The following is a 56,724-nucleotide window of genomic DNA, read 5'->3' as shown; positions in this document are numbered from 1 at the left end:
CCTTGAGTTCGTCGACGACACCCTGGGTGGCGGTGCCGGCCGGGACCATCACCCAGACGGTGCGCGGTGCGTCCAGCTTCTCCACCAGCTCTTCGAGGCTCTTGACGTCGGAGACTTCGGGGTTGCGGTCGTAGCCGATGACGGTGTGGCCGGCGCGGCGGATCCGCTCGCGCATGTTGCCGCCCATCTTGCCGAGACCGATGAGACCGAGCTGCATGATCTATTCACTTCCTGAGAGAACGGTAGGCGGCGACGAGGGCCGTGGTGGACGGGTCCAGACCGGGCACCGCGGCACCCTCGGTCAGGGCGGGCTCGATGCGCTTGGCGAGGACCTTGCCGAGCTCCACGCCCCACTGGTCGAAGGAGTCGATGTTCCACACCGCGCCCTGCACGAACACCTTGTGCTCGTAGAGGGCGACGAGCTGGCCGAGCACGGACGGGGTCAGCTCGCGCGCGAGGATCGTCGTGGTCGGGTGGTCGCCGTGGAAGGTGCGGTGCGGCACCTGCTCCTCGGGCACGCCCTCGGCGCGGACCTCGTCGGCGGTCTTGCCGAAGGCCAGGGCCTGGGTCTGGGCGAAGAAGTTCGCCATCAGCAGGTCGTGCTGGGCCTCGAGTTCACCGCTCAGTTCGTCGACGGGGCGGGCGAAGCCGATGAAGTCCGCCGGGATCAGCTTGGTGCCCTGGTGGATCAACTGGTAGTAGGCGTGCTGCCCGTTGGTGCCGGGCGTGCCCCACACGACCGGCCCGGTCTGCCACCGCACCGGACTGCCGTCGCGCTGCACCGACTTGCCGTTGGACTCCATGTCGAGCTGCTGGAGATAGGCGGTGAACTTCGACAGGTAGTGGCTGTACGGCAGGACCGCGTGGGTCTGGGCGTCGTGGAAGTTGCCGTACCAGATGCCCAGCAGGCCCATCAGCAGCGGGGCGTTGGACTCGGGGGGCGCGGTGCGGAAGTGCTCGTCGACGAGGCGGAACCCGTCGAGCATCTCGCGGAACCGGTCCGGGCCGATGGCGATCATCAGCGACAGGCCGATCGCCGAGTCGTAGGAGTAGCGTCCGCCGACCCAGTCCCAGAACTCGAACATGTTGTCCGGGTCGATACCGAACCCGGTGACCTTCTCGGCGTTCGTGGACAGCGCCACGAAGTGCCGGGCGACCGCCTTCTCGTCGCCGCCGAGGGCGCCGAGCAGCCAGGCGCGGGCCGAAGTGGCGTTGGTGATCGTCTCGATCGTGGTGAACGTCTTGGACGCGACGATGAACAGGGTCTCCGCCGGGTCCAGGTCGCGGACGGCCTCGTGCAGGTCGGCGCCGTCCACGTTCGACACGAACCGGAAGGTCAACTCCCGTGCGGTGTAGGCGCGCAGCGCCTCGTAGGCCATGGCGGGGCCGAGGTCGGAGCCGCCGATGCCGATGTTGACGACGTTGCGGATCCGCCGGCCGGTGTGGCCGGTCCACTCGCCGGAGCGGACCCGCTCCGCGAAGCCCGCCATCTTGTCCAGCACCGCGTGCACCCGCGGTACGACGTTCTCGCCGTCGACCTCGACCACCGCGTCCGGAGCGGCCCGCAGCGCGGTGTGCAGCACCGCCCGGTCCTCGGTGATGTTGATGCGTTCACCGCGGAACATGGCGTCCCGCAGCGCGGACACGCCGGTGGCGGTGGCGAGTTCCTGCAGCAGGGCCAGGGTCTCGTCGGTGATCAGGTGCTTGCTGTAGTCGATGTGCAGGTCACCGACCCGGACGACGTAGCGCTCGGCGCGGCCGGGGTCCGTCGCGAACAGCTCGCGCAGGGAGGGCCGTCCCGCGGCCCGGTGGTCCTCCAGGGCCGTCCACTCGGGGCGGCGGGTCAGCTGGGGGAGGTCTGACGGTGCGTCGGACATGTCAGGCGTGCTCCTTGGTGGCCGCGCCGTTGAGGGCGACGGCGTACATCTCGTCGGCGTCGAGGCGGCGCAGCTCCTCGGCGATGAGTTCGGAGGTGGGGCGGACCTTCAGGGCGAGGGTGCGCGGCGGCTGCCCCGGCAGGGTCAGCGTCGCCAGCGGCCCCTCGGGGCGGTCGATGACGATCTCGCCGTTCCCGGTGCCGAGCCGGACGGCGGTGACCACCGGCCCCGCCGTGACCACACGGTCCACCGGCACGTTCAGCCGGGCCTCCAGCCAGCGGGAGAGGAGTTCGGCGCTGGGGTTCTCCTGCTCGGCCTCGACGGCCGCCGAGGTCACCTTCACCCGGGCCTGGTCGAGCGCGGCCGCCAGCATGGAGCGCCACGGCGTGAGCCGGGTCCAGGCGAGGTCGGTGTCGCCGGGCGCGTAGTTGCGGACCCGGGTCTCCAGGACCTCCAGCGGGCGCTCGACGGCGTACAAGTCGGTGATCCGGCGCTGGGCCAGCGCGCCGAGCGGGTCCTTGGAGGGGGTCTCGGGCGCTTCCACCGGCCACCACACGACGACCGGGGCGTCGGGCAGCAGCAGCGGCAGGACCACCGAGGCGGCGTGGTCGGACACCTCACCGTAGGTGCGCAGCACCACCGTCTCGCCGGTGCCGGCCTCGGAGCCGACCCGGACCTCGGCGTCCAGCCGGGAGGCGGTGCGGTCGCGCAGGGTGCGGGCGTGCCGCTTGATGACGACCAGGGTCCGCGAGGGGTGCTCGTGCGAGGCCTCCTCGGCGGCCCGGAGCGAGTCGTAGGCGTTCTCCTCGTCCGTGACGATGACCATCGTCAGGACCATGCCCACGGCCGGGGTGCCGATGGCCCGGCGGCCCCGTACCAGCGCCTTGTTGATCTTGCTTGCCGTGGTGTCGGTCAGGTCGATCTTCATGGCCTGCGCCAGCTCCGTCCGTCTCGTGCGAGCATCTCGTTTGCCTCTTCCGGACCCCAGGTACCCGCCGGGTACTGGGCCGGCCTGCCGTGCCGGGACCAGTACTCCTCGATCGGGTCGAGGATCTTCCAGGACTCTTCCACTTCCTGGTGACGGGGGAACAGGTTGGCGTCGCCGAGCAGCACGTCCAGGATGAGCCGCTCGTACGCCTCCGGGCTGGACTCCGTGAACGACTCGCCGTAGGCGAAGTCCATGGAAACGTCCCGGATCTCCATCGAGGTGCCCGGGACCTTCGAGCCGAACCGCACGGTCATGCCCTCGTCCGGCTGGACGCGGATCACGATGGCGTTCTGGCCCAGCTCCTCGGTGGCGGTGGAGTCGAACGGGGAGTGCGGGGCCCGCTGGAAGACCACCGCGATCTCGGTGACCCGGCGGCCGAGGCGCTTGCCGGTGCGCAGGTAGAACGGGACGCCCGCCCAGCGGCGGTTGTCGATGCCCAGCTTGATCGCGGCGAAGGTGTCGGTCTTCGACTTGGGGTCGATGCCCTCCTCCTGGAGGTAGCCGACGACCTTCTCGCCCCCCTGCCACCCGGACGCGTACTGGCCGCGCACGGTGTGCGAGCCGAGGTCCTCCGGCAGCCGCACCGACTTCAGCACCTTCAGCTTCTCGGTGAGCAGCGCCTCCGCGTCGAACGCGATGGGCTCCTCCATGGCCGTGAGGGCCATCAGCTGCAGCAGGTGGTTCTGGATGACGTCACGGGCGGCGCCGATGCCGTCGTAGTAGCCGGCCCGGCCGCCGATGCCGATGTCCTCGGCCATCGTGATCTGCACGTGGTCGACGTAACTGCGGTTCCAGATCGGCTCGTACATCTGGTTGGCGAAGCGCAGCGCCAGGATGTTCTGGACGGTCTCCTTGCCGAGGTAGTGGTCGATCCGGAACACCTGGTCCGGGTCGAACACGTCGTGCAGGAGCGCGTTCAGGTCGCGGGCGCTGGCGATGTCGTGGCCGAACGGCTTCTCGATGACCGCGCGCCGCCAGGCGCCCGGCGGCGGGGAGGCCAGGCCGTGCTTCTTGAGCTGCCGCACGACCTTGGGGAAGAACTTCGGCGGCACCGAGAAGTAGAACGCGAAGTTGCCGCCGGTGCCCCGGGAGGCGTCCAGTTCCTCGACGGCGTCCTTGAGCTGCTTGAACGCGGTGTCGTCGTCGAAGTCACCGGGGATGAACCGCATGCCCTCGGAGAGCTGCTGCCAGACCTCCTCCCGGAACGGGGTGCGCGAGTGCTCGCGCACCGCGTCGTGCACGACCTGGGCGAAGTCCTGGTCCTCCCAGTCCCGGCGGGCGAAGCCGACCAGGGAGAAGCCGGGCGGCAGCAGCCCGCGGTTGGCCAGGTCGTAGACGGCCGGCATCAGCTTCTTGCGGGACAGGTCACCGGTCACACCGAAGATGACCAGGCCGGAGGGGCCCGCGATGCGGGGCAGCCGGCGGTCGCCGCCGTCCCGCAGCGGGTTCACCCAGTCGGCGGCCGGGCCGACCGGGACGCGCACGTCCTCGGTGGCGGCCGGCTTCTCCGGCTGCTGGGCGTCGGTCGTCATCACGCCTCAACTCCCTTGTTCCTCAACGACTCGGTGACGGCGTCCAGCAGTTCCTGCCAGGCCGTCTCGAACTTGGCGACACCCTCGTCCTCGAGCTGCTGGACGACCTCGTCGTAGGAGATGCCGAGCCGCTCGACGGCCGCGAGGTCCGCCCGGGCCTGCTCGTAGCCACCGGTCACCGTGTCGCCGGTGATCTCGCCGTGGTCGGCGGTGGCCGTCAGGGTGGCCTCCGGCATGGTGTTGACGGTGCCGGGGGCGACCAGCTCGTCGACGTACAGGGTGTCCTTGTAGGCGGGGTCCTTCACACCGGTGGAGGCCCACAGCGGACGCTGCTTGTTGGCCCGCTCACCGGCGAGCGCCTGCCAGCGCCCGGATCCGAACACCTCCTCGTACGCCTCGTAGGCCAGCCGGGCGTTGGCGAGGGCCGCCCGGCCCTTGAGCGCGAGGGCCTCGTCGGTGCCCAGCGCGGTCAGCCGCTTGTCGATCTCGCTGTCCACGCGGGAGACGAAGAAGGACGCCACCGAGTGGATCTCCGACAGGTCCAGGCCCCGCTCCCGGGCCTTCTCCAGACCGGCCAGGTAGGCGTCCATGACCTCGCGGTAGCGCTCGAGGGAGAAGATCAGCGTCACGTTGACGCTGATGCCGAGGCCGATCACCTCCGTGATCGCCGGCAGACCCGCCCGGGTCGCCGGGATCTTGATCATCACGTTGGGGCGGTCGACCAGCCAGGCGAGCTGCTTGGCCTCGGCGACCGTGGCCTCGGTGCGGTGCGCCAGCCGCGGGTCCACCTCGATGGAGACCCGGCCGTCACGGCCGTCCGAGACGGTGTACGCGTCCCGCAGGACGTCCGCGGCCGCCCGCACATCGGCGGTCGTCATCATCCGTACGGCCTCGTCGACCGTCACACCCCGCACCGCGAGGTCGGTGAGCTGCTCCTCGTAGCCCTCGCCGGAGCCTATGGCCGCCTGGAAGATCGAGGGGTTGGTGGTGACGCCGACGACGCCGCCGCCGTCCACGAGACCGGCCAGGCTGCCCGAGGTGATGCGGCTGCGCGACAGGTCGTCCAGCCAGACCGACACCCCCTCGTCGGCGAGGCGCTTGAGGGCTCCCGGGGTGGCGATTGCTTCGGTCACAGTGATCTTCTTTCCTATCGCTTCGGTATCAGGCGTGCGTGGCGGCCAGCGACTCGCGGGCAGCGGCGGCGACGTTGTCGGGGGTGAAGCCGAACTCGGCGAACAGTGTGGTCGCGTCGGCGGAGGCACCGAAGTGTTCGAGGGAGACGATCCGACCTGCGTCGCCCACGAAACGGTGCCAGGTCAGGCCGATGCCGGCCTCCACGGCGACCCGGGCCTTCACGGCCGGCGGCAGCACCCGCTCCCGGTAGGCGCGCGGCTGCTGCTCGAACCACTCCACGGACGGCATGGACACCACGCGGGTGCCGATCCCCTCGGCCTCCAGCCGCTCCCGGGCGGCGACGGCGAGCTGCACCTCGGAACCGGTCGCGATGATGATCACCTCCGGGGTCCCGGTCGACGACTCGCGCAGCACGTAGCCGCCCTTGGCCGCGTCCTCGTTCGGCGCGTAGGCGGGCACGCCCTGGCGGGTGAGCGCGAGTCCGTGCGGGGCAGGGTCGGTGGCGTGCCTCTTCAGGATCTCGGCCCAGGCGATCGCGGTCTCGTTGGCGTCCGCCGGGCGGACGACGTTCAGGCCCGGGATCGCGCGCAGCGAGGCCAGGTGCTCGACCGGCTGGTGGGTCGGTCCGTCCTCGCCGAGACCGATGGAGTCGTGGGTCCAGACGTACGTCACCGGGAGCTGCATCAGGGCCGACATCCGCACGGCGTTGCGCATGTAGTCGGAGAACACCAGGAAGGTGCCGCCGTAGACGCGGGTGTTGCCGTGCAGGGCGATGCCGTTCATCTCGGCGGCCATCGAGAACTCGCGGATGCCGAAGTGGACGGTACGGCCGTACGGGTCGGCCTCGGGCAGCGGGTTGCCCGCGGGCAGGAAGGAGCTGCTCTTGTCGATGGTGGTGTTGTTCGACCCGGCGAGGTCGGCGGAACCGCCCCACAGTTCCGGGATCACCGCGCCGAGGGCCTGCAGCACCTTGCCGGAGGCGGCTCGGGTGGCGACGGACTTGCCCTCCTCGAACACCGGCAGCGCGTCCTGCCAGCCCTCGGGCAGCTCGCCCTTGCTGATCCGGTCGAAGAGCAGCGCCCGCTCGGGGTGCGCGGCCCGCCACTCGGCGATGCGCTTGTCCCAGGCCGCGTGCGCCTCGGCGCCCCGGTCCAGGGCCCGCCGGGAGTGGTCGAGGACCTCGTCCGCGACCTCGAAGCTGCGCTCCGGGTCGAAGCCGAGGACGCGCTTGGTGGCGGCGATCTCGTCCTCGCCGAGCGCGGAGCCGTGGGAGGCCTCGGTGTTCCGCGCGTTCGGGGCCGGCCAGGCGATGACCGTGCGCAGGGCGATGATGGAGGGCCGTCCGGTCTCGGCCCGCGCCGCCTCCAGCGCGGCGTGCAGCGCGGGGACGTCGACGTCGCCGTCGGCGGTGGGCGTGACGCGCTGGGTGTGCCAGCCGTAGGCCTCGTACCGCTTCAGCACGTCCTCGGAGAAGGCGGTGGCGGTGTCGCCCTCGATGGAGATGTGGTTGTCGTCGTAGACGAAGACCAGGTTGCCGAGCTTCTGGTGGCCGGCGAGGGAGGAGGCCTCGGCGGAGACGCCCTCCTCCAGGTCACCGTCGGAGACGATCGCCCAGACGGTGTGGTCGAAGGGGGACTCGCCCTGCGGGGCGTCCGGGTCGAACAGACCGCGCTCGTAACGGGCGGCCATCGCCATGCCGACGGCGTTGGCGACGCCCTGGCCCAGCGGGCCGGTCGTGGTCTCGACACCGGCGGTGTGGCCGTACTCCGGGTGACCGGGAGTCTTCGAGCCGTGCGTGCGGAACGCCTTCAGATCGTCCAGCTCCAGCTCGTAGCCGGCGAGGAAGAGCTGGGTGTACAGCGTCAGCGACGTGTGGCCGGGGGAGAGCACGAAGCGGTCACGACCGGTCCACTCCGGGTCGGCAGGGTCATGACGCATCACCTTTTGAAAGATCGTGTACGCGACAGGCGCCAGGCTCATCGCGGTGCCGGGGTGTCCGTTGCCGACCTTCTGCACCGCGTCCGCGGCGAGAAGCCTGGCGGTGTCCACGGCGCGGCGGTCGAGATCGGTCCACTCGAAGCCTTCGGGTGTCTGCGTACTCATCTTCAAGAAGTCCTCGTTCTGTGCGGAGCAGCTGGCCGGACGCGTTCAAATCTAAAAGTCTGACTTTTTCGAGGAAAGGTCGGGGTGTGTCAGCCTGTGGTGAATCTGGGACAGTGATCGCGCGAGCGGAACGGCACATGAAGAACATGGCGGACGAAACACCCCGAGCCAAGGGGGAGGGCGACCAGGACGTGGACGGCGACGCGATCAGAACCTTCCCCTTCCCGGCGGACCTGGCCGTCGGGGGCGTCGGCATGCAGATCGGCCCCATGGAGGGCGACCGCACCTGGCACGCCGACGCCCCGCTGCACCGCGTCCACCGCATCGACTTCCACGTGGTCATGCTCTTCACCGGCGGCCCCGTGCGCCACATGGTCGATTTCGCCGAGTACCGGGCCGGGGCCGGGGACCTGCTGTGGATCCGCCCCGGGCAGGTCCACCGCTTCGCCCGGAGCAGCGAGTACCGCGGAACCGTCCTGACCATGCAGCCAGGCTTCCTGCCCCGCGCCACCGTCGAGGCCACCGGCCTGTACCGCTACGACCTGCCGCCGCTGCTGCACCCCGGACCGGAGCAGCTCGCCGCGCTCCGGGCCGCGCTCGAGCAGCTCCGACGCGAGTACGAGGACACCGCGACGCTCCCGCTCAGCCTGCACACGGCCGTCCTGCGGCACACCCTGACGGCGTTCCTGCTGCGCCTCGCCCACCTCGCCGCCAGCTCGGCCGAGGCACCACGGCGGCCGGCGGACAGCACCTTCACGCTCTTCCGGGACGCGGTCGAGCAGGGCTTCGCCACCCAGCACAGCGTCAGCGCCTACGCGGACGCGCTCGGTTACTCCCGCCGCACGCTCGTCCGCGCGGTCCGCGCGGCCACCGGCGAGACGCCGAAGGGGTTCATCGACAAGCGGGTCGTCCTGGAGGCCAAGCGGCTCCTCGCTCACACGGACCTGCCGATCGGCCGTGTCGGGGCGGCCGTGGGCTTTCCCGACGCGGCCAACTTCTCCAAGTTCTTCCAGCTCCACACGGGCGTCACACCGGTCGCGTTCCGGGCCGAACTGCATTGAGTTCCCGACAACTTGAAGTCCCGGGCCAAGGGGCTGGTGTGATCCGTCTCCGGGGGAGCAGTCCGATCAGCTCGTCGCGCCGGCGGCGGACCGTGGACTCGGACACGTCGTTGCCGCCGGCCATGTCGGCCAGGCGCTGGTCGTGACGCAGTACGGCCAGGACGATCACCGCGATCTTCCCGGGCGGCAGGATCCGCCAGCGTGACCGTATCGCCTTCAGATGACGCCGTAGCAGGTCGGTGAGGTGGTTGACGGTGCGCGTGGACAGCGGGAGACGGCACTGGTAGACAAGCGGGCAGGTGTCCTCGGCGCGCTCTTCGGTATTCGTCACGCAATTCCAACGGCCGCCGGGGGCAACCTGGTTACGCGTGTGCTGAGCCGCTCCGAGTGGCGGTGCCACTCGTCACAGGCGGGTGGTGAAGCGGCCGTCGGGCAGTTTGCGGAGCCAGCCGCGATCGACGAGTCTGACCAGCCTGCCGCGCAGCGGTTCCAGCTTGGACTTCACGCTGACGTCCACCCCCACTGCCTCGCCGACCTCGCGGCCATGACCGGTCCGGCGGCTTGGCGCACGGCGGCGATGATGCCCTGGTAGTCCGGCGGGAGCGCATCCTCCTCCCCGGAGGATCACTGCCCGCACCACCGCATCGGATGGACTCGGTGCGCTCCACTCGGTGGGCGTGCTGCGCAGGGCATGACGGTTGAAGACAGGTGGCGGAGCAGCTCTCTCAGGTGGTGAGCAGTTCGGCGATCTCATGGGCGAGCTCCGGCCCGAGCGAGCCCCACCCATCCTTGTAGCCGTACACACTCCCCAGGGTGCGGGCGTCGTAGTCGCCGTTCAGGATGTCTATGTCGGTGGGGGTGATGAGCGACGGGTGGGGGACACCGACGGCGCCCGAGACCTTGAGCAACTCCCGGCGCAGGGTGCGCAGGTACGTCGCGGCCCGGATGCCCTTCGAGGGCGCGTCGATGCCGCGCGCCAGCCACGGGTTCTGGGTGGCGATGCCGGTGGGGCACTTGTCGGTGTGGCACTTCTGGGCCTGGATGCAGCCGATGGACAGCATCGCCTCACGGCCCACGTTGATCATGTCGACGCCGAGGGCGAACGCGACGACGGCGTTCTCGGGCAGGCCGAGCTTGCCGGAGCCGATGAAGGTGATGTCGTCGGTCAGGCCCCGCTCGGCGAACACGCCGTAGACGCGGGAGAAACCCACGCGGAACGGCAGGGACACCGAGTCGGCGAAGATCAGGGGAGCCGCCCCAGTGCCGCCCTCGCCACCGTCGACGGTCACGAAGTCGACCCCTCGCTCACCCCGCTCCATCAGCGTGGCGAGTTCCTCCCAGAAGTCCATCTCCCCGATGGCGCTCTTGATCCCGACCGGCAATCCGGTCTCCGCGGCCAACAGTTCCACGAAGTCGAGCATCGAGTCCACGTCGTGGAACGCTGTGTGCCGCGAAGGCGAAGCGCAGTCCTTGCCTGCAGGAATGCCGCGGATCGCGGCTATCTCGTCGGTCACCTTCGCGCCCGGCAGCATGCCGCCGAGCCCCGGCTTCGCGCCCTGCGAGAGCTTGATCTCGATTGCCTTGACGGGCGCGCCCGCGACCATGGACTTGAGCTTGTCGAGGTTGAACGTCCCGTCCTCGTTGCGGCAGCCGAAGTACGACGTACCGATCTGGAGGACAAGGTCCCCGCCGTTGAGGTGGTAGGGCGACAGGCCGCCCTCGCCGGTGTTGTGCATCGTCCCGGCCAGCGCCGCGCCCTTGTTGAGCGCCGTGACGGCCGCGCCGGACAGCGAGCCGAAGCTCATCGCCGAGATGTTGACGACGCTCGCCGGGCGGAACGCCTTCGCGCGGCCGCGCGGTCCGCCGAGCTCCTTGGCCGAGGGCAACGCCGCTTGTGGGTCGCTCAGATCGGGCAGCGCACCGGCGAACGTACGCTGCTTCACGTATGCATGACCCTGCACGTGCTCGATGTCATTGTCGGTGCCGAACCCGAAGTAGTTGTTCTCCCCCTTCGCCGACGTGTAGATCCAGCTGCGCTGGTCACGGCTGAAGGGACGCTCCTCGTCGTTGGACGTCACGATGTACTGCCGTAGCTCGGGGCCGATCGTCTCCAGCACATACCTGGCGTGTCCCACCAGGGGGAAGTTCCTCAGCAGCGCGTGCTTCTTCTGCACGAGGTCGCGGGCGGCCACCAGCGCCAACCCTGTGGCGGCTGCCGCACCTATGCTCCGAGCACGCATCACAATCGTTCCTCTCCTCGACCGGCCGAACCTCACGCTGACCATCTACCCCGCGCCGCGGAAATGCCACGCGATGCCGGAGGCCCGAGGGCACCCCCCCCTGCGGGAGGGCTGCCGCGCGGCCAGTACGGGGGTCGGGCCGTGCCGCGGGCGGGTCAGAGCGCCGAGTCGAGGTGCCCGAGGTGCTTGGTGAGGTTCATGTTCTCGGCGTAGTCCACCGGGCAGTTGATGATCGACACGCCCGGGTCTGCCAGTGCCTCACGGAGCGTCGGCAGCAGGTCCCCAGCGGACTCGATGTGGTAGCCCTTCGCGCCGAAGCTGCGGGCGTACTGGACGATGTCCGGGTTGCCGAAGTCGGTGTTGGAGTTTTCCCCGACCTCCAGGTCCATCTTCCACTTGATGAGCCCGTAGCCGTTGTCCTCCCAGATCAGCACGGTCAGCGGAATGTTCTCGCGGACCGCCGTCTCGATCTCCTGGGAGTGCATGAGGAACGAGCCGTCGCCGACCGCCGCCAGCACCTTCGTCTGCGGCCTGGCGAGCTGAACCGCGAGCGCGCCGGGCAGCGAGAAGCCCATGGTGGACAAGCCGTTGGAGATGAGGCAGGTGTTCGGCGCGTACGTTGGGTAGAGCCGGGCCATCCACATCTTCAGCGCGCCGGTGTCGACCAGCACGATGTCGTCGCGACCGAGCGCGGCGCGGGTGTCGGCGATGACCCGTTGCGGGGCGAGCGGGTAGCGCTCGTCCGCGGCGCCCTGCTCGAGTTCCTTGGCCAGCAGCGCGCGGGTGGCCATGGTGTCCTCGTCGTCGATGGTCCAGCGCAGGCCGTCGAGTTCGGTGGCCAGGGCGTCGAGGGAGGCCGAAATGTCGCCGATGATGCCGACGTCGACCGAGTAGCTGTCGTCCACCTCCGCCGGGACGCGGTGGATGTGGACGATCTTCTTGTCACCGTCCGGGTTTATCCGGGACGGGTCGAACTCCTGCAGCTCGTAGCCGACGGCGATGACGACGTCGGCCTCCTCGAACCCGAAGTTGGTGTAGTCGCGCCGCATGAAGCCGAACGTGCCGGTCGCGCACGGGTGGTCGTCGGGCAGGACGCCCTTGCCGTGGAAGGTGGTCGCCGTCGACACGTCGAGTGCGGTGGCGAACGCCGTCAGCGACTCCGCGGCGCCGCCGCGCGCCGCACCGTGTCCGGCGAGGATCACCGGCCGGCGGGCCTCCCGCAGCAGCTCCACCGCTCGCTTGATCTGCTTCGGGGACGGTGCCTCGGGCTGCACGACGTTCCTGCGCAGCGGGCGCAGGTCCGAGCCGTCCGTCGCCGCGTCGACGTCCTCGGGCACGGCGAGATAGACGGCGCCGGGCCGCTCGGACTCCGCGGTCTTGAACGCGCGCCGCACCATCTCGGGGATGGCCTGGGTGGCCGGGACCTCCGCCGACCACTTCGTGACCGGGGCGAACATGCTCACCAGGTCCACGAACTGGTGGGACTCCTTGTAGTTGCGCTCCTTGCCGACCTGCGCGGTGATCGCGACGACGGGCGTGCTGTTCGTCATGGCGTCGGCCACGCCCAGCATCAGGTTGATCGCGCCGGGCCCCAGCGTCGCGGACATCACACCCGCCGAGCCGGTGAGCCGGCCGTGCATCTCCGCCATGAAAGACGCGGCCTGCTCGTGGCGGGTGAGGACGTAGCGGATCTTCTCCGAGCGGGCGAGGGCGTTGGTGAAACGGATGTTCTCCTCGCCGGGTACGCCGAACACCACCTCGACGCCCTCGTTCTCCAGGCAGCGAACCAGGAGTTCGGCCGCTCCGTCGGGGGTCTGCTTCCGGTGCTCGGCGTCGCTCACGCTGATCGTGTCCTCTCCTGAGTTTTGGCCGCGCCGATGGGCGGGCCGGTCAGACGTCTACCCCGGTCGGCCGCACTCACAAGCTCACCTCGGACCAGAAGGAAGCCAACCGCGTCCTCGCGATCGGACGGGCACCGGTCAAGCACGGCTTCGCCCATCTCGAGAACTGGCGGATCCTCATCAAGCTCCGCACCGATCCCGCCCGCGTCTCCCGCCTCCTGCGCGCTCTGCTCGTCCTGACGAACATCGAAATCAACCGCTGACAGATGATCTTCTTCGCGGACTCCCGTCCATGACCAGCGTGAGCATGTGGAGAATCGGTCACATCAGCCCTTTGAACTGCGACTTCAAGTTGGCGGAGGCTCACTGACCCGCGGCCCCGGCCCCGCCGGCCGGCCGCCCCGCCGCGCCGCGGCGCGCCCGCCTGGGATGCGCGGGGAGCCGCACGGAGGGCAGGGTGAGGGCATGGCGGGCGGCGAGGTGCGGGGCGAGTACGGCGACGAGTTCGGCAGCACGGTGCTGACCCTGCTCGCGCCGGCGGCGCGGGACCCGCTGTTCGGCGGGCTGCCCGAGCGTCCGACGGCGGTCGAGAACCGTGTGGACGCGATCGTGCGGCTGCCGTCCGGGGCCAGCCCGCCGGCGCGCGGCGAGCGCTGCCCCCACCAGGCCTTCCGTCTCGGCCGGTCGGCGTGGGGCGTGCAGTTCCACCCCGAGGCGGACCCCGAGCAGATGCGCGCCGGCCGGCGGAGCGCCTGTCCCGGCACGGCGTCGACCGGGACGAACTGCTCCGGGCGGCCCGGTCGGCCGATCCCGCCGCCGCCCCGGTGTGGCGCGCGGTGGCGCTGCGCTTCGCGCGGCTGGTGCGGGAGCACCCCGCGCCGGCGGCCGGCTGACGGCGCCCGGGCCCGTGACCGGTGCGCGGTCACGGGCCCGGGCGTGCGGTCACCTCGTCAGTGACCGAAGTCGAACCAGTTGACGTTCACGAAGTCGGCCGGCTGGCCGCTGGTGAAGGTCAGATAGACGTCGTGCGTGCCGGTCACCCCGCCGATATTGGCCGGGACGGTGCGCCACGACTGCCAGCCGCCGGTGTTGGCCAGCGCGAAGCTGCCGACAGGGGCGTTGCTCCGGCTGTCCAGCCGCACCTCCACCAGTCCGCTCACTCCGGCCGCGGCCCCGCTCGCCACCCGGGCGTAGAACTGCTTGGCCGCGGTGGAACCGAAGTTGACGCCCTTGTACAGCGCCCAGTCGCCGTTGGCGAGGGAACCGAGGTCCTGTCCGCCGCCGGAGTCGGTGGTGGACTCGGGGACCACGCCGGACTGGCTGTCGTAGGACTCGGCCTGGATGGCGCTGTAGGCGTCCCGGTTGCCGGAGGGCGGGGGAGCGGTGCCGCCGCCACCGCCGCCCGACGACTGCAGGACCTGCACGTAGTCGACGGTCATCGGGTGGTTCGGCTCGGTGCCGCCGTCGGGTCCGCCGCCGAACGCCCCCGGGAAGCCGCCGCCCATCGCCACGTTCAGGATGACGAAGTAGCCGTGGTTGGTGGCGTTGGCCCAGGTGGTCGCGTCGACCTGGTTGGCCTTCACGGTGTGGAAGTTGACGCCGTCGAGGTAGAAGCGGATCTCCTCGGGGCTGGTCGAGCGGTCCCACTCCATCGAGTAGGTGTGGAAGCCGGCCTGACAGGTGGTGCCGGCGCAGGACGTGGAGTTGCCGATGCCGGAGGTCTCGTTGCAGGGGCCGCCCGGGTTGGTGCCGCAGTGCATGGTCGACCAGTCGGTGTTGAGCCCCTGGACGTTCTCCATGATGTCCAGCTCGCCGACGCCCGGCCAGTTCTGGTAGTTGCCGCGGAACGGGGAGCCGAGCATCCAGAACGCAGGCCAGTAGCCCTTGGCAGCGGCGCCGGTGACGTTGGGCATCTGGATGCGGGCCTGCACCCGCAGCTTGCCGCCGGACGGGGGCTGGAAGTCGGTGCGCGTGGTCTCGATGCGGCCCGAGGTCCAGCGGCCGGAGGCGTCGCGGCGCGGGGTGATGAGCAGATTGCCGCTGCCGTCCAGCGCCACGTTGCTGGTGCCGGAGGTCATCGTCTCGACCTCGCCGGTGCCCCAGTTGGCGGCGCCGCCCGGGTACGAGGTCCCGGTGTCGTACTGCCAGTTGGAGGTGTTGACGCCGGAGCCGGCCGAGCCGTTGAAGTCGTCCAGGAAGACCTGGGTCCAGCCGGACGGCGGGGTGGGGGCGGACGCGCTCGCCGGGGCGGTGGCGGCCGTCGCGACCGCCGTGGCCAGACCGACCGTCGCGACGACCGCGACCAGCGTGCGGCGCAGCAGCCGGGGTCTGGACGTGCCGGAGGAATCGCTCATGGGGGAGAGCCTCTCGGGTACGGAAGGAACGTGCGGGGAGATCCTTGGAAGCGCTCCCACGATGTGCTGAGAGCGCTCTCAGGGTGTCGCCAATGTGCTCCCCGGTGCGGCGGTCGTCAAGAGTTGAAGCAGGGATTCTCCTTTGCAGGCAGGGGAGTTCATGCCATGAAGTCACCCGTACCGGAGCAGACCGCGCCGCCGCGGCAGGGTCCGGCGGTGCGCGCGGCAGCGGGGGCACCGCCGGTTCACCGGTCCCGGCCCACGGTGCGGGGCCTTTCCCCGCCGCGCGTTCCGATGTGCGAGGGTGCAGGCGTGAGACTGACGATTCTGGGTGGCGGCGGCTTCCGGGTTCCGCTCGTGTACGGGGCACTGCTGACCGATCGCGGCGCGGGCCGGGTCACGGAGGTCGTGCTGCACGATCCGGACGACGGCCGGCTGTACGCGGTCGCCCGGGTGCTGGCCGAGCAGGCGTCGGCCGTCGCCGACGCCCCTCGCGTGACCACCACCACCGACCTCGACGAGGCCCTGCGCGATGCCGACTTCGTCTTCTCCGCGATCCGCGTCGGCGGCCTCCGGGGCCGGGCGGACGACGAGCGCGTGGCCCTGGCCGAGGGGGTCCTCGGCCAGGAGACGGTCGGCGCGGGCGGCATCGCCTACGGCCTGCGGACGGTCCCGGTCGCCGTCGACATCGCGCGGCGGGTGGCCCGTCTGGCCCCGGAGGCCTGGGTCATCAACTTCACCAATCCGGCGGGGCTGGTCACCGAGGCCATGTCCCGTCACCTCGGCGACCGCGTGATCGGCATCTGCGACTCGCCGGTCGGCCTCGGCCGCCGGGTCGCCCGGGTGCTCGGGGTCAGGCCCGAGGACGCCTGGATCGACTACGTCGGCCTCAACCACCTCGGCTGGCTGCGCGGCCTGCGCGTGGAGGGCCGCGACGAACTGCCGCGCCTGCTCGCCGACCCGGGGCTGCTCGGCTCCTTCGAGGAGGGCAGGCTCTTCGGCGCCGACTGGCTGCAGTCGCTGGGCGCGATCCCCAACGAGTACCTGCACTACTACTACTTCAACCGCGAGGCGGTGCGCGCCTACCAGGAGGCGGAGCAGACCCGCGGCGCCTTCCTGCGCGAGCAGCAGGCACGCTTCTACGACGAGGCCCGCCGCGCGGACGTCTCCGCCCTCGGTGCCTGGGAGCGGACCCGGGCCGAGCGCGAGGCGACCTACATGGCGGAGAACCGCGAGACGGCGGGCGCCGGCGAGCGTGAGGCCGATGACCTCTCGGGCGGCTACGAGAAGGTCGCCCTCGCCCTGATGCGGGCCGTCGCCCGGGACGAGCGCGCCACGCTGATCCTCAACGTCCGCAACCGGGGGACCGTGCCGGTCCTGGACGACGACGCCGTCGTCGAGGTGCCCTGCCTGGTCGACGCCAACGGCGCCCACCCGGTCGCCGTCGCCCCGCTGCCCGGCCATGCCACCGGGCTGGTGTGCGCGGTCAAGGCCGTCGAGCGCGAGGTGCTGGCCGCCGCCGGGTCGGGTTCGCGCGCCACGGCCGTGAAGGCGTTCGCGCTGCATCCGCTGGTCGATTCGGTCGACGTGGCCCGGCGTCTGGTGGAGGGGTACACGGCCGTCCATCCCGGGCTCGCGTACCTGAGGTAGACCCGGCCCCGTGCGCCGGCCCCGCCTCCTCCGCCCGACGCGGCCGGGGTTCGTCCGCCGGGCCGGCCGGCCGCTCCCCGTGACCGCGGCCGGCCGGTCCGATCCCCCGTTCCCCCGTCGGTGCCTCCCCCGTGCTTCCCCCGTGTTCCTGCTATTGAGAGTCGCGGGGCCACCCCCTGATACACCCCGGGCGGAAAAAAATCCCCCCGGCCGGGAAGCCGGGGGGACGTGGCCGTGCGCCGCCGTGCTCAGCCGGTGAAACCGGCCGTGATGGAGGTGAACTGCCAGGTGCTCTGGCTGATGCCGGAGCAGTTGCTCACCACGCCGCCGCCCGGGCAGGGCCGGTCGCGGTTGACCGCCCAGTAGGCCAGCCGCGCGATGTGGTGCGAGTTCGCCCAGTCGCGGATCTGGGTCCAGATCGCCGGGGTCGTGTTCTCCTGCTGGTCCGACAGGCCGTTCATGCCGGAGATGCCGATGTGCGAGTACGCGGTCGCGTCGTCCCAGCCGAACGTCGACTTGAGCTTGTTCTTCAGCCCGTCCGCCGCGTTCACGGTGCTGCCGTACATGTCGGAGCCGCCGCCGAAGTCGAACGGCATGATCGTGAAGACGTCGATGTCGGCGCCCAGCGACTGCGCCTGCTCGATGAGCCGGTTGCCGTAGTAGGTCGGGCCGGTGGTGGAGGTGCCGAAGGTGACGATGGTCCTCAGGCCGGGGTTGTTGGCCTTGACCGTCTTCAGCGCGGTGAGGATCCGCGCCTGCACGGCCTCGTTCTCGAACTCGTCCGTGTTCTCGATGTCCATGTCGATCGCCTTCAGCGAGTAGGCGTCGATCACCTTCTGCAGCGCCCCCGCCAGCGCGCTCGCCGAGGAGCAGTTGGCGCCGAGCTTGCTGCCCTGCCAGCCGCCGAACGAGGGGACGACGTCACCGCCCGCCGAACGGATCTGGTTGACGGCGGTCTGGTCGACGCCGCCGGTCAGCGCCCGGCTGCCGTCCCAGGCCGGGTTGCAGCCGCCCGAGTCCAGCATGAACGCCATGGTGAACCACTTGACGCCGGTCGCGCTCATCACCGTGGTCGGGTTCGGCGGATCACCCCAGCCCTCGTACAGATAGGGGGCCGCCTGCTTGAAGCCGGTGCCGCCGCCGGTCCCGGCGTCCGTCGTGACGGACACCGCGCTGGAGGCCGGCGACACGTTCCCGGCCGCGTCCCGCGCCTTCACGGTGAAGGTGTACGACGTGCTCGGCGAGAGCCCGCTGACCGTGGCGGAGGTGCCGGAGACGCTGAGCACCTGGCTCGATCCGGCGTAGACGTCGTACGCCGTCACGCCCACGTTGTCCGAGGCGGCGTTCCACTTCAGCGACACGCTGGTGGAGGACTTGCCGGTCGAGGTGAGCCCGCCGGGCGCGGTCGGCGCCTGGGTGTCCCCGCCGCCCCCGCCGCCGGGGCCGTCGAGCTGGATGTCGTCGGCCTGGTACGAGCCCTGCGCGTACCAGCCGTGCACGTAGACGGTGGCGCTGGTCTGCGAGGCGCCGGTGGTGAAGGAGACGCTGAGCCGGCTGTACGCCGACGGGGAGGTGGTCCAGGTGGAGGCGCCGCCGTCGACGCCGAGGTACACGTACGAACCCCGGACCCAGCCGCTGAGGGTGTACGCGGTGTTCGGCTTGACCGCGACCGTCTGGCCGCACTGTGCGTTGTCGCTCGAACTCACCGCTCCCTGGAGGGCCTTGGAGCCGCCGTGCACGGGGGAGGAGACGACCGAGCCGAGGTTGCCGGTGCAGGTCCAGGGGGAGAGGCCGCCCGACTCGAAGCCGGGGTTGGTGAGGACGTTGGCCGCCTGTGCGGTGCCCGGAAGGGCGACGGCCCCGCCGAGGGCCAGGGCGGCGGAGCCGAGCAGGGCGAGGAGCCGGCGTCTGGGACGCCCGAGTATGTGGCGCACGCGATCTCCCTGTGGGGATGGGGGTGTCCGGGAGTGCAGGGGAATGCGGAAGGTGCGCCAACCAAGTTGGTATGGACCAATCGGGGTGTCAATAGGCCGAGTTCGGATTGGTCCGGGCCGGTGTGGGGCGTGAGGGCGTCACGCCGGGGCGGCGGCGGGGGCGCCGGCCTCCCTGGCGGCTCCGTCGGCGGGCGCCGGCACGGCGGGGAGCGCGGTCTCCGGGGCCCGCTGCTGGGGCACGGACACCGGCCGCAGCGTCCGCGGCGCCGACACCACCGTGTAGTCCTGGCCCAGGAACGGGGGCTCGATCACGCCCGGGTCCTCACCCAGCGCCAGCCGTACGGCCGCCCAGGGGGCGTTGACCCCGCACAGCGAGAGCTGGTGCAGTCCTCCGGCCGGCCTGGTGTTGACGTCCATCAGCACCGGCCGGTCACCGTGCATCCGGAACTGGATGTTGGACAGGTAGTGCAGTCCGAAGCCCTCCGCGAGCAGCCGGGCCGGCGCCAGCCACCGCTCGCGCAGCGTGAAGCCCCGGCGGCGGCCGTTCTTGGTGCGGCCCACCGCCAGCCGGACCCGGTTGTCCGGCCCGGTGAGGCAGTCCACCGACACCTCCGGCTGCTCCAGCCGCGGCATCACCAGCCAGTCCACCGGCTCCTCGGCCCGCCGCAGCGCCTCGACCACCAGGTCGAGCTGGACGTACGGCCCCGGGAACCCGCTCAGGTGCGTGAGCGAGAAGGGCGCGCGGGTGATCATCCGGAAGCCGACCCCGCCCGCGCCGGACGCCGGTTTGAAGCACGCCCGCTCCCCGGCCGCCTCCAACTCCTCTACAGCGCACATGAGTTCGTCCGCCGTACGCACCCGCCACCAGGGCGGCACCGGCACGCCGACGGCAGACGCCGCCTCGTACGCGGTCGCCTTGTCCTCGAACACGGCCACCGCCTCGGGCGTCGGCGCCAGCAGTGCCGTACCGGCCGCCCGGAAGTCCGCGCGGTGCGCCACGATCGCCGCCTGGTGCAGCCGGGGCACGAACACGTCTATCCCGCGCCGTACGCACTGGTCGAGGGCGTACTCCACGTACGCGGCCGGCGACAGGCCCTCCGGCTCCAGCTCGGCGGTGTCGGCCGCGGCCAGCACGGGGGAGTCGGCGTCGCCGTGCGTGGCGTGGATCTCGACCGCCCGGTCGCCGGGATTTCTCCGCAGCTGATCCATGAAGAAGACGTTCTCCGCGTACGTGCGGTTGAGCCAGACGCGTACGCGAGAGGGCATGCAGGCCGCCTTTCGGGGCTTTCGGGCACGGCGAAGCGGCCCGTGCCCGGGCAGGAGGGAGGAAGGAACACCGAACGGCCCCGCGAAAGGGGGGGAGTTAGGGGCGCCGGTGTCGGGGCGATCATACGGCTTTCAAACGCCGGCGCGTGCAACGCGCAGGTTACGGATTCCCCCGGCCCGGAACGGCGGTCCGTGGCCAAAGATCCCCTTGCCCGTGCCTCGTGAATGTGTTCTGGTGGTGCCCACGGCATGATCGGAAGGGGGCACGGGGTGGAGTCGACGGCCGGGGCCGGACAGCTGCTGGCCATCAGCGACCTGCACATCTCGTATCCGGAGAACCGCGAGCTCGTGGAGCGGATGCGCCCCACCACGGACGACGACTGGCTGATCGTGGCCGGCGACGTCGCCGAGACCGTCGAGGACATCCGGTGGGCGCTCGGCACCCTCGCGGACCGCTTCGCCAAGGTCCTGTGGGCACCCGGCAACCACGAGCTGTGGACCCACCCCAAGGACACCGTCACCCTGCGCGGCGTCGCCCGCTACGAGCACCTCGTCGCCGTGTGCCGCGAGCTGGGCGTGCTCACGCCCGAGGACCCGTACCCGGTGTGGCGCGGCCCTGGCGGCCCGGTGGTCGTCGCGCCGCTGTTCCTGCTGTACGACTACTCCTACCTGCCGGACGGCTGCGCCACCAAGACGGACGGCCTGGCCTACGCGCACAGCACCGGCATCGTCTGCAACGACGAGTACCTGCTGCACCCCGACCCCTACCCGACCCGCGAGGACTGGTGCCGCGCCCGCGTCGCCGAGACCGAGCGCAGGCTCGCCGAGCTGCCCGCGGACCTGCCGACCGTCCTGGCCGGGCACTACCCGCTCGACCGGCACCCGACGGACGTGCTCTGGTACCCCGAGTTCGCCATGTGGTGCGGCACCACCCTCACCGCCGACTGGCACCACCGGTTCCGGGTCGAGACGATGGTCTACGGCCACCTGCACATCCCGCGGACGACCTGGCACGAGGGAGTCCGCTTCGAAGAGGTGTCCGTGGGATACCCCCGCGAATGGCGCAAGCGCCCGGTACCCCCGGGGCAGCCGCGCCGCATACTGCCGATGGAGGTCGGACCCGGTGATCGAGGAGCTGCTCCCGGAGTCGGTGGTGGCCGTGGAGTCGCACGGTGACCAGGACACCGACGAGGCCCTGCTGTACCCGCAGGAGCGCGCGCTCGTCGCGCGGGCGGTGAGCAAGCGCCGCCGGGAGTTCACGGCGGCCCGGGTCTGCGCCCGGCGGGCCATGGAGAAGCTCGGGGTGGCACCGCAGCCCGTGCTGACCGGCGAGCGCGGCGCCCCCGTGTGGCCGGACGGCCTGGCCGGCAGCATGACCCACTGCGACGGCTACCGCGCCGCCGCGCTCGTACGCGCCGGCGACCTGGCCTCCCTCGGCATCGACGCCGAACCGCACGCCCCGCTGCCGGACGGCGTCTTCGGCACCATCGCGCTCCCCGCCGAGCAGGACCGGCACCGCGCGCTGTCCGCCGCCCGGCCCGCCGTGCACTGGGACCGGCTGCTGTTCAGCGCCAAGGAGTCCGTCTACAAGGCCTGGTTCCCCCTCACCCGCGCCTGGCTCGACTTCTCCGAGGCCGACATCGAACTCACCGCCGCCCCCGGCCCCGGCGCGCGCGGCGGCTTCCACGCCCGGCTGCTCGTCCCCGGCCCGCTGGTCGGCGGCGTCCGGGTGGGCGCGTTCGCGGGGAGCTGGCTGGTCCGGGACGGGCTGGTGCTGTCGTCGGTGACCGTCCCGCACCAGTGAGCAGGACGGTCACCCGGAACCGGACCTCATTCCTGCGGGCACCAGTGGGACAGCAGCCCGAAGAACTCCTCCTCGTTGCCCGCGAGCCCGGCCCGTGCCAGCGCCCCGTCCGCCTCGGCGAGCACGGCGGGCGGCACCAGGACGGGCCGGGGCCCGTCCGGCGGTCCGTCGAATGCCGCGCGCACGGTGTGCAGCAGCCGCAGATAGGCCTGGACGGCGGTGCGCTCACGATCGGTCAGTACGGCGGTGGTCATCGGTCGGCTCTCCCCGGTTCGGCGTCACGGATCACGCGCGCTGCGGCGCCGTGCGCCGCGTCGTACGGCGCACGACTCCAGCTTGCCGTCCACCACTGACAACGCCGCGCGGCCGGGCCCGGGTTCGCCCGCTCAGCGGACGCCGTACCCCCGGTGGCACGGCACTTGGCGGCCGAAGCGGCCCGGCGGACGGCACGCGTGCGCGGCGGAACACCCTTGCACCCGTGGTCCGGGACGCTCTACGCCTCGGGTCGCTGGACGCTCTCCAGGAGCATGTCGAGCCACTCGGCGACCTTGTCCCGGTGCTGGTCGGTGGGCAGTTGCGCGGCCCGCCAGGCGATCCCGCGGACCCCGTGGTCCTGCAGCAGCCGCTCCAGCGGGTCGGCCGCCGGTTCGGCGGCGGCCCGCTCCCGGTCGGCGAGCTTCTGCAGCAGTTCCTGCTCGCCGCGCTGCAGGGCGCCCGCCAGCGCCTCGGCGTCCTCCGCGGTCAGGAATCCGGCGTGCACCCGGAAGAACCGCTGGAGCGCGTCGCAGTGCTCCATGGTGGGCCGCCGGTCGCCGTTGATCAGCGCCCCCGCCTGCTGCCGGGACATGCCCGCGCCGTCCGCGATCTCCTGCTGGGTGTACTTGCGCCCGTTCGGCTTCAGCCGGGTGCGGCGCAGCAGGTCCAGGCGCTGCAGGAAGCGGGCCTGGACGTCCGGTTCGCCCGCCGGGCGGCCGCTGAGCAGAGCCTTGACCACCGGCTCCGGGACACCGCAGGCGACGGAGAGCCGCCCCACGTCGAAGACCTCGGTGTGCGGCACGCCGAGCCGGTCGGCGAGCGCGGTGACGCGGGCGGCGACGGCCGACAGCTGAGCGGTCTCGGTGGCGCCCGGATCCTCGTAGCCATCCGTCACCGACAGAACTCCTACGTCTCTCGAAGGCCTCAGGTGCGTTCCGTGCTTCTCACAAGCGGATGTCGTGAACTTCCCGGAGAGTAGCGGGTGCTTGGAACCCGCATCCAGGTCTCGCCACAACTGTGGCGAATTTCAGCCGTCAACCGGCATGAAATGCCACGATAGTTGACACGGCTCTTGTCCGGGCAGCAGGATCACACTCGCCGCGCGAAGGCCGGCAGAGGCAAGAGGGGTGACCTCCCGATGGCACATCAGGCAGGAGGGCAGTGGCCGGCGCCGCGGCCCGTCCCCGAGGGCTGCGAGGTACAGGGGTACCTCCAGGACTACGCCGTGCTGGTGGAAGCCGTACCCTTCCCGTCCCTGGTCGTCGACCACCGCTGGAACGTCGTGCTGGCCAACGGTGCCTACGGGAACCTCTTCGGCGGGGTGCGCCCCCATCCGACCGCCATGCCCGGGGACAACTTCCTGCGCTTCGTGCTGTTCCACCCCGATGCCGGCGGCATCCTCGGTGAGCACGAGCAGGGCTGGTGCCTGCCGATGCTGGCCCACCTGAAGGCCGCGCTGGACCGTTCGGGTCACGACCACGAACTCCAGGCCATCCGCCGGGACATCGGTCAGGACCCGATCATGGAGGCCGCCTACCGGCAGGGCCTGCCGCACTGGATCCGCGCCGTCGGTGAGGCCGCGACCCGGATCGACGGCGCCGTGCGCCTGCTGCACCACCCCGACCCGCGCCGGGGTGCCACCGAGTGCAGGATCGTCGACGAGACGCCGCGCACCCTCGACGAGATCGGCTGCACCCGGCTGACGATGGTGCTGCGCGACGCCCGCCGCCCGGCCGGTACCGCGCGCCGTCAGCGCCGGACACGCGGCGCCGGATCGCATCTGACGGTCGTTCCGGCCCCCATGGACTGACCCGGTTCCGTCGGCGTTCAGGTCGTCGACGGGGCCGGGCCAGAAACCTCCGCGGCTCTCTGCGCGGCTCATCACCTCATCGCGCCCGAGGCGCCCCGTACGCAAGCCACGCAATCCGTTTGCGTGGCTTGCGCTGTTCTTGCGGCGACAAGCCTACGAAGCCGCCCCTTTCGCGCATGCGCGGCAGTGTCGTTTCAGCTATCCGCTGCACTGTCAAATAATTACGGATTCTGCGCGGCATCTTGTGAACGAATGTTGACGGTGCTTGAGTGTGCGGCGCCCCGCAGGCGCACTCTCCTGCTGTCCCCCGACCCCCACCACGAAGGGACCGGCACATGCACCGCAGCAACGCCTTACATGTCAGGCGCATGCCAGCTACAGCTATCGGGGCGGTCGTCGCCCTCGCCGCCGGCCTGCTCGTCACCCTGGCGCCCGCCGCGCACGCCGCCTCCGGCGCCACGCTCCCCTTCACCTCCGTCGAGGCGGAGTCGGCGAGCACCACCGGCACCAGGATCGGCCCGGAATACACCCAGGGCAGCCTCGCCTCGGAGGCCTCCGGCCGGCAGGCCGTGCGGCTCGCCGCCGGTCAGCGTGTGGAGTTCACCGTGCCGCGCGCCGCCAACGCGGTGAACGTCGCCTACAGCGTCCCGGACGGTCAGTCCGGCTCGCTGAACGTCTACGTCAACGGCACCAGGCTCGCCCGTACCCTTCCGGTCACCGCCAAGTACTCCTACGTCGACACCGGCTGGATCACGGGGTCGAAGACCCACCACTTCTACGACGACGCCCGGATGCCGCTGGGCCGGGACGTCCAGGCCGGCGACAAGGTCGCCTTCGAGGCGGCCGGTACCCAGGTCACCGTCGACGTCGCCGACTTCGAGCAGGTCGCGGCGGCGGCGAGCCAGCCCGCCGGCTCGGTGTCCGTCCTCTCCAAGGGCGCCGACCCCAGCGGGAGCGGCGACTCCACCCAGGCCTTCCGGGACGCCGTCGCGGCGGCCCGGGGCGGAGTGGTGTGGATCCCGCCGGGCGACTACCGGCTCACCTCCTCGCTGAGCGGGGTGCAGAACGTCACCCTGCGGGGCGCGGGCAGCTGGCACTCGGTCGTGCACAGCTCCCGCTTCATCGACCAGACCGGTTCGTCGGGCGGTGTCCACATCAAGGACTTCGCGGTCATCGGCGAGGTCGCCGAGCGCGTCGACTCCAGCCCGGACAACTTCGTCAACGGCTCCCTCGGACCGGACTCGTCCGTCTCCGGCATGTGGCTCCAGCACCTCAAGGTCGGGCTGTGGCTGACCGGCAACAACGACAACCTGGTGGTGGAGAACAACCGCGTCCTCGACACCACCGCCGACGGCCTCAACCTCAATGGCACGGCCAGGGGCGTCCGGGTCCGCAACAACTTCCTGCGCAACCAGGGCGACGACGCGCTCGCCATGTGGTCGCTGTACGCACCGGACACCGACTCCAGCTTCGAGAACAACACCATCTCGCAGCCCAACCTCGCCAACGGCATCGCAATCTACGGCGGCACCGACATCACGGTGCGCGGCAACCTGATATCCGACACCAACGCCCTGGGCAGCGGCATCGCGATCTCCAACCAGAAGTTCCTCGACCCTTTCTCCCCGCTGGCCGGCACCATCACGGTCGACGGCAACACGCTGGTGCGCACCGGCGCGCTGAACCCCAACTGGAACCACCCGATGGGCGCGCTGCGGGTCGACTCCTACGACAGCACGATCGACGCGACGGTGAACATCACCGACACCACCATCACCGACAGCCCGTACAGCGCCTTCGAGTTCGTCTCCGGCGGCGGACAGGGCCGTCAGGTGCGGGGCGTCAGCGTGACCGGCGCGACCGTGCGGAACACCGGCACGGTCGTGGTCCAGGCCGAGACCCCGGGCGCGGCGGCCTTCCGCGACGTCACCGCCACCCAGGTCGGCTCCGCCGGCGTCTACAACTGCCCCTATCCGGCGAACTCCGGCGCCTTCACGCTCACCGACGGCGGCGGCAACTCCGGTTGGGCCGGCACCTGGGCGGACTGCTCCACCTGGCCGCAGCCCGGCCAGGGCAGCCCCGCCCCCGACCCGAACCGCAACCTCGCCAAGGGCCGCCCGGCCACCGCGACCGGCTCGCAGGACGTCTACACGCCGGGCAAGGCGGTCGACGGGGACGCGGGCACCTACTGGGAGTCGGCCAACAACGCCTTCCCGCAGGCCCTGACGGTCGACCTCGGCTCCTCCTACGCGGTGCGCCGCGTGGTGCTCAAGCTGCCCCCGTCCGCCGCCTGGGGCACCCGCACCCAGACCGTCACGGTGCTGGGCAGCGCCGACGGCTCGGCCTACTCCACGGTCGCCGGCGCGCAGGGCTGCCGTTTCGACCCCGCCACCGGCAACACGGCCACCGTCTCCCTGCCGAGCGGTACGAACCTGCGCTACCTCCGGCTCTCCGTCAGCGCCAACACGGGCTGGCCGGCAGGCCAGTTCAGCGAGGTGGAGGCCTACCTGGCGAACTGAGCCGGCCGGGCGCGCGACGCCCCGGCACGGCGCTCGCGCCGCCGCCGGCCGCCCGACGCGGCCGGCGGCACCCGGCGGACCCGCGGGTTTCACATGGGTGCCATCAGATACTTCCCTGACGTTTGCTGCTCTTGGAACACTCGCTTCGCGCAGCTTCCGTCATCTGACGGCAGTCCCCACGTCAGGATGAGAGGACGTTCACCCATGTCCGAAGTCAACCGGCGCCGCTTCCTGCAGCTCGCGGGCGCCACGACAGCGTTCACCGCGCTGTCCGGCAGCATCCAGCGGGCCGCCGCACTGCCCGCCCACCACCGCACGGGTTCGGTCCGGGACGTCGAGCACATCGTCGTCCTGATGCAGGAGAACCGCTCGTTCGACCACTACTTCGGCAAACTCAGAGGTGTCCGGGGCTTCGGCGACCCCCGCCCGGTCACCCAGAACGGCAGGTCCGTCTGGAAGCAGTCCGACGGCACGAAGGACGTCCTCCCCTTCCACCCGGACGCCGACGACCTCGGCCTCGCCTTCATCCAGGACCTCCCGCACGGCTGGAACGACGGCCACACCGCGTTCGCCGGCGGCAGGTACGACATGTGGGTGCCCGCCAAGTCCCCCACGACGATGGCGTACCTGACACGCGAGGACATCCCGTTCCACTACGCGCTCGCCGACGCCTTCACCGTCTGCGACGCCTACCACTGCTCGTTCATCGGCTCCACCGACCCCAACCGCTACTACATGTGGACGGGGTACACCGGCAACGACGGCAAGGGCGGCGGCCCGGTCCTCGGCAACGAGGAGGCGGGCTACGGCTGGACGACGTACCCCGAGCGCCTGGAGAAGGCCGGCGTCTCCTGGCGGATCTACCAGGACGTCGGCGACGGTCTCGACGCGCAGGGCGGCTGGGGCTGGATCGACGACGCCTACCGCGGCAACTACGGAGACAACTCGCTGCTCTACTTCGACCAGTACCGGACCGCCCAGCCGGGCAGTCCGCTGTACGACAAGGCCCGCACCGGCACCGACGCGCGCAGGGGCGAGGGCTTCTTCGACCGGCTCCGCTCCGACGTCACCTCCGGGAAGCTGCCGCAGGTCTCCTGGATCGTCGCCCCCGAGGCCTTCACCGAGCACCCGAACTGGCCCGCCAACTACGGCGCCTGGTACGTCTCCCAGGTGCTGGACGCGCTGACCTCCGACCCGGAGGTCTGGTCGAGGACGGCGCTGTTCATCACCTACGACGAGAACGACGGCTTCTTCGACCACGTGATCCCGCCCTTCCCGCCGGCCTCCGCCGACCGGGGCCGGTCGACCGTGGACCCCGGGCCCGACCTGTTCAAGGGCGACGCCGGCCACGCCGCGGGCCCCTACGGACTCGGCCAGCGGGTGCCGATGCTGGTCGTCTCCCCCTGGAGCAGGGGCGGATACGTCTGCTCCGAGACACTCGACCACACCTCGATCATCCGGTTCATCGAGAACCGCTTCGGCGTCCGGGAGCCGAACATCTCGCCCTGGCGCCGGGCCATATGCGGCGACCTGACCTCCGCCTTCGACTTCACCCGCAAGGACACGGCGCCGGTGGCGCTGCCGTCCACGGCCGGCTACCGGCCGCCGGACCACGAGCGCCACCCCGACTACGTGCCCACCCCGCCCGCCACCCCGGCACTGCCCCGGCAGGAACGCGGCAGCCGTCCCACCCGTCCGCTGAAGTACGCGCCGGCGGTAGACGGTTCGGCGGACACGGCGGCCGGGAAGTTCACCCTCGCCTTCGCCTCCGGCGCGCACGCGGGTGCCGCGTTCCTCGTCACCTCGGGCAACCGCGGCGACGGGCCGTGGACCTACACCACCGAGGCCGGCAAGGCCCTCTCCGACACCTGGAACTCGGCCTACTCGGGCGGCTCCTACGACCTCACCGTGCACGGCCCGAACGGTTTCCTGCGCGTGTTCAAGGGACGCAACGGCACGGCCGGACCGGAGGTGACGGCCCGGCACACCGGTGACGACGTGGAACTCGCCTTCACCAACCGGGGCTCCGGCACGGCACGGCTGAAGCTCGTCAACGGCTACGGCGGCGACCCGGTCACGGTGACGGTGCGGGCCGGGGCCACCGTGCGGCGGACCGTCCCGCTCGCGTCCAGCCGGCGCTGGTACGACCTCGAGGTCACCACGGACGCCGACCCGGCGTTCCTCCGGGGCTTCGCGGGCCATGTCGAGAACGGGCGGCCCGGGGTCAGCGACCCGGCCATCAGCACGGAGTGAACGGGCGATGAACACCGCTCCGGGCGGACTGGTCAGGTACCGGTCACATCAGGGTAGTGTGCCCCGGTGACCACGCAATCGAACACTCCTGCAGGCTGGTACCCCGATCCGCACGGGGCGGCCCAGACGCTGCGCTACTGGGACGGCACCCAGTGGACCGAGCACACCAACCCGGCGCAGCAGGGCGCCGGCCAGGCTCCGCCGGCCGCTCCCCAGCAGCAGGCCGCCCACATCCCGCAGCAGCAGACGGGTGACGCCAAGGTGCAGCGCCAGGTGCAGAAGCAGGCGGGCGTGGCGGCCGGCGGTCCCGGCGGCGGCACGCTCTTCACCGAGCCGGTCCTGGTGGTGAACCAGAAGGCCAAGCTGATCGAGCTGACCAACGAGTACAAGGTCATGGATCAGAGCGGCCGTGAGATCGGCGCGGTCACCGAGGTCGGCCAGAACGCGCTGAAGAAGATCCTGCGCTTCGTCTCCAGCCTCGACCAGTTCATGACGCACAAGCTGGAGATCCGCGACGCCCACGGCCAGCCGCAGCTCGTGCTGACCCGGCCCGCGAAGATCTTCAAGTCCCGGGTCATCGTGACCCGTCCGGACGGCTCGCCGGTCGGCGAGATCGTCCAGAAGAACATGATCGGCAAGATCAACTTCGCGATGAACGTGAACGGCCAGCAGGTCGGCGCGATCAAGGCGGAGAACTGGCGGGCCTGGAACTTCGCCATCGTCGACCACGCGGACAACGAGGTCGCCCGGATCACCAAGACCTGGGAAGGCCTCGCCAAGACGCTGTTCACGACCGCGGACAACTACGTCCTGCAGATCCACTACCAGCTCCCCGAGCCGCTGCTGAGCCTCGTCGTGGCGACGGCCCTGACCGTCGACACCGCCCTCAAGCAGGACTCGCGGGGCTGGGGCTGACCGGCCCGGCCGGGCCACGGTCAGGGGGAAGTACGGCGGCGGCCGGTTCCCGCGGAGCATCCGCGGGCACCGGCCGCCGCCGTTTGTCGTTCAGAGCGCGGTGAGATGGCCCGGCTGCTCCGGCCGCCGGGGCACCAGCAGCGGTTCCGCCGTGGCCGTGCCCGGCTCCAGGGCCAGGACCGCCGCGACCGGGTGCTCCTCGTCATGCCCCTCGGGTCCGCCGGGTCCGTCGGGTGCGGGCGCGGCCCGGGTCAGCAGGAGCACGCCCCGAGCGGCGAGGCCGGCCCCGGCCAGCGCCAGCAGCACTCCGCCGGCCCCGCCCCGCAGGCCCTGTCCGAGCAGGGTCAGGCCGATGACCGCGGCGGCCACCGGATTGGCCAGGGTGACCATGGCCAGCGGGGCGCCCAGGCCGCCGCGGTAGGCCGTCTGCGACAGCAGCAGTCCGCCGGTGGAGAAGGCGGCGACGAGGACGGCGACCACGATCACCTCCAGGCCCGGGCCGGCACCGGAGTGGTCCGTGGCCGCCACCGTCACCGTCTGGGTGAGGGCCGAGGCGACCCCGGAGGCGAATCCCGAAGCCGTGGCGTGCCGCAGACCCGGCCGGGCGCCGGGCCGGGACAGCAGACCGATCAGCGTCGCGGTGGCACCGGCGACCACCAGCGCCTCGGGCAGGCTCAGTATCCGTTCCGGCGCCGGTCCGGAGGCCGTGACCAGCACCGCCGCGAGTCCCAGCAGGGTGAGGGCGGTACCGCGCCACTCCACCGCGCTGACGCGCCGTCCGGCCGCCCGCGCCCCGAGCGGCACGGCCGCGACCAGGGTGAGCGCACCGAGCGGCTGGACGACCGTCAGCGGCCCGTACTTGAGGGACACCACGTGCAGCAGCGCGGCGCCCGCGTTCAGGCCGACCGCCGACCACCACGCGCCGGTGCCGAGCAGCCGCGCCATGCCCGTGCCGGGGCTGCGGGAGGCGAGGCGTTCCTGGGCCACGGCGGCCGCCGCGTAGGCGACGGCGGAGACCAGGGACAGGCCGAGGGCGAGCAGGGCCGCGGCGCTCATCGGCCGGCTCCCGCCAGGACGGGCCCCCGCTGTGCGGGCAGCCGCGGGGCGTCCCCGGCCGTACCGGACGGGTGCCGCGGCGCGCGGACGACCGCCAGCGCGGTGCCGAGCATGACGGCCGCCGCCAGCGCGTCCACCCAGTAGTGGTTGGCCGTGCCGACGATCACCAGCAGGGTGACCAGCGGATGCAGCAGCCACAGCCGGCGCCATCGCGAGCGGGTGGCCGTCATCAGGCCCACCGCCACCATCAGCGCCCAGCCGAAGTGCAGCGAGGGCATCGCCGCGAACTGGTTGGACAGGTGGTCGCCGGCCGGCGACCCGTAGACCGAGGGACCGTATATCCGGGCGGTGTCCAGCAGGCCGGTACCGGTCAGCATCCGCGGCGGGGCCAGCGGGAACGTGAACGGCAGCACCAGGGCGGCCGCGGTCACCGCCGCCAGCACCCGCCGGGCCCAGACGTAGTGGGCGGGGCGCCTGACGTAGAGCCAGACCAGGAACGCCAGCGTGGCCGGGAAGTGGACGGCCGCGTAGTAGGTGTTCGCCAGGTGGACGAGGAGGTCGCCGTGCAGCAGTGCGGACTGCACGGACGTCTCGTCGGGCAGTCGCACGGCACGTTCGAGGTCCCAGACGCGATGGGCGTTGTGGAAGGCGTTCGCGGTGTGGCCGACGGCCAGCTGCCGCCCGAGCTTGTAGACGAGGAAGAGTCCCGCGACGAGCAGGAGCTCGCGCAGGAGCGGCGGTCGCGCGGTCGCTGTGGCGTCCGGCTCCGCTGCTGCAGGCTCGGTTCGGGCGTTCATCCCCCGGCCCCTTTGCTGACGGTCGTGCGGTTGGTGGTGCGGCCCGGGCCCGCTCTCCGGGCCCTGAAGTCATCGATACGTCTCCGTACCGATACGCCAGTGTACCGATACGCTGAAGTACCGGTACACTGGCGTATCGATTGAGGTGCGACACACTGGAGACCCGGGCACCGCCCGGAACAGAGTGAGGAGAGGCAACGCATGACGTCGCAGGCCGAAGACGGACCGGACACGGTCGCCGCCTCGCGCCGCTCCAAGCTCACGCCCGAGCGTGAGCGGGAGTTCTTCGACGCCGTGCTGGAGCAGATCCGCGAGTGCGGCTACGACTCCGTGACCATGGAGGGTGTCGCCCACAGCACCCGGTGCAGCAAGTCCACGCTCTACCGGCAGTGGAAGACCAAACCCCAGTTCGTCGCGGCCGCGCTGCGGGCCAACCGCAAGGTGCGCTTCGCCGGCATCGACACCGGTTCGCTCGCCGAGGACCTACGCCTGGCCGCGCGGGCCGCGGGCGACTGGTCCAACAAGGACACCCGGCTGATGCAGGCGCTGGGCCACGCGGTCACGGGCGACCACGAGCTGGCGCAGGCGCTGCGCGAGGCCCTGGTCCTGCCGGAGATCGCCGAGCTCCAGGAGATGCTGGCGCGGGGCGTGGCACGCGGCGAGGTGCCCGCGAACCATCCCGCGCTGGAGTACGTCCCGGCCATGATGTTCGGCGTCCTGCGCGTCCGGCCGGTCCTGAGCGGGCAGTACGCCGACGCCGACTACCTCGTCCGCTTCGTGGAGGCCACCGTGCTGCCCGCGCTCGGACTGACACCGGACCCAGGCCGCCGTTCACGGGATGACTGAACGGTGACCTGCTCGCGCCGCACCGTGGGGACGGGGGCGGCGCGCACCCCCCGGCCGGGTGGGGTTCCCCTTGAGCGGAGGGGCGCCCCACCCGGCCGACCGCTTTCCCCGGACGGGCTCAGACGTTCTGGCCGCTCCCGCCGCCCGACGAGACCTCGATGCCCTTGAGGATCTCGTCGATGACCGCCACGTCCGCGCCGACGTCCACGCCGAAGCGCACCACGACCATCCGCTTGGCGTTGTTGGGCGAGGGGAAGGCCACCGACTCGACATAGCCGTCGGCGCCCTTGCTGGTGACCGCCTTCCAGCGCACCGCGTAGCCCTTCTGCCCGGCCACCGTCACCGCCTTGGCCGACAGCACCTCGTGCGAGGTGATGCTGCCGTAGGTGGTGCCGCCGTAGGACTGCTTGGCGTTGGCCGCGATGTCCGCCCTGGCGACCTCCTCGGCGGTGTCGCCCTTCGTCTTGAGGGCGAGGGCGGGCGCGGTGTAGGCGCCGCCCGCGGTGCAGGTCTGGGCGCTGTTGCCGGGGCACTTGTAGGAGTCCCCGGAGGTCACCTGGGCGCCGACCCCGATCGACTCCCCGGTCCAGCCCTTCGGCACGGGCAGGCTGATGCCGTTCACCGGATCGGGAACCGTGCCGCCGCCCTGGACCTTCGGCGCCCCGGAACCCCGGGGCGCGGGCGGCTCGCCGGACCCGCCGTCACCGCCGGAACCCCCCGGGCCGCCGCCGGGCCCGCCCTGGCCGCCGGTCCGGCCGTCCTGCCCCTGCTGCGAGCCGGCGCGCTCGGGGCCGCCGCCCCCGTCGTCCTTGGCGAGGGCGTACACCCCGACCCCGATGCACACCAGGACCGCGGCCGCGGCCCCCACGGCTATGCCCGTGCGCAGACCGCGCCGCGGCGCGGCCGGGGGCTGGGCCGGATACGCCGAGTACGCCGGATACCCCGGCTGCGCCCCGTAGGGCTGGTACGCCGGGGGAACGTGCTGCGCGCCGTAGGCCGGCTGCTGCGCTGGGGGACCCCACGCGGCGGCCGTACCGGCGGGGCGGGTCTGGTCCGTCCAGGCCTTGCCGTCCCACCAGCGCTCGGTGGGCGGACCGTCATTCGTCTGCCCGGGGTCGGGGTACCACCCGGGAGGAGTCACCTGCGTCATGCCCCCACCGTATGAGGCATCGGTGAAAGCGGGATGAGAGGATCCGCCGCCAACTTCGCGCACCGGGACATTTCTCCCGAGAATTCCCGGGCGTGCCCCGGCGGCGGCCCGGCCACCGTCACCGGGCCACCACGAGCCGCACCGGCCCCCGCCCCGCCGGCGGCGGCAGCCGCAGTCCGTCCCGGCCCGGTGTCACCGAGCCGAGCACGCTCGGGTGCCGGGCGCCGGTGCTGCGCGGATCGGTGCCGGCCAGACCGTGCGCGGTGAGGAAACCGAGCACGGCGAAGGCGTACGCCTCCTTCGCCGGGGCGGGGAGGCCCAGCTCGTCGGAGCCGCGCACCGCGACGCCGGGGAGCCGGTCCCGCAGCGCGGACATGAGCACCGGGTTGCGGGTGCCCCCGCCCGAGACCACCACCTCGCCGGCCCCGACGCGGAGCACCGCGTCCGCGACCGTCCGCGCCGTCAGCCAGGTCAGCGTGGCCAGCGCGTCCTCGGCGGCCAGCGCCTCGATGCCGGCCGACCGCAGATACCCGGCGTGGAACAGTTCCTTGCCGGTCGTCTTGGGCGGTTCGAGCGCGTAGTACGGCTCCGCCAGCAGCCGGTCGAGCAGCGCCCCGTCCGGCCGGCCACGCGCGGCCAGCGCTCCGTCGGTGTCGCAGGCCAGCCGCCCGCCGCTGAAGTGCCGGGCCGCCGCGTCGAGCAGTGCGCAGCCCGGCCCGGTGTCGAACGCCGTGCCGTCGGGAGCGGTCAGGTTGGCGATGCCGCCGATGTTCAGCGCCACGGGCCTGCCCGGCCTGCCCCGCAGCCACAGCAAATCGACCAGGCTGACCAGGGGCGCGCCCTGACCGCCGGCGGCCACGTCCCGGGCGCGGAAGTCGGCGACCACCGGCAGCCCGGTCGCCTCGGCGATCCACGCGGGCTGTCCGAGCTGGAGCGTGCCGTGCACCCGGCCCGCCTCCGCCCAGTGGTGGACGGTCTGCCCGTGCGAGGCCACCAGCTCGCCGCGCCCGGCGCAGAGTTCACGGTCGGCGCGGACGGCGGCCGCGGCGAACGCCTGGCCGATCCGGGTGTCGAGCCGGCACACCTCGCCGAGCGGGACGGCGGCCGGCGGCAGCGCCGCCGCGAGCGCGGCCCGCAGAGCGCCGTCGTACGGCGCGCTCACCATCCCCAGCGGCTCCAGCACCAGCGTGTCGCCGTCCAGACGCAGATCAGCCGCCGCCGCGTCCACGGCGTCGTACGACGTCCCCGACATCAGCCCGATCACCCGCACCGTTCAACCCGCCTTTCCCGAGGGCCGCCAGAGCAGGGCCGGCGCGCTGAGCGCGCAGGCCGCCGCCGCGTAGTAGGCGGGCACGTCCGGATTCCCGGTGCGCCGCACCGCCTCCGTGATGATCAGCCCCGCGCAGCCGGAGAACACCGCGTTGGACAGGGAGTGGGCGAGCCCCAGACCGGTCCAGCGCACCCGGACCGGGAACTGCTCGGCCAGCAGGGCGGGCCCCGGCCCGGCCATCAGGCCCACCACCGCGCCCGCGGCGGCGACCGCCGCGCCCCGGGCCGCGGCGGAAGCCCCCGGGTCCTGGAGCAGATCGAACACGGGCACCGCCATGACGACGACCAGCACCGCCCCGGCCAGCATCACCGGCCGCCGCCCGATCCGGTCGCTGAGCAGGCCCGCCGGCAGGATCGCGGCGGCGAAGCCGGCGCCGGCCGGCACGGTGGCCACCAGTGCCTGCCGGACGTCCGCGTGCAGGGCGGCCTGGAGATACGAGGGCAGGACCACGAGGAACGTGTAGCCGGCCGCCGCCCAGCCCATGATCTGCCCGGCGCCCAGCAGCACCGTCCGCACCACGGCCCGGGCCTCACCGCGCGCCCCGGCGGGCGCGCGGCCCCGCTCCCGGAACTCCGGCGTCTCCTCGAGACCGGTCCGCAGCCACAGCGCGAGCAGCCCCAGCGGCAGGGACAGCAGGAACGGCAACCGCCAGCCCCAGTCGGCGAGCTGGGTCCCGGTGAGCACCGTGGCCGTGCCCGCCGCGACCGACGTGCCGGCCAGCAGGCCGAGTGCCACGGTGAACGACTGCCACGCGCCGTACAGTCCGCGCCGGCCCGGCGGGGCGTGCTCCGTCAGCACGGCCACGGCACCACCGAACTCGCCGCCCGCCGACAGGCCCTGAACGATCCTCAGGAACGTCAGCAGCCAGGGGGCCAGGGCGCCCGCCGTGGCGTACGTCGGCAGCACGCCGATCAGCGTCGTGGCCGCCGTCATCAGCGTGATCACCGCGATCAGCACCGGCCGCCGCCCCAGCCGGTCGCCCAGCCGGCCGAACAGGGCGGCGCCGAGCGGCCGGAAGAAGAACGCCAGCGCGAAGGAGGCGTACGTCCGCACCAGCCCCTCGGTCGCGCTCCCGCCCGCCGGGGTGAAGAACCGCTCGGCGAGCACGGTGGCCAGGGAACCGTAGACACCGAACTCGTACCACTCGACGAGGTTGCCCACCGACCCCGCCGCCACCGCCCGCACCGTGGGCACCCGGGGTGCCGCACCGGCACGCGACCCCGGACGCCCGTGATCGCCGGGTACCTCGAAAAGCTGCTTCATTCCCAGTCCTGTTGACGGTCCGTCCGCCGGACACCGGCTGGTCGGGCGGGGTGCGCGTCGCACGCCCGCGACTTTCTTCACCCGGCGGGGCAACACGTGTCCCGACCGGTCACCACACATCCCACCGGACGGCTACGCTCGGGGTCTGTACGTCATTCGGGCGACCCGGGGAGGTAACGGGATGACGGAGGGACGGCCGCCGGCGACCGGCTCGGCTCCCCTGTGGGAGCGGGACACGGAGATCGCCACGGTCACGCAGGCGCTCGACGCCCTGTGCGCCGACCGGTCGTCCGCGGGCAGTCTGCTCGTCTTCCGGGCCGAGGCCGGCCTCGGCAAGACCGCGCTGCTGAACGAGACCCGCCGCATGGCCGAACGGCGCGGCTGCACCGTGTGGTCCGCGAGGGGCGGCGAGACGCTGAGGTCCGTCCCGTTCAACGTGGTCCGGCAGCTGCTGCAGCCCGCGCTGGTCTCCCTGCTGCCCGGGGAGGCCCGGGAGTACCTCGGCGACTGGTACGACATAGCGGGACCGGCCCTCGGCATAGTGGACCCGCAGGAGGCCTCCGCCGACCCGCAGTACGTGTGCGACGGACTCGTCGCCGCCGTGCGCCGGCTCGCCCGCCGCGAGTGGCCGCTGGTCCTGCTCGTCGACGACGCGCACTGGGCCGACCAGGAGACCCTGCACTGGCTCGCCGCGTTCGCCGAACGCCTGGACGACCTGTCCGTGCTGGTCGTGGTGGCCCGCCGGCCCGGCGAGGTCAGCGGCGACAGCGCCCGGCACCTCGACGCGGTGGCCGCCGCCTCGGCCCGTGCCGTCGGCCTCAGCGCCCTCACCCCGGACGCCACCGCCGGGCTCACCCGCGCGACCGTCGGCCGGCACGCCGACGACCCGTTCTGCCGCGAGGTCTGGGCCGTCACCGGCGGCAACCCCTACGACACCGTCGAACTCCTCGCCAAGGTGCGCGACAGCGAGGTCCAGCCGGTCGAGGCCCGGGCCGGTGAACTGCGCGCCCTGAACCGCTCCGCCCGCGGCGGCGGCCTCGTCGACCGGCTCAAGGGGCTCGGCATCGACGCCACCCGGTTCGCCTGGGCGGCCGCCATCCTCGGCACCGGCATCTCCGTCGACCTCGTCGCCCGGCTCGCCGGCATGAGCGCCGAAGTCGCCGGGAGCTGCGCCGAACTGCTGGGCAACGCCCGCATCCTCACCGAACCCGACCCCGTGGCCGGCACCGAGTCCGGGGACGGCGAGCTGGAGTTCGTCCACCCGCTGATCGCCTCCGCCGTCTACGACTCCATCCCCGCCGGCGTGTGCACCGCGATGCACGGGGTCGCCGCACAGATCCTCACCGAGACCGGACACGGCGCCGCGGAGGCCTCCCGGCACCTGCTGAAGGTGCACCCGGACGACGACGAGGCACTCGTCGAGCAGCTCCGCGACGCGGCCCGCGAACACCTCGCCGTCGGCGCGCCGGACGCGGCCCGCCGCTGTCTGGAACGCGCCCTGCGGGAGCCGCCGCGCCCCGAGGTCCACGCCCACGTGCTCTACGAACTGGGCCGGGCCACCCTGCTGACCGCGCCCGCCGTCACCGTCGAGCACCTGCGCAGCGCCCTCGCCATGCCCGGCCTCGACGACGGGCAGCGGGTCGACGCCGTCGTCCGGCTCTCCCAGGCGCTGCTGCACAACGACCAACTGGAGGAGGCCGTCCGCACCGTGGAGGCCGAGGCCGCCCGGCACCCGGCGTCCCCGGTCCGGATGCGGCTGCAGGCCGTGCAGTTCATGTGGGAGGGCATCCACGGCGAGACCGTCTCCCAGGAACGCTCCCGGCGCCTGGCCGAACTCGCCGCCACCTGCACCGGCCGCGACAACTCCGAGCGCGCCCTGCTGATCCTGCGCGGCTTCGACGCCATGACCCACGGCGAGAGCGCCGAGGACGTCGTCCAGTCCTGCGACCGCGCCCTCGTCAACGGCCGCCTGGCGCCCGGGCTCGGCTGGACCGACGGGGAGTGGGGCATCGAGCTGCTGATGATGCTCGGCAGCGCGTACGCCTACGCCGACCGGCTCGACCGCGCCGAGAGCCTGTTCTCCGAGGCCCTGCGCGCCTACACCGGCGCCGGCTGGCGCGGCGGCCACCTCTCCCTGGCCAACGCCTTCCTCGGTCTCGCCTACCGCCGGCAGGGCCGGCTGCGCGACGCCGAGACCGCGCTGCGCGAGGCACTGGTGCTCGCCGAGCGCGTGGGCCGCGGCCTGCCGCTGTACTGGTCCGCGACCTGCGGGCTGGTCGACACCCTGCTGGCCCGCGGCGACGTCGAGGAGGCCTGGTCGATCGCCGGGCGGTACGGCTTCGCCCCGCCCTATCCGTCCACCATCGTGCTGCCCGACATCCGCTCGGTGCGCGGCCGGCTGCTGCTCGCCGTCGGCCGTACCGAGGACGGCATCAACGAACTGGAGGCCGCCGAGAAGACCGCCGCCTCCCGCGGCGGCCACAACCCGGTCCTCGCCCCCTGGTCCCTCGACCTCGCCAGGGCCCTGGCCGCGCAGGACCCGGCGCGCGCCGCCCGGCTCGCCGCGGACGCCCGCCGGCAGGCCGAGCGGTTCGGCACCGACACCGCCATCGGTGAGGCCCTGCGGCTGGCCGCCTCCCTGGAGACCGGCCAGCGCGCGGTGCGCCTCGCCGCCCAGGCCGTCGCCTATCTGGAGGCCTCGCCCTGCCAGTACGAGCACGCGGCCGCCCGGGTCGAGTACGGCATCGCGACCCGCTCGGTCGCGGAGCTCGACCGGGGCCTGACCCTGGCGCGTTCCTGCGGGGCGGACGGCCTGGCGGCGCAGGCACGGGAGGTGCTGGAGACGGGACGCGGGCTGCGCTGAGGGCCGGGGACGCCGGAGAGCTTCCTCCCCGGCCGCCTGCACCGGCCCGCGAGCGTCAGGGCGTCTCCTCCTCGGCGAGCACCCGCTGGGCGGTGGCGAACGCCGAGTTGGCCGCCGGTACCCCGCAGTACACGGCGGTCTGCAGCAGCACCGCGCCGATCTCCTCGGGCGTCAGCCCGTTGCGCCGGGCCGCCCGGACGTGCATGGCCAGCTCGTCGTAGTGGCCGTGCGCGACCAGCGCGGTCAGCGTGATCATGCTGCGCTCACGGCGGGACAGCGTCGGATCGGTCCAGATCTCCCCCCAGGCGTAGCGGGAGATGAAGTCCTGGAACCGCGCGGTGAAGGGGGTCTGCCGGGCCTGCGCCCGGTCCACGTGCGCGTCGCCCAGCACCTCGCGGCGCACCGCCGTCCCGCTCGCCGGGACGCCGTCGAGCTGGGTGCGCAGGGCGGCCACGACGTCCCTCGGGACCTGCGCGGGCGCCAGATGGGAGGCGCCCGGCAGCTCCAGGAGCGTGGCGCCGGGCACCGCGTCCGCGATCTCCCGCAGATGCGCCGGCGGTGTCGCGGGGTCCTCCCGGCCCGCGACCAGCAGCGTCGGCACGGTGATCTCGGCGAGCCTCCCGCGCAGATCGAAGGCGGCCAGCGCGTCGCAGCAGGCGGCGTACCCCTCGGGGTCGGCCTCCCGGTGGTCCCGTACCAGCCGGGGCACGGTGAAGCCGGGTGTGAACCAGCGTGCGTCGGCGCTCTCCACCAGCCATGCGAGGCCCTCCCGGCGCACCCGTTCGGCCCGCTCCCGCCAGGGGGCGGCACCGCCGAAATGGGCGGAGGAGCAGAGGACCGCGAGCGAGGAGAGCCGGTCCGGGTGGTGCGCGGCCAGATGCAGGCCGACCGCTCCGCCCAGCGACACTCCCGCGTACGCGAACCGCTCGATGCCGAGCGCGTCGGTGAGCTCCAGCACCAGGCCGGCGAGGTCGCCCACGGTGGCACCCGGCCCGATCAGGTCCGCCGCCGAGCCGCCGTGGCCCGGCAGATCCCAGCGGACCACCCGGTGGCCGCCGGCCAGCTCGGGCGCGACCGCGTCCCACAGGGCGTACGAGGTGCCGAGTGACGGCCCGAGCAGCAGCGGGGGAGCGGACGCCGGTCCTTCGTCCAGGTGGTTGAGGAGTTGCACGGTCAACGACGCTCCAGGGCACGGTCGGTGAGGGCACCGGCGAAGCCGGTGTAACGGGCGGGATCGGTCAGGTCGTCCAGGTCGACCGCCTTCAGTTCGGGCCGCTCCGCGAGGAGTTCACGCAGCGGGCGGTCCTCGTCGTGCGCGCGGCGCGCGAGTTCGGTGAGCAGTGCCTTCGCGCGGGCCCGGCCGAGGACGGGGGCCAGGGCGGCGGACAGCCGTTCGGAGACGATCAGCCCCTGGGTGACGCCGAGATTCCGGCGCATCGCGGCGGGGTGCACCCGCAGTTCCTCGGCCAGCCCGGCCGCCCGCGCGGCGGCGCCGCCCACCAGCCGGAGCAGGTCGCGCAGCGGCTCCCACTCGGCGTGCCAGGCTCCGGCCGGCCGCTCGTCCTCGGCGGCGAGCGAGCCGTAGAGGGTGGCCGCGAGCTGCGGGGCGCGCCGGGCGGCGGCCGCGACCAGAGTGGAGCGCACCGGGTTCGCCTTGTGCGGCATGGCCGACGAGCCGCCCCCGCTGCCCTCGCTCACCTCGCCGGTCTCCGTGCGCGACAACGTCAGCACGTCCACCGCGAACTTGCCGAGCGCCCCCGCCGTGAAGGCCAGGCAGCCGGCCAGGTCGGCGACCGGGGTGCGCAGCGTGTGCCAGGGCAGTACCGGTGCGGCGAGGCCGAGTTCACGGGCGTAGGCCCGGAGGAGGGCGTCCGCGTCCCCGGCTCCGTACTCGCGCAGGGCCGCCAGGGTTCCGGCGGCGCCCCCGAGCTGGACGGGGAGCGAGTCGCGGACTCGGCGCACGCGGTCGCGGGCGTCCAGGACCAGGGAGCGCCAGCCGGCCGCCTTCAGCCCGAACGCCGTGGGCACGGCGTGCTGGGTGAGGGTCCGTCCGGGCATCGGCGTGTCACGGTGGCCGGCGGCGAGGCGGGCGAGTGCCCGCTCGGTGCGGCCGAGGTCGTCGAGGACCGGGTCCAGGGTGCGCACGGCGACCAGCATCGTCGCCGTGTCCATGATGTCCTGGCTGGTGGCGCCCCGGTGCACGTACGGGCCGTGCTCCTCGCCCACCGCCTTCGTCAGGTCGGCGACCAGCGGGATGACCGGGTTGCCGCCGTCGCGGGCCCGCTCGGCGAGCGAGCGGACGTCGAAGCGGCCGGAACCTGCCGCCTCCGTCACCGCGGCGGCGGCCGCCGCCGGCGCGAGACCGAGGGCGGCCTGGGCACGGGTCAGGGCGGCCTCGGCGTCGAGCAGGGCGCGCAGGAAGGCCGTGTCGCCCGTCGCGGCGGCGGCCGCGGTACCGGCCCACCCGGGGGCGAGCAGGCCGCTGTCACCGTCCTGCGGGAGCGCCTGCGGTCCGGGGGGCGGGGCGGTCACCGGAACTCCAGGAAGACCGTCTCGCCCTCGCCCTGGAGCCGGATGTCGAAGCGGTAGGTCCCGCCGCCCTCGTCGCCGGCGATCAGCGTGCCGCGCCGGTCGCCCACCCGGGCGAGCAGGGGGTCGGCGGCCAGCGCCGCCTCGTCGCCCGGCAGGTAGATCCGGGTGAACAGGTGGACGAGCAGGCCGCGCGCGAAGACGCACACGCTCAGGTACGGCGCGCTGTCCCCGCGCGCGCCCGGCCGCAGCGTCCGCGCGCACCAGTGGCCGTCCGCGTCGGTCTGGACGCGCCCCCAGCCGGTGAACTCCACCCCGTTGCGGCCCAGGTAGCCCCCGGTCGCCTGGTCCCGCCGGATGGAGCCGTCCACCCGCGGGACGGTGCCGTCGGGGCGCGGCCCCCAGAGCTCGACGAGGGCGTCGGGCAGCGGCCTGCCCTCGCCGTCGAGGACGTGGCCGTGGACGGTGACCGTGTCGGGGTGCCCGAGCGGGGCGACGTTTTCGCCGCCGCGGAAGGGCAGCGCGTACCCGTAGAAGGGGCCGACCGTGTGGGACGGGGTGGGCAGCACGTGTTCCGGGCCGCCGGTTTCGGTCTTCGTCATCGCTGCGGTCAGCGTCCTTCCTCGGTCCAGGTGGCGGCGGGGCCGTCCAGCACGATGTCCCAGTGGTAGCCGAGCGAGAACTCGGGCACCGACAGGCCGTGGTCGTAGGTGGCGACCAGCCGCTGCCGCGCCGCGTCGTCCGTCACGGACTGCAGGATCGGGTCGTACGGGAAGAGCGGGTCGTTCGGGAAGTACATCTGCGTCACCAGCCGCTGGGTGAACGCCGCGCCGAACACCGAGAAGTGGATGTGCGCCGGACGCCAGGCGTTGACGTGGTTGCGCCACGGGTACGGGCCGGGCTGGACGGTGGTGAAGTGGTACCGGCCCTCGGCGTCGGTGAGGGTGCGGCCGAAGCCCGTGAAGTTCGGGTCGAGCGGGGCGTCGTGCTGCTCCCGCTGATGGGCGTAGCGTCCGGCCGAGTTGGCCTGCCAGATCTCCACGAGCTGGCCGCGCACCGGCCGGCCGGCACGGTCCAGCAGACGGCCGGAGACGGTGATGCGCTCGCCGACCGGCTCGCCCCGGTGGTGCCGGGTGAGGTCGTTGTCGATCCCGGTGATGTCGCGCTCCCCGAAGGCGGGGGAACGCAGCTCCACAAGCTCGGGGTCCCGGGCGGTGTCGATGGCGACCAGCGGCTGTCTGGGGTGGCGGAGCACCGAAGAACGGTAGGGCGCGTAGTCCCGGCGCGGGTGGTGCTCTACGGGGGCGCCGCCGGCGACCCGCTTCTCGTACGCGGCGTGCTCGGCCGCGATCTCCTGGTCGATGTCCTGCTGGGTGAGAGTCATCGCGATACCTGACGTTTCCTTAGCGATCGAGGACGAGGGCGAGGCCCTGGCCCACGCCGATGCAGAGGGTGGCCACGCCGGTGCCGGAGCCGGGGCGGTCGTGGTTCTCCTCGCCGGCGCCGTCGGCGTCGCCGAAGCAGACGTCCTCGATCCGCGCCGGGTCCAGGTCCGGGGTGCGGGCGAGCAGTTCGCGCAGGACGTGGGCGGCGAGGTCGTCCGGGCGCACCGAGGACAGCGCGCCGTCGTAGCGGCCGATCGGGGTGCGGACGGCGTCGACGACGTAGACGGTCGTCACCGCAGGTTCTCCGCGAGGGTCAGCTTGGCGTCGGTGCGGGCGACCACGTCGTCGACGCTCACGCCCGGCGCGGTCTCCACGAGGGTCAGCCCCTCCGCGGTGACGTCCAGGACACCCAGGTCGGTGATGATCCGGTTCACACACGCCTTGCCCGTGAGCGGCAGCGTGCACTGCCGGAGGATCTTCGGTGAGCCGTCCTTGGCCGTGTGTGTCATGACGACGACGACCGTACGGGCGCCGTGCACCAGGTCCATGGCGCCGCCGATGCCGGTCACCAGCTTGCCCGGGACCGCCCAGTTGGCCAGGTCGCCGCTCGCGGACACCTGCATCGCCCCCAGCACGGCCACGTCGATGTGCCCGCCGCGGATCATCGCGAACGACAGCGCCGAGTCGAAGAAGGAGGCACCCGGCAGAACCGTCACGGTCTCCTTGCCGGCGTTGATCAGATCCGGGTCCACCTCGTCGTCGGCCGGGTACGGACCCGTGCCGAGGATGCCGTTCTCCGACTCCAGTACCACCTCGACGCCCGGCGGGAGATGGTTCGGGATCAGCGTCGGCAGGCCGATGCCGAGGTTGACGTACTGCCCGTCCTCCAGCTCGCGGGCCGCGCGGGCGGCCATCTCCTCGCGTGTCCAGGCCATCAGGACCTCACCGTCCGCCGCTCGATCCTCTTGTCCGCCGCCTGCTCCGGGGTCAGCGCCAGCACACGCTGCACGAAGACGCCGGGCACGTGCACCGCGTCCGGGTCGATCTCCCCGGGCTCCACCAGTTGCTCCACCTCGGCGACGGTCACCCGGCCGGCCATCGCGGCCAGCGGGTTGAAGTTCCGGGAGGACTTGTCGAAGACGAGGTTGCCGTGCCGGTCGCCCCGGGCGGCGCGCACCAGCGCGAAGTCGGTGCGGATGCCGCGCTCCAGCACGTACTCGACGCCGTCGAACTCCCGCACCTCCTTCGGCGGCGAGGCCAGCGCGACCCCGCCCGAGCCGTCGTACCGCCAGGGCAGCCCGCCGTCGGCGACCTGCGTGCCCACACCGGCCGGGGTGTAGAAGGCGGGAATGCCGGCGCCGCCCGCGCGCAGCCGCTCGGCGAGGGTGCCCTGCGGGATCAGCTCGACCTCCAGCTCACCGGCCAGGTACTGGCGGGCGAACTCCTTGTTGGCGCCGATGTAGGAGCCGGTCACCCGGGCGATCCGGCCGGCCGCCAGCAGCACCGCGAGGCCGGACTCCATCGCCCCGCAGTTGTTCGAGACCACGCCCAGTCCGGCCGTGCCGCGCTCGTGGAGCGCCTGGATCAGTGCGTTCGGCACACCGCTCAGCCCGAATCCGCCGACCGCGAGGGACGCGCCGTCCGGCACATCGGCCACCGCCTCGGCGGCCGTGGCGACCACCTTGTCCATCCGTGAAGCCCCATCTCTGCACAATTAATCAGGACACTGAGTATTTCAGCGAGGTTCCGCTCACGCTGCCACCGGATGCGTGAACCGTCAATAGCTCGTATAACGACCGGACTCGCCCGCAGACAGCGGGGGTGTCGATGGGTATTGTTCAGTGCACCAACGATTCGATCAGGGAGCGCACATGGCCGCGGTGGACCTCACCACCCATCCCGGACACCTGGCCCGGCGGCTCCAGCAGGCGCACTACCTGCTGTGGAACACGATGGTCTCGGAGGAGATCACCTCGCCTCAGTTCGCGGTCCTGAACGCGCTCGTCGCCGAGCCGGGTCTCGACCAGCGGACCGTGGGGGAGCGGGTCGGCCTGGACCGGTCGACCATCGCCGAGGTCATCAGCCGGCTCGGCCGACGCGGCCTGCTGGACAAGGTGCGCGATCCGCAGGACCGCCGTCGCTTCCTGCTCCGTCTCACCGACGACGGACTGCGCACCCACCGCAGGCTGACCGTACGCACCGCCCGGATGAACCAGGTCTTCCTCGCCCCGCTGAACGCCGGGGAGCAGAGCGTGTTCTTCGACCTGATCCGCCGGGTCGCGGACGCCGCCGAGGAACTGCGCAACCCGGCGGAGCCGCAGGCCCTCCAGCAGGGCTGACGGACCGGTCAGCCGGAGGAGGCGGCGAAGACCACCCAGACCTGCCCGTCGGCGAAGTCCAGCGGGCCCCCGTCCGCGGTCGTGAACTGCGTGCCGTCCGTCGCGCGCGGCCGGGACCACCGCGCCGCGTAGGAGCGCCCGTCCCGCAGTACCTCGGCCCTGCCGGAGCCGACCGTCTCGGTGTACGGCGTGTGGTTGCCGAGCACGTCGTGGTACTTCGAGGAACGGACCCGCACGTACTGGACGACCACGGTCGGCGGTGCCAGGCGCCCGCCGTCCGTCGTCGCCGCGGGCGTGCCGTCCATCGCGACCAGCCAGCCACCCCGGGCCCCGGACCAGGTGAAGGCGAAGCGGGCCGCCGGGTAGCGCACGGTCCGCGTGGTGGCGGGAGAGCCGCCGGAGGGCGCGGGACCGTACCGGAAGCCGGTGGTCAGGGCGGTCCGGCCGGGGGCGGAGGACAGCAGCCGGGCGGGGCGCAGATAGAGGTTGTGCGGCGCGGCCCGGCCGGCACCCCGGTAGTACGCGCTCGCGGTGTCGTCCGGCGACTCCGCCCGCAGCGGCGCCCGGCCGATCAGCGGCAGCAGTTTGCGCTGGGCGCCGGAGTAGGCCAGCGTCGGCTCGTGGAACTGGCGCAGCAGCTCCAGATCCGACTCGCGGGCGCTGCGCACCGGCCCCACCGACTTCGGCAGCCGGGTGGCGTACACCGCCATCAGCCGGCTCAGGCCGCCCTCGACCTGCTCCGCGTACACCACGTCGGCGGCGCCGAGCCCGGTCTGCGGACGCGCCGCGGACACGTTGTCGATCTTCACGGCGAGCGGTGATCCGGCGACGGGCGTGGGCGTCGGCGTGACGGTGACCCTCGGCGTGGGGGTCCGCGCCGGAGCCCGGGCGTCGTCGGCCGGCCGCTGCCGGGTGCAGCCCGCCGTGAGTGAGGCCGCGGTCGTCGCGGCGATCAGTGCCGCCGTCAGCGCGGCGCGGCGCGTGCGCGCCCCATGTCGCATGCCCACCGTCGTCTCCCCGTTCGTATGTGTCGATTGTGTGCTCGCCGGGACACTGCGGGCCATACCCGGTCGCGCGGTTCCGCGCGCGGGCACTGGGCCGATCGGTCCCCCGGTGTGACCCCGGCGGGCGGCGGGGGAGCGTCCGGCGTGTCGCGGGCGGGGCGGAACGCGTGGTTCGCGTGGGCCCGCACGGGTACCCGGGCCACCCCGAACCGGACGCGCCAGGGCGAACCGGCGCGCACGCTGACAAGGGAGCGCGACCTCATGAAGGCAGTCACCTGGCAGGGCAGGCGGGACGTGCGGGTGGAAGACGTGCCCGACCCGCGGATCGAGGAGCCCACCGACGCGGTCATCCGCATCACGTCCAGCGGTCTGTGCGGCTCGGACCTGCACCTGTACGAGGTGCTCACCCCGTTCATGACGCCGGGTGACATCCTCGGACACGAGCCGATGGGCATCGTCGAGGAGGTCGGGGCGGCCGTGCCCGACCTCGCGGTGGGCGACCGGGTCGTGGTGCCCTTCCAGATCGCCTGCGGCAACTGCTGGATGTGCCTCACCGGGCTGCCGACCCAGTGCGAGACCACCCAGGTCACCGGCGAGCACATGGGCGCCCCCCTGTTCGGCTACACCCGGCTGTACGGCGCCGTGCCCGGCGCGCAGGCCGAGTACCTGCGGGTCCCGCAGGCCCAGTTCGGCCCGATGAAGGTGCCCGAGGGCCCGCCGGACGACCGGTTCGTCTACCTCTCCGACGTGCTGCCCACCGCCTGGCAGGCGGTCGAGTACGCCTCCGTACCGCCGGGCGGCTCCCTCGCCGTCCTCGGACTCGGGCCCATCGGCGACATGGCCTGCCGGATCGCGCTGGCGCGGGGCGCCGAGCAGGTCTTCGGCATCGACCTGGTGCCGGAGCGGCTGGCCCGGGCCAAGCGGCGCGGCACCCGGACGTACGACCTCAGGGCCTTCGACGACGAGAAGGAACTGATCGAGGCGATCCGCGACGAGACCGGCGGCCGCGGCCCGGACGCCGTGATCGACGCCGTCGGCACCGAGGCCCACGGCGGCGCGACCGCGAAGCTCGTCCAGACGGCCGCCGCCGTGCTGCCCCGCAGGATCAGCGCGCCCATCGCCGAACGCTTCAGCGTCGACCGGCTCTCCGCCCTGCACATGGCCATCGAACTGGTCCGGCGCGGCGGCACCATCTCGCTCAGCGGCGTGTACGGCGGCATGGCCGACCCCATGCCGATGCTCACCATGTTCGACAAGCAGATCCAGATGCGGATGGGGCAGGCCAACGTGCGCCGCTGGAGCGACGAGATCATGCCCTACCTGACGGACGAGGACCCGCTCGGCGTCGACGACTTCGCCACCCACCGGGTGCCGCTCTCCGAGGCTCCGCACGCCTACGAGATGTTCCAGCACAAGCAGGACGGCGCCATCAAGATCCTGATGCAGCCGTAGGGCCGGGTGCGGCCCCTGAGCCGGGGACGCCCCCTAGGGGGTGCCGCCCGTGGTGCCCAGGACCTCCGCCAGGTCGAAGCGCACCGGCTCCTCCAGTTGGGCGTAGGTGCAGCTCTCCGGCGCGCGGTCCGGGCGCCAGCGCCGGAACCGCGCCGTGTGCCGGAAGCGGGTGCCGTTCTCCATGTGGTCGTAGGCCACCTCGGCGACCCGCTCCGGCCGCAGCGGGACCCAGGACAGGTCCTTCTTGCCCGACCAGCGGCTCGGCGCACCCGGCAGCCGGGCCGTCTCGTGCGCCGCCTCCTCCCCCCAGGCCGCCCACGGATGCCCGCTCACGTCCGCCATCCGCAGCGGCTCCAGCTCCTCGATCAGCTCGGCGCGCCGCTTCATCGGGAAAGCGGCCGACACGCCCACGTGCTGCAGCGCGCCCCGGTCGTCGTACAGGCCGAGCAGCAGCGAGCCCACCACCGGTCCGCTCTTGTGGAACCGGTAGCCCGCCACCACCACGTCCGCCGTCCGCTCGTGCTTGATCTTGAACATGGCCCGCTCGTCCTGCAGATAGCGCAGCCCGAGCGGCTTGGCGACGATCCCGTCGAGGCCGGCTCCCTCGTACTGCTCGAACCACCGCCCGGCCAGCTCGGCGTCCGTCGTCGCGGGCGCCAGGTGGACCGGCGCGTCCACGCCGGCCAGCGCCCCGTCCAGCAGGGCCCGCCGGTCGGTGAGCGGCGCGTCCAGCAGGGACCGGTCGTCCAGGGCCAGCAGGTCGAACGCCACGAACGAGGCCGGCGTCCGCTCCGCCAGTGTCCGCACCCGGGAGTCGGCCGGATGGATCCGCTCGGTCAGCGCGTCGAAGTCCAGCCGGCCCTCCCGCGCGATCACGATCTCCCCGTCCAGCACGCACCGCCGGGGGACCCGCTCCTTCAGCGCCGCCACCAGCTCCGGGAAGTACCGGGTCAGCGGCTTGCCGGTACGGCTGCCCAGCTCGACCTCGTCGCCGTCGCGGAACACGATCGCCCGGAACCCGTCCCACTTCGCCTCGTAGTGCATGCCCGGGGGGATCCTCGCCACCGACTTGGCGAGCATCGGCTTGACGTGCGGCATCACCGGAAGATCCATGCGTCCGATTCTGCTCGCATACGCACGGCAGTGCCCGGTGTGCGCGCTGTGCGGCGTGCGCCTACCGTGGCCGCATGGGTGATGCGGTGGAACTGGACGTGGCCGGCCGGACCGTACGGCTGTCCAGCCCGGACAAGGTGTTCTTCCCCGAGCGCGGTTTCACCAAGCTGGACCTCGCCCGGTACTACGCCGCCGTCGGCCCTGGCATCCTGCGCGCCCTGCGCGACCGCCCCACCACCCTGGAGCGCTACCCCGACGGCGTCGGCGGCGAGTGGTTCTACCAGAAGCGGGCCCCCAAGGGCATGCCCGACTGGATCCCGACCGCCCACATCACCTTTCCCAGCGGCCGCAGCGCCGACGAGATGTGCCCCACCGAGGAGGCCGCCGTGGTGTGGGCCGCCCAGTACGGCACGCTCACCTTCCACCCCTGGCCGGTGCGCCGCGGCGACGTCGACCACCCCGACGAACTGCGCATCGACCTCGACCCGCAGCCCGGCACCGACTACGCCGACGCCGTCCGCGCCGCGCACGAACTGCGTGCCGTCCTCGACGAGCACGGCGGCCTGCGCGGCTGGCCCAAGACCTCCGGCGGCCGCGGCCTGCATGTCTTCGTGCCCATCGAACCCCGCTGGACCTTCACCCAGGTCCGCCGCGCCGCGATCGCGGTGGGCCGGGAGATGGAACGCCGGATGCCGGACCAGGTGACCATCAAGTGGTGGAAGGAGGAGCGCGGCGAGCGCATCTTCGTCGACTACAACCAGACCGCCCGCGACCGCACCATCGCCTCCGCCTACTCCGTACGGCCCCGCCCGAACGCCCCCGTGTCCGCGCCGCTGCGCTGGGAGGAGGTCGGCGTGGCCCACCCCCGCGACTTCGACCTCGCCACCATGCCGGCCCGCTTCGCCGAACTCGGCGACGTGCACGCCGGGATGGACGAGCACGCCCACTCCCTCGAGGCCCTGCTGGAGCTGGCCCGCCGCGACGAGCACGACCACGGCCTGGGCGATCTGCCGTACCCGCCGGAGTACCCGAAGATGCCGGGCGAGCCCAAGCGGGTCCAGCCGAGCCGGGCCCGCCGGGAGCAGGCCTCCTGAAGGACCGGAACCCCGGCCCGGCGGGAGGCCCGGGCCCGCCGCCGGCCGGCCCCGCTCCGGCCCGTGCGGCCCGCCGGAGCGCGGCTATCCTGATCGTCAGCCGCCGATGAGGAGTCCCGAAGTGACCGAGGCAGTGTCGCGTCCCACGCTGGAGGCCGTGGCCGCGCGGGCCGGGGTGTCCCGGGCCACCGTGTCACGGGTGGTCAACGGCGGGGACGGTGTCCGCGAGCCGCTCGTCGAGCGGGTCCGGCGGGCGGTCGAGGAACTCGGGTACGTGCCCAACCAGGCGGCGCGCAGCCTGGTCACCAAGCGGCACGAGGCCATCGCCGTCGTCATCGCCGAGCCCGAGGCCCGGGTGTTCGCCGATCCCTTCTTCGCCCTGCAACTGCGCGGCATCAGCAAGGAACTGACGGCCCACGACAACCAGCTCGTACTGCTGCTGACCGAGGGCCGCGCCGACCACGCGCGCGTGGCCCGCTACCTGGCCGGAGGCCACGTCGACGGCGCGCTCGTCTTCTCCCTGCACCTCGACGACCCGCTGCCCGGCCTGATCCGCAACGCGGGCGTGCCCACCGTGTTCGGCGGCCGGCCCGACTGGAGCGACGGCGACGGCGCCCCCGGACCGGTGTACGTCGACAGCGACAACCGCGGCGGCGCCCGCGCGGCCGTGCGCCATCTCGCCGGACTGGGCCGGACCCGGATCGCGCACATCACCGGCGCGCTGGACCAGACCTCGGCCGTGGACCGGCTCGACGGCTACCGGGACGTCATGGGCGACGCCGACCCCCGGCTCGTGGTGGAGAGCGACTTCACCCCGGGCGGCGGCGAACGTGCCATGCGGGAACTGCTCGACCGCTGCCCGGACGTGGACGCCGTGTTCGCCGCCAACGACCTCACCGCGCTCGGCGCCCTGCGCGTGCTGCGCGAGCGAGGGCTGCGCGTACCCGATGACGTGGCCGTGATCGGCTTCGACGACGTGCTGCCCGTCGCCGAGGAGTGCGACCCGCCGCTGACCACGGTCCGTCAGGACATCGAGGAGATGGGCCGGCTGATGGCCCGCCTGCTGCTCGCGGGCCCGGCCGGACAGGGCGGCGCGGGTGAGCACACGGAGGCACCGGCGGCCGGTGTGGTCCTGCCGACCACACTGATACGCCGGGCGTCCGCCTAGGGGGGAGACGCCCCCTGGAGACGTGCCTTCGCGGACACGGCCCACGGCCGCGCCCGCGGTCCCGGCCCGCGTTCAGCCCTGCGGCGACCCGCTTCTGATGACCGCGAAGCGGGCGCCGTACGGGTCGGCGAGCTTGGCCATGCGGCCGACGCCCTCCAGGGTGGTCGCCGGCATGCGCACCGTGCCGCCGAGCCGGCGTGCCTCCTCGACCACGGCGTCGGTGTCCTCGACCTCGAAGTACGGCAGCCAGTACGGGCCGGCCTCCGCCTCGTCCGGGGCGTCGGCCAGCGGCACCATCCCGCCGAACATCGCGTCCTCACCGGCCCCGCCGGGGTTGAGGCACGTGTACGTGCCGCCGGGGAAGGGCACGCCGGAGGTTTCCAGGCCGAGGACCTTGTAGTAGAACGCGGCGGCGGCCGCGATGTCCGCCGTGTACAGCTCGACCCAGCACAGCGCGCCCGGCTCGTTCGCCACGTCGACGCCCTTGATCCGCCCGGGCTGCCAGATCCCGAAGGGCACCCGCGCCTGGTCGGTGAGGACCGCCATGTGGCCCTGGCCCATCACGTCGCGAGGCTGGAACAGCACACCGCCGTGCGTGTGTTCGGCGGTGGCCGCGGTGGCCCGCGCGTCCTCGCTCCGGAAGTACACCGTCCAGGCCGGCGGGCCCTGCTCCGGCCCGGTCCGCATGCCGCCGGCCACCGTCCTGCCGCCGAGCCGGAAGAAGCCGTAACCGCCGGCGTCCGGCCCCGCCGACTCGAACTCCCAGCCGAAGAGACCGCCGTAGAAGGAGAGGGCGCCGTCCAGGTCCGGGGTGCCGACATCGACCCAGTTCGGAGCGCCGTTGACGAAACGGGTGGTGAGCATCTTCGCCCTCCTCGACAGGGGGACCGTGAACCGGGTCCCGTCCTCTGCACTGCCGAGTCTGGCACCGCCCACCGGCAACCGCCGCCGAGGCGCCGCGGCGCGCGCGCCCCCGCGCGCGGGCCGGCCCCGCCGGCCCGCGGGTTCCGCGGGATTCGGCACCGGCCCCGCGCGCCGCCGTGCACGGGCGTGTCGCACGGCGCATCATCGGGACGCTCACGCCTGCCGGCGGGGTGGCCGGCCACGGCGTCGACGCGGCGTTGATGCGGCGTTGATCGAACGTTTTTCGCCGCACGGCACGATCCTGGCCATGCACATCGACACGATCACCCCGGCCGACACCACCTGGCAGGCCCAGGCTCTGTGCGCGCAGACCGGGGCCGACTTCTTCTTCCCCGAGCCCGGCAGCTCGGTACGCGAGGCGAAGCGCATCTGCGGCATGTGCGAGATGCGCCCCGCCTGCCTCGACTACGCGCTAAGCAACGACGAACGCTTCGGTGTCTGGGGCGGCCTGTCCGAGAAGGAGCGCCTCGCGCTGAGGCGCACCTCCGGCTGAGCCGCCGCGGACGGCTCGCTCAGCCGGCCGCCCGCGCCGCCATGCGCGCCTTGCGCGCCGCCAGCCGCTCGTCGAACCGGGAGGCCTCCGTGTCCAGGCCGCCCAGGAACAGACCCAGCTCCTCCTGGGCCTGCAGGCCCTCCGGGCCGAACCCGTCCATCTCCATGATCTTCAGGAAGCGCAGCACGGGCTGCAGCACGTCGTCGTGGTGGATCCGCAGGTTGTAGACCTCGCCGATCGCCATCTGCGCCGCGGCCCGCTCGAAGCCGGGGATGCCGTGGCCGGGCATGCGGAAGTTGACGACGACGTCCCGGACCGCCTGCATGGTCAGGTCGGGGGCGAGTTCGAAGGAAGCCTTCAGCAGGTTGCGGTAGAAGACCATGTGCAGGTTCTCGTCGGTCGCGATGCGGGCCAGCATGCGGTCGCAGACCGGGTCGCCGGACTGGTGGCCGGTGTTGCGGTGGGAGATCCGGGTGGCCAGCTCCTGGAAGGCGACGTACGCGATCGAGTGCAGCATCGAGTGCCGGTTGTCGGACTCGAAGCCCTCGCTCATGTGGGACATGCGGAACTGCTCCAGCTTGTCCGGGTCCACCGCGCGCGAGGTGAGCAGGTAGTCGCGCATCACGATGCCGTGCCGGCCCTCCTCGGCCGTCCAGCGGTGCACCCACGTACCCCACGCGCCGTCGCGGCCGAACAGCGAGGCGATCTCGTGGTGGTAGCTCGGGAGGTTGTCCTCGGTCAGCAGGTTGACGACGAGGGCGATACGGCCGATCTCCGTCACCCCGGACTGTTCCTTGTCCCAGGCCTCGCCGTCCTCGAACAGACCGGGGAAGTTGCGGCCGTCGCTCCAGGGCACGTACTCGTGCGGCATCCAGTCCTTGGCGACCTTCAGATGCCGGTTCAGCTCCTTCTCGACCACTTCCTCCAGGGCGTACAGCAACCGCGCGTCGGTCCAGGCGGACGGACTGCCGAGGTGAGGGGAGGTGATCGTCACGGGAACTCCAGGGGGACGCCGAGCAGAAGGGGGAGTGAAGGGGACGGTCCGGCGAGCGGTGCCGGTAAACCTACGTGATCGTAGGCTACGAATCCGTAGGTTACGAAGCCGTAGGTTAAGGTCACCGTAAAGATCGCTGATCAGGCGCCCGGTCGCGGGCAGTTCACCGGTGTGGCGGACAGCCCCGGGACCCGCAGGTCCCGGGGCTGTCCGAGGCAGGGCGTCACTCCGTCAGGCGTACAGTTCCCGCAGCCGCACCGAGAGACACGTCACACATCCCTCGAGCTTCTCGAACTCGGAGATGTCCACGGTGACCACCTCGTGGCCGAGATCGGTCAGCAGTTCCGCCGTCTTCGGGGCGCTCGCCGCCATGAGCAGCTTGTGGCCGCCGAGCAGCACCACGTGCGCACCCGACTCCTCCGGCACCGAGAGGAACCCCGGGAACAGCGACGGCCGGTCCACCATCGGGATGTGCCCGATGACCGTTCCGTCCGGCAGCGCGGTCACCGCCGACTTCAGATGCAGCACCTTGCTCACCGGCACCGGCACCACGCGCGCGCCCAGCGGCTCGAACGCGGCCCGGAGCTGCTGCACCCCGGCCGCGTTGGTGCGCCCGCCCCGGCCGACGTAGACGGTGTCGCCGACCTTGAGGACGTCCCCGCCGTCCAGGGTGCCCGGCTCCCAGATCCAGTTCACCGAGCAGCCGAGCCGGGCCACCGCCTCCTCGACGCCCGCGGTCTCGGCACGCCGGGACTCCGCGCCGGGCCGGGTGATCAGCGCCACGTTCCGATACATGACCACGGTGTCCTCGACGAACACCGAGTCGGGGCAGTCGTCGGCCGGGTCGACCTCGATCGTCTCCCAGCCGTGCGTGCCGAGCGCCTCGACGTAGGCCTCCCACTGCTGGACGGCGAGGTCCACGTCGGCCCTCTGCCGTTCGATGTGCGTGACCAGCCCCTCGGCGAGCAGCGGGCCGGGGCGGCGGACGAGGGCCTTCTTGCTGGGCACGACGGGCCCTTCCTGATCGGCGGTGCGGTCCGGCGCCCGGGACACGGGAGCCGGACCGCCATCATGCAGCGCGCCATGCCCAGGACAAAACCCTCACTCTGCCTCGTTGGCAGGCTGTTCCCCTCCTGAGACCCCGGGCGATACCGGCCGGCCGGGGTTCGCCAGCTCCTCGGGGGTGGTCTCCGTCAGCTTCCCTCCCTCCATCAGCAGCCAGCGGGTGATGCCGATCGACTCCAGGAACGGCAGGTCGTGGCTGGCGACGAGCAGTGCGCCCCGGTACGACTCCAGGGCCGAGGTGAGCTGCCGGACGCTCGCCATGTCGAGGTTGTTGGTCGGCTCGTCCAGCAGGAGGAGCTGGGGGGCCGGTTCGGCGAGCATCAGCGCGGCCAGGGCCGCACGGAAGCGCTCGCCGCCGGACAGCGTCCCCGCCTTCTGGTCCGCCCGCGCGCCACGGAACAGGAAGCGGGCCAGGCGCGCCCGGATCCGGTTGTTGGTGGCGCCCGGCGCGAACCGGGCCACGTTCTCGGCGACGGTCGCCTCGTCGTCGAGAACGTCCAGGCGCTGCGGCAGGAACCGCAGCGGAACGTGCGTCAGGGCCTCGCCGGCCACCGCGGGCAGCTCCCCGGTGATGGTCCGCAGCAGCGTCGTCTTGCCGGCGCCGTTGCGCCCGACCAGCGCGATCCGCTCCGGACCGCGCAGATCGAGGATGCCCTCGACACGCGACCCGCAGGCCGTCTCCAGCTTCTCCAGGGTGAGCACCTGGCGGCCGGGCGGCACCGCGGTGTAGGGCAGTTCGACGCGGATCTCGTCGTCGTCCCGCACCGCCTCGACCGCGTCGTCCAGCCGGTCCTTGGCCTCGGCGAGCCGTTCCTCGTGCATGATGCGGTGCTTGCCCGCGGACTCCTGCGCGGCGCGTCTGCGCGCGCCCATGACGATCTTCGGTTCGCGCTTGGTCTCGAACATCTTCTGCCCGTACCGCTTGCGCCGGGCCAGTTTGACCTGGGCGTCGGCCAGTTCGCGCTTCTGCTTGCGGACGTCGGACTCGGCGACCCGCACCATCCGTTCGGCCGCCTCCTGTTCGACGGCCAGGGCCTCCTCGTAGGCCGAGAAGTTGCCGCCGTACCGGACGATCTCACCGGAGCGCAGATCGGCGATCTGGTCCACCAGGTCCAGCAGTTCGCGGTCGTGGCTGACGACCACCAGCACACCCGGCCAGGCGGCGACGGCCGCGTACAGCCGGCGGCGCGCGTACAGGTCCAGGTTGTTGGTGGGCTCGTCCAGCAGCAGGACGTCCGGGCGGCGCAGCAGCAGCGCGGCCAGCCGCAGCAGCACCGACTCGCCGCCGGACACCTCGCCGACGGTACGGTCCAGGCCGATGTCGCCGAGGCCCAGCTCGCCGAGGGTGACCAGGGCGCGCTCCTCGACGTCCCAGTCGTCGCCGACCGCCTCGAAGTGCTCCTCGGCGACGTCGCCCGCCTCGATGGCGTGCAGGGCGGCGCGCTGGGCGGCGATGCCCAGGACCTCGTCGACGCGGAGCGTGGTGTCGAGCGTGACGTTCTGCGGCAGGTGGCCGATCTCGCCGGTCACCTTGACGGTGCCGTCGACGGGGGTCAGTTCACCGGCGAGCAGTTTCAACAGGGTCGACTTACCTGATCCGTTGACGCCGACGAGTCCCGTCCTGCCGGGTCCGAAGGCGACGTCGAGGCCGTCGAAGACGGACGTGCCGTCGGGCCAGGCGAAGGACAGGGACGTGCAGGTGAGGGACATTGACATAAGGGCCTCGCGGTTGCTGGGTGCGGTCTGTGGGGACGCGTGTCGAGACACCGCGAGGCGGAAACCGAAGGCCTGGGCAACGGGATGGCCCATGGAAAAAGGCCTGTGCCGGAGGACGGCTCGGACGCCGAGGTCGAACAACCACGCACACCTCACCGGTGTGAGCGCGGTGTCTCAGAACCTCAGACGAGCAACGTCCTTCTCCAATCGGCGGCAACAGGACCTCATACAACGTACGAGGGGGGCGGGAGGCTGTCAACGCGATTAATCAGGGGCCCTGCCGTGTCTCCCGGTCACCCGGCCCGGTGGGAGGCCGACGTCCACGTCGGATTCCTGCCGGCGCCCCTCCCGCCCCGTCTGCTCGACTGCCGTCATGACGCATCAGCACCCGCTTCTCGAATCCGCCCTGGCCTTCCGCGCCCTGCACGAGCCCGGCCGTCCGCTGGTCCTGCCGAACGCCTGGGACGCCGTCACCGCCGCCCTCGTGCAGGACGCGGGCGCCGCCGCGGTCGCCACCACCAGCGCGGGGCTTCAGGGTGACCGGCGGGCCGCCGAGGGTCGGGACCCGCACCTCGCCGCCCAGGGCCGCATCGGGGTACGTCACCGG

At 72.5% G+C, this 56,724-nt stretch carries 49 protein-coding genes and 1 pseudogene (1 of these 50 only partly in view); 18 read left to right on the top strand and 32 right to left on the bottom strand.

What is annotated here, in order from left to right; all coding sequences use genetic code 11:
• The 6 genes in view from gnd to tkt are tightly spaced (at most 28 nt apart) and all read right to left on the bottom strand, a layout consistent with a single transcriptional unit that may run on beyond the window.
• Positions 1-217: the 5' end (the start) of a phosphogluconate dehydrogenase (NAD(+)-dependent, decarboxylating) gene (gene gnd, locus ACWCPN_RS26165; protein ID WP_451210675.1), read on the bottom strand. 668 nt of this gene lie to the left of the window's left edge; 217 of the gene's 885 nt are visible here — the first part of the coding sequence; it begins with the start codon at positions 215-217; the stop codon falls past the left edge of the window.
• Between the two features lie 7 nt (positions 218-224).
• Positions 225-1,877, bottom strand: coding sequence for a glucose-6-phosphate isomerase (gene pgi, locus ACWCPN_RS26160; protein WP_451210672.1), 1,653 nt, complete (start codon positions 1,875-1,877; stop codon positions 225-227).
• 1 nt (position 1,878) lies between these two features.
• The gene (opcA, locus tag ACWCPN_RS26155) at positions 1,879-2,805 is read right to left on the bottom strand and encodes a glucose-6-phosphate dehydrogenase assembly protein OpcA (RefSeq protein WP_451210669.1); all 927 of its coding nucleotides are present in this window, start codon (positions 2,803-2,805) and stop codon (positions 1,879-1,881) included.
• Positions 2,802-4,397 carry a glucose-6-phosphate dehydrogenase gene (zwf, locus tag ACWCPN_RS26150; protein WP_451210666.1) on the bottom strand — a complete coding sequence of 532 codons (1,596 nt, stop codon included), beginning with the start codon at positions 4,395-4,397 and terminating at the stop codon, positions 2,802-2,804. The genes opcA and zwf overlap by 4 nt, the downstream gene beginning before the upstream one ends.
• Positions 4,397-5,530: a transaldolase gene (gene tal / locus ACWCPN_RS26145; RefSeq protein ID WP_451210663.1), complete on the bottom strand. Its 1,134-nt coding sequence runs from the start codon at positions 5,528-5,530 to the stop codon at positions 4,397-4,399. Before tal ends, zwf begins: the two co-directional genes overlap by 1 nt.
• 28 nt (positions 5,531-5,558) lie before the next feature.
• A complete protein-coding gene (gene tkt / locus ACWCPN_RS26140; protein WP_451210661.1) occupies positions 5,559-7,634 on the bottom strand; it encodes a transketolase in 2,076 nt (691 codons plus the stop codon).
• 146 nt (positions 7,635-7,780) lie between these two features.
• Between tkt and ACWCPN_RS26135 the strand changes: the two genes are divergently transcribed.
• Positions 7,781-8,695: a helix-turn-helix domain-containing protein gene (locus ACWCPN_RS26135; protein ID WP_451211027.1), complete on the top strand. Its 915-nt coding sequence runs from the start codon at positions 7,781-7,783 to the stop codon at positions 8,693-8,695.
• Here the strand turns inward: ACWCPN_RS26135 and ACWCPN_RS26130 are convergent.
• From ACWCPN_RS26130 to ACWCPN_RS26120, 3 genes are all read right to left on the bottom strand, one after another.
• Positions 8,661-9,026, bottom strand: coding sequence for a hypothetical protein (locus ACWCPN_RS26130; RefSeq protein WP_451210658.1), 366 nt, complete (start codon positions 9,024-9,026; stop codon positions 8,661-8,663). The two genes, ACWCPN_RS26135 and ACWCPN_RS26130, sit on opposite strands and share 35 nt — an antisense overlap.
• A 394-nt stretch (positions 9,027-9,420) precedes the next feature.
• Positions 9,421-10,935 (bottom strand): FMN-binding glutamate synthase family protein, encoded by a 1,515-nt coding sequence (locus tag ACWCPN_RS26125; protein WP_451210655.1) that lies wholly within the window; start codon positions 10,933-10,935, stop codon positions 9,421-9,423.
• Between the two features lie 155 nt (positions 10,936-11,090).
• Entirely contained in the window at positions 11,091-12,776 is a 1,686-nt protein-coding gene (locus ACWCPN_RS26120; protein WP_451210652.1) for an acetolactate synthase large subunit, read from the bottom strand.
• A 17-nt stretch (positions 12,777-12,793) separates the two neighbouring features.
• Here ACWCPN_RS26120 and ACWCPN_RS26115 point away from each other — a divergent pair, with 17 nt between their 5' ends.
• Together ACWCPN_RS26115 and ACWCPN_RS26110 are read left to right on the top strand one after the other, a co-directional pair.
• Entirely contained in the window at positions 12,794-13,039 is a 246-nt protein-coding gene (locus ACWCPN_RS26115; protein WP_451211024.1) for a transposase family protein, read from the top strand.
• Positions 13,040-13,241: 202 nt separating this feature from the next.
• Positions 13,242-13,733, top strand: coding sequence for a type 1 glutamine amidotransferase (locus ACWCPN_RS26110; protein ID WP_451210649.1), 492 nt, complete (start codon positions 13,242-13,244; stop codon positions 13,731-13,733).
• On the opposite strand, the gene ACWCPN_RS26105 is transcribed toward ACWCPN_RS26110, so the two are convergent.
• Positions 13,727-15,130: a glycoside hydrolase family 16 protein gene (locus ACWCPN_RS26105; protein ID WP_451210646.1), complete on the bottom strand. Its 1,404-nt coding sequence runs from the start codon at positions 15,128-15,130 to the stop codon at positions 13,727-13,729. The two genes, ACWCPN_RS26110 and ACWCPN_RS26105, sit on opposite strands and share 7 nt — an antisense overlap.
• A gap of 312 nt (positions 15,131-15,442) precedes the next feature.
• Here ACWCPN_RS26105 and ACWCPN_RS26100 point away from each other — a divergent pair, with 312 nt between their 5' ends.
• Positions 15,443-16,780 (top strand): 6-phospho-beta-glucosidase, encoded by a 1,338-nt coding sequence (locus tag ACWCPN_RS26100; RefSeq protein ID WP_451210643.1) that lies wholly within the window; start codon positions 15,443-15,445, stop codon positions 16,778-16,780.
• 248 nt (positions 16,781-17,028) lie between these two features.
• Here the strand turns inward: ACWCPN_RS26100 and ACWCPN_RS26095 are convergent, their stop codons facing one another.
• Positions 17,029-18,714, bottom strand: a complete 1,686-nt coding sequence (locus ACWCPN_RS26095; RefSeq protein ID WP_451210640.1) for a carbohydrate binding domain-containing protein — start codon at positions 18,712-18,714, stop codon at positions 17,029-17,031.
• A 138-nt stretch (positions 18,715-18,852) separates the two neighbouring features.
• Positions 18,853-19,980, bottom strand: a complete 1,128-nt coding sequence (locus ACWCPN_RS26090) for an ATP-grasp domain-containing protein (protein WP_451210637.1) — start codon at positions 19,978-19,980, stop codon at positions 18,853-18,855.
• 270 nt (positions 19,981-20,250) lie between these two features.
• Between ACWCPN_RS26090 and ACWCPN_RS26085 the strand changes: the two genes are divergently transcribed.
• Positions 20,251-21,156: a metallophosphoesterase family protein gene (locus tag ACWCPN_RS26085; protein ID WP_392292804.1), complete on the top strand. Its 906-nt coding sequence runs from the start codon at positions 20,251-20,253 to the stop codon at positions 21,154-21,156.
• Complete coding sequence (locus ACWCPN_RS26080) at positions 21,104-21,784, top strand: 4'-phosphopantetheinyl transferase family protein (protein ID WP_451210634.1); 681 nt, start codon at positions 21,104-21,106, stop codon at positions 21,782-21,784. The genes ACWCPN_RS26085 and ACWCPN_RS26080 overlap by 53 nt, the downstream gene beginning before the upstream one ends.
• 26 nt (positions 21,785-21,810) lie before the next feature.
• On the opposite strand, the gene ACWCPN_RS26075 is transcribed toward ACWCPN_RS26080, so the two are convergent.
• On the bottom strand, positions 21,811-22,038 hold the full coding sequence (locus ACWCPN_RS26075) for a hypothetical protein (protein WP_351668166.1): 228 nt from the start codon (positions 22,036-22,038) through the stop codon (positions 21,811-21,813).
• Positions 22,039-22,277: 239 nt separating this feature from the next.
• The gene (locus tag ACWCPN_RS26070) at positions 22,278-22,934 is read right to left on the bottom strand and encodes a helix-turn-helix domain-containing protein (RefSeq protein WP_365124125.1); all 657 of its coding nucleotides are present in this window, start codon (positions 22,932-22,934) and stop codon (positions 22,278-22,280) included.
• Positions 22,935-23,177: 243 nt separating this feature from the next.
• Between ACWCPN_RS26070 and ACWCPN_RS26065 the strand changes: the two genes are divergently transcribed.
• From ACWCPN_RS26065 to ACWCPN_RS26050, 4 genes are all read left to right on the top strand, one after another.
• Positions 23,178-23,849 carry an MmyB family transcriptional regulator gene (locus tag ACWCPN_RS26065; protein WP_451210630.1) on the top strand — a complete coding sequence of 224 codons (672 nt, stop codon included), beginning with the start codon at positions 23,178-23,180 and terminating at the stop codon, positions 23,847-23,849.
• Positions 23,850-24,217: 368 nt separating this feature from the next.
• On the top strand, positions 24,218-26,368 hold the full coding sequence (locus ACWCPN_RS26060) for a galactose-binding domain-containing protein (RefSeq protein WP_451210627.1): 2,151 nt from the start codon (positions 24,218-24,220) through the stop codon (positions 26,366-26,368).
• Between the two features lie 204 nt (positions 26,369-26,572).
• Positions 26,573-28,621, top strand: a complete 2,049-nt coding sequence (locus ACWCPN_RS26055; protein ID WP_451210624.1) for a phosphocholine-specific phospholipase C — start codon at positions 26,573-26,575, stop codon at positions 28,619-28,621.
• Positions 28,622-28,687: 66 nt separating this feature from the next.
• Positions 28,688-29,536, top strand: a complete 849-nt coding sequence (locus ACWCPN_RS26050; RefSeq protein WP_451210621.1) for a phospholipid scramblase-related protein — start codon at positions 28,688-28,690, stop codon at positions 29,534-29,536.
• 90 nt (positions 29,537-29,626) lie between these two features.
• Here ACWCPN_RS26050 and ACWCPN_RS26045 read toward each other — a convergent pair whose 3' ends face one another.
• Positions 29,627-30,592, bottom strand: coding sequence for a hypothetical protein (locus tag ACWCPN_RS26045; protein WP_451210619.1), 966 nt, complete (start codon positions 30,590-30,592; stop codon positions 29,627-29,629).
• The gene (locus ACWCPN_RS26040; RefSeq protein WP_451210616.1) at positions 30,589-31,389 is read right to left on the bottom strand and encodes a phosphatase PAP2 family protein; all 801 of its coding nucleotides are present in this window, start codon (positions 31,387-31,389) and stop codon (positions 30,589-30,591) included. The genes ACWCPN_RS26045 and ACWCPN_RS26040 overlap by 4 nt, the downstream gene beginning before the upstream one ends.
• Positions 31,390-31,590: 201 nt before the next feature.
• Between ACWCPN_RS26040 and ACWCPN_RS26035 the strand changes: the two genes are divergently transcribed.
• On the top strand, positions 31,591-32,235 hold the full coding sequence (locus ACWCPN_RS26035; protein ID WP_451210613.1) for a TetR/AcrR family transcriptional regulator C-terminal ligand-binding domain-containing protein: 645 nt from the start codon (positions 31,591-31,593) through the stop codon (positions 32,233-32,235).
• A 118-nt stretch (positions 32,236-32,353) separates the two neighbouring features.
• Here ACWCPN_RS26035 and ACWCPN_RS26030 read toward each other — a convergent pair whose 3' ends face one another.
• The 3 genes from ACWCPN_RS26030 to ACWCPN_RS26020 all read right to left on the bottom strand — a co-directional run bounded on the left by ACWCPN_RS26030 (position 32,354) and on the right by ACWCPN_RS26020 (position 35,978).
• Entirely contained in the window at positions 32,354-33,385 is a 1,032-nt protein-coding gene (locus ACWCPN_RS26030; RefSeq protein WP_451210610.1) for a DUF2510 domain-containing protein, read from the bottom strand.
• A gap of 118 nt (positions 33,386-33,503) precedes the next feature.
• Positions 33,504-34,655, bottom strand: coding sequence for an anhydro-N-acetylmuramic acid kinase (locus ACWCPN_RS26025; protein ID WP_451210607.1), 1,152 nt, complete (start codon positions 34,653-34,655; stop codon positions 33,504-33,506).
• 3 nt (positions 34,656-34,658) lie between these two features.
• Complete coding sequence (locus tag ACWCPN_RS26020; protein ID WP_451210604.1) at positions 34,659-35,978, bottom strand: MFS transporter; 1,320 nt, start codon at positions 35,976-35,978, stop codon at positions 34,659-34,661.
• A 181-nt stretch (positions 35,979-36,159) separates the two neighbouring features.
• Here ACWCPN_RS26020 and ACWCPN_RS26015 point away from each other — a divergent pair, with 181 nt between their 5' ends.
• The gene (locus tag ACWCPN_RS26015) at positions 36,160-38,841 is read left to right on the top strand and encodes an ATP-binding protein (protein WP_451210601.1); all 2,682 of its coding nucleotides are present in this window, start codon (positions 36,160-36,162) and stop codon (positions 38,839-38,841) included.
• A 55-nt stretch (positions 38,842-38,896) separates the two neighbouring features.
• On the opposite strand, the gene pcaDC is transcribed toward ACWCPN_RS26015, so the two are convergent.
• From pcaDC to ACWCPN_RS25980, 7 genes and pseudogenes are all read right to left on the bottom strand, one after another.
• Positions 38,897-40,018: a bifunctional 3-oxoadipate enol-lactonase/4-carboxymuconolactone decarboxylase PcaDC gene (gene pcaDC / locus ACWCPN_RS26010; RefSeq protein WP_451210599.1), complete on the bottom strand. Its 1,122-nt coding sequence runs from the start codon at positions 40,016-40,018 to the stop codon at positions 38,897-38,899.
• Positions 40,015-41,373, bottom strand: a complete 1,359-nt coding sequence (pcaB, locus tag ACWCPN_RS26005) for a 3-carboxy-cis,cis-muconate cycloisomerase (RefSeq protein ID WP_451210596.1) — start codon at positions 41,371-41,373, stop codon at positions 40,015-40,017. The genes pcaDC and pcaB overlap by 4 nt, the downstream gene beginning before the upstream one ends.
• Positions 41,370-41,972, bottom strand: a complete 603-nt coding sequence (pcaG, locus tag ACWCPN_RS26000; protein WP_451210593.1) for a protocatechuate 3,4-dioxygenase subunit alpha — start codon at positions 41,970-41,972, stop codon at positions 41,370-41,372. The genes pcaB and pcaG overlap by 4 nt, the downstream gene beginning before the upstream one ends.
• Before the next feature lie 8 nt (positions 41,973-41,980).
• Positions 41,981-42,754: a protocatechuate 3,4-dioxygenase subunit beta gene (gene pcaH, locus ACWCPN_RS25995; RefSeq protein ID WP_451210590.1), complete on the bottom strand. Its 774-nt coding sequence runs from the start codon at positions 42,752-42,754 to the stop codon at positions 41,981-41,983.
• A 97-nt stretch (positions 42,755-42,851) separates the two neighbouring features.
• A pseudogene (locus ACWCPN_RS25990) lies at positions 42,852-43,049 on the bottom strand (thiolase family protein); the annotation flags it as partial.
• Positions 43,046-43,690 carry a CoA transferase subunit B gene (locus ACWCPN_RS25985; protein WP_451210587.1) on the bottom strand — a complete coding sequence of 215 codons (645 nt, stop codon included), beginning with the start codon at positions 43,688-43,690 and terminating at the stop codon, positions 43,046-43,048. The gene ACWCPN_RS25985 and the pseudogene ACWCPN_RS25990, both read right to left, overlap by 4 nt.
• Positions 43,690-44,445 (bottom strand): CoA transferase subunit A, encoded by a 756-nt coding sequence (locus ACWCPN_RS25980; protein ID WP_451210584.1) that lies wholly within the window; start codon positions 44,443-44,445, stop codon positions 43,690-43,692. The genes ACWCPN_RS25985 and ACWCPN_RS25980 overlap by 1 nt, the downstream gene beginning before the upstream one ends.
• 181 nt (positions 44,446-44,626) lie before the next feature.
• On the opposite strand from ACWCPN_RS25980, the gene ACWCPN_RS25975 reads away from it, so the two are divergent.
• The gene (locus ACWCPN_RS25975; RefSeq protein WP_451210582.1) at positions 44,627-45,094 is read left to right on the top strand and encodes a MarR family winged helix-turn-helix transcriptional regulator; all 468 of its coding nucleotides are present in this window, start codon (positions 44,627-44,629) and stop codon (positions 45,092-45,094) included.
• A gap of 8 nt (positions 45,095-45,102) precedes the next feature.
• On the opposite strand, the gene ACWCPN_RS25970 is transcribed toward ACWCPN_RS25975, so the two are convergent.
• Positions 45,103-46,095: a DUF3048 domain-containing protein gene (locus tag ACWCPN_RS25970; protein WP_451210580.1), complete on the bottom strand. Its 993-nt coding sequence runs from the start codon at positions 46,093-46,095 to the stop codon at positions 45,103-45,105.
• Between the two features lie 264 nt (positions 46,096-46,359).
• Between ACWCPN_RS25970 and ACWCPN_RS25965 the strand changes: the two genes are divergently transcribed.
• Positions 46,360-47,550, top strand: coding sequence for a zinc-dependent alcohol dehydrogenase (locus ACWCPN_RS25965; RefSeq protein WP_199212783.1), 1,191 nt, complete (start codon positions 46,360-46,362; stop codon positions 47,548-47,550).
• Positions 47,551-47,583: 33 nt separating this feature from the next.
• On the opposite strand, the gene ACWCPN_RS25960 is transcribed toward ACWCPN_RS25965, so the two are convergent.
• Complete coding sequence (locus ACWCPN_RS25960) at positions 47,584-48,663, bottom strand: ATP-dependent DNA ligase (protein ID WP_451210576.1); 1,080 nt, start codon at positions 48,661-48,663, stop codon at positions 47,584-47,586.
• A 74-nt stretch (positions 48,664-48,737) separates the two neighbouring features.
• Here ACWCPN_RS25960 and ligD point away from each other — a divergent pair, with 74 nt between their 5' ends.
• Entirely contained in the window at positions 48,738-49,757 is a 1,020-nt protein-coding gene (gene ligD / locus ACWCPN_RS25955; RefSeq protein ID WP_392292552.1) for a non-homologous end-joining DNA ligase, read from the top strand.
• Between the two features lie 121 nt (positions 49,758-49,878).
• On the top strand, positions 49,879-50,925 hold the full coding sequence (locus tag ACWCPN_RS25950) for a LacI family DNA-binding transcriptional regulator (RefSeq protein ID WP_451210573.1): 1,047 nt from the start codon (positions 49,879-49,881) through the stop codon (positions 50,923-50,925).
• 72 nt (positions 50,926-50,997) lie between these two features.
• Here ACWCPN_RS25950 and ACWCPN_RS25945 read toward each other — a convergent pair whose 3' ends face one another.
• Positions 50,998-51,789 (bottom strand): VOC family protein, encoded by a 792-nt coding sequence (locus ACWCPN_RS25945; protein ID WP_451210570.1) that lies wholly within the window; start codon positions 51,787-51,789, stop codon positions 50,998-51,000.
• 307 nt (positions 51,790-52,096) lie between these two features.
• On the opposite strand from ACWCPN_RS25945, the gene ACWCPN_RS25940 reads away from it, so the two are divergent.
• On the top strand, positions 52,097-52,342 hold the full coding sequence (locus tag ACWCPN_RS25940) for a WhiB family transcriptional regulator (protein ID WP_358932356.1): 246 nt from the start codon (positions 52,097-52,099) through the stop codon (positions 52,340-52,342).
• A gap of 19 nt (positions 52,343-52,361) precedes the next feature.
• Here ACWCPN_RS25940 and ACWCPN_RS25935 read toward each other — a convergent pair whose 3' ends face one another.
• From ACWCPN_RS25935 to ACWCPN_RS25925, 3 genes are all read right to left on the bottom strand, one after another.
• Positions 52,362-53,336 (bottom strand): acyl-ACP desaturase, encoded by a 975-nt coding sequence (locus ACWCPN_RS25935; protein WP_199212786.1) that lies wholly within the window; start codon positions 53,334-53,336, stop codon positions 52,362-52,364.
• Positions 53,337-53,567: 231 nt separating this feature from the next.
• On the bottom strand, positions 53,568-54,344 hold the full coding sequence (gene ddaH, locus ACWCPN_RS25930; RefSeq protein WP_451210566.1) for a dimethylargininase: 777 nt from the start codon (positions 54,342-54,344) through the stop codon (positions 53,568-53,570).
• A 93-nt stretch (positions 54,345-54,437) separates the two neighbouring features.
• Positions 54,438-56,117, bottom strand: a complete 1,680-nt coding sequence (locus ACWCPN_RS25925; protein ID WP_451210563.1) for an ABC-F family ATP-binding cassette domain-containing protein — start codon at positions 56,115-56,117, stop codon at positions 54,438-54,440.
• Between the two features lie 373 nt (positions 56,118-56,490).
• Between ACWCPN_RS25925 and ACWCPN_RS25920 the strand changes: the two genes are divergently transcribed.
• The coding region (locus ACWCPN_RS25920) for an isocitrate lyase/phosphoenolpyruvate mutase family protein (RefSeq protein ID WP_451210560.1) at positions 56,491-56,724 on the top strand (234 nt) is incomplete at its 3' end.

It is taken from the genome of Streptomyces sp. NPDC002386, assembly GCF_053593175.1.
Note: the sequence above shows the minus strand (reverse complement) of the source record. Positions and strands in the feature narration are given on the sequence as shown.

Bases quoted from the DNA above. Each gene is read 5' to 3' on its own strand.
- pgi (WP_451210672.1), bottom strand. From the start codon at position 1,877: ATGTCCGACGCACCGTCAGACCTCCCCCAGCTGACCCGCCGCCCCGAG.
- opcA (WP_451210669.1), bottom strand. From the start codon at position 2,805: ATGAAGATCGACCTGACCGACACCACGGCAAGCAAGATCAACAAGGCG.
- zwf (WP_451210666.1), bottom strand. From the start codon at position 4,397: ATGACGACCGACGCCCAGCAGCCGGAGAAGCCGGCCGCCACCGAGGAC.
- tkt (WP_451210661.1), bottom strand. From the start codon at position 7,634: ATGAGTACGCAGACACCCGAAGGCTTCGAGTGGACCGATCTCGACCGC.
- ACWCPN_RS26135 (WP_451211027.1), top strand. From the start codon at position 7,781: ATGGCGGACGAAACACCCCGAGCCAAGGGGGAGGGCGACCAGGACGTG.
- ACWCPN_RS26125 (WP_451210655.1), bottom strand. From the start codon at position 10,935: ATGCGTGCTCGGAGCATAGGTGCGGCAGCCGCCACAGGGTTGGCGCTG.
- ACWCPN_RS26110 (WP_451210649.1), top strand. From the start codon at position 13,242: ATGGCGGGCGGCGAGGTGCGGGGCGAGTACGGCGACGAGTTCGGCAGC.
- ACWCPN_RS26105 (WP_451210646.1), bottom strand. From the start codon at position 15,130: ATGAGCGATTCCTCCGGCACGTCCAGACCCCGGCTGCTGCGCCGCACG.
- ACWCPN_RS26090 (WP_451210637.1), bottom strand. From the start codon at position 19,980: ATGCCCTCTCGCGTACGCGTCTGGCTCAACCGCACGTACGCGGAGAAC.
- ACWCPN_RS26075 (WP_351668166.1), bottom strand. From the start codon at position 22,038: ATGACCACCGCCGTACTGACCGATCGTGAGCGCACCGCCGTCCAGGCC.
- ACWCPN_RS26065 (WP_451210630.1), top strand. From the start codon at position 23,178: ATGGCACATCAGGCAGGAGGGCAGTGGCCGGCGCCGCGGCCCGTCCCC.
- ACWCPN_RS26060 (WP_451210627.1), top strand. From the start codon at position 24,218: ATGCCAGCTACAGCTATCGGGGCGGTCGTCGCCCTCGCCGCCGGCCTG.
- ACWCPN_RS26055 (WP_451210624.1), top strand. From the start codon at position 26,573: ATGTCCGAAGTCAACCGGCGCCGCTTCCTGCAGCTCGCGGGCGCCACG.
- ACWCPN_RS26045 (WP_451210619.1), bottom strand. From the start codon at position 30,592: ATGAGCGCCGCGGCCCTGCTCGCCCTCGGCCTGTCCCTGGTCTCCGCC.
- ACWCPN_RS26040 (WP_451210616.1), bottom strand. From the start codon at position 31,389: ATGAACGCCCGAACCGAGCCTGCAGCAGCGGAGCCGGACGCCACAGCG.
- ACWCPN_RS26035 (WP_451210613.1), top strand. From the start codon at position 31,591: ATGACGTCGCAGGCCGAAGACGGACCGGACACGGTCGCCGCCTCGCGC.
- ACWCPN_RS26030 (WP_451210610.1), bottom strand. From the start codon at position 33,385: ATGACGCAGGTGACTCCTCCCGGGTGGTACCCCGACCCCGGGCAGACG.
- ACWCPN_RS26020 (WP_451210604.1), bottom strand. From the start codon at position 35,978: ATGAAGCAGCTTTTCGAGGTACCCGGCGATCACGGGCGTCCGGGGTCG.
- ACWCPN_RS26015 (WP_451210601.1), top strand. From the start codon at position 36,160: ATGACGGAGGGACGGCCGCCGGCGACCGGCTCGGCTCCCCTGTGGGAG.
- pcaG (WP_451210593.1), bottom strand. From the start codon at position 41,972: ATGACGAAGACCGAAACCGGCGGCCCGGAACACGTGCTGCCCACCCCG.
- pcaH (WP_451210590.1), bottom strand. From the start codon at position 42,754: ATGACTCTCACCCAGCAGGACATCGACCAGGAGATCGCGGCCGAGCAC.
- ACWCPN_RS25985 (WP_451210587.1), bottom strand. From the start codon at position 43,690: ATGGCCTGGACACGCGAGGAGATGGCCGCCCGCGCGGCCCGCGAGCTG.
- ACWCPN_RS25980 (WP_451210584.1), bottom strand. From the start codon at position 44,445: ATGGACAAGGTGGTCGCCACGGCCGCCGAGGCGGTGGCCGATGTGCCG.
- ACWCPN_RS25975 (WP_451210582.1), top strand. From the start codon at position 44,627: ATGGCCGCGGTGGACCTCACCACCCATCCCGGACACCTGGCCCGGCGG.
- ACWCPN_RS25970 (WP_451210580.1), bottom strand. From the start codon at position 46,095: ATGCGACATGGGGCGCGCACGCGCCGCGCCGCGCTGACGGCGGCACTG.
- ACWCPN_RS25965 (WP_199212783.1), top strand. From the start codon at position 46,360: ATGAAGGCAGTCACCTGGCAGGGCAGGCGGGACGTGCGGGTGGAAGAC.
- ACWCPN_RS25960 (WP_451210576.1), bottom strand. From the start codon at position 48,663: ATGGATCTTCCGGTGATGCCGCACGTCAAGCCGATGCTCGCCAAGTCG.
- ligD (WP_392292552.1), top strand. From the start codon at position 48,738: ATGGGTGATGCGGTGGAACTGGACGTGGCCGGCCGGACCGTACGGCTG.
- ACWCPN_RS25945 (WP_451210570.1), bottom strand. From the start codon at position 51,789: ATGCTCACCACCCGTTTCGTCAACGGCGCTCCGAACTGGGTCGATGTC.
- ACWCPN_RS25940 (WP_358932356.1), top strand. From the start codon at position 52,097: ATGCACATCGACACGATCACCCCGGCCGACACCACCTGGCAGGCCCAG.
- ACWCPN_RS25925 (WP_451210563.1), bottom strand. From the start codon at position 56,117: ATGTCAATGTCCCTCACCTGCACGTCCCTGTCCTTCGCCTGGCCCGAC.